The sequence below is a fragment of the Gordonia prachuapensis genome (genome assembly GCF_036350515.1).
Lineage (GTDB): Bacteria > Actinomycetota > Actinomycetes > Mycobacteriales > Mycobacteriaceae > Gordonia > Gordonia prachuapensis.
In genome coordinates this window covers 1-56,922 of the sequence record NZ_JAZDUE010000008.1, presented here as the reverse complement: position 1 = coordinate 56,922, position 56,922 = coordinate 1, and the positions used below count along the sequence as shown (strand labels likewise).

Annotated in this window: 52 protein-coding genes (1 of these 52 only partly in view); 15 read left to right on the top strand and 37 right to left on the bottom strand. The window is 67.5% G+C overall.

Going from position 1 to position 56,922, the window contains the following annotated elements; genetic code table 11:
* On the top strand, positions 1-620 hold the 3' portion of the coding sequence (locus V1Y59_RS11040) for a TetR/AcrR family transcriptional regulator C-terminal domain-containing protein (protein ID WP_330505009.1). Its footprint begins 1 nt before the window's first position; 620 of the gene's 621 nt are visible here — the last part of the coding sequence; only part of the start codon is in view: it crosses the left edge, with 2 bases visible at positions 1-2; the stop codon is at positions 618-620.
* Between the two features lie 17 nt (positions 621-637).
* Positions 638-2,323 carry an acyl-CoA dehydrogenase family protein gene (locus V1Y59_RS11035; protein WP_330505008.1) on the top strand — a complete coding sequence of 562 codons (1,686 nt, stop codon included), beginning with the start codon at positions 638-640 and terminating at the stop codon, positions 2,321-2,323.
* A 66-nt stretch (positions 2,324-2,389) separates the two neighbouring features.
* Here V1Y59_RS11035 and V1Y59_RS11030 read toward each other — a convergent pair whose 3' ends face one another.
* From V1Y59_RS11030 to V1Y59_RS11005, 6 genes are all read right to left on the bottom strand, one after another.
* The gene (locus V1Y59_RS11030; RefSeq protein ID WP_330505007.1) at positions 2,390-3,613 is read right to left on the bottom strand and encodes a glycerate kinase family protein; all 1,224 of its coding nucleotides are present in this window, start codon (positions 3,611-3,613) and stop codon (positions 2,390-2,392) included.
* Between the two features lie 45 nt (positions 3,614-3,658).
* Complete coding sequence (locus V1Y59_RS11025; RefSeq protein ID WP_330505006.1) at positions 3,659-5,209, bottom strand: SLC13 family permease; 1,551 nt, start codon at positions 5,207-5,209, stop codon at positions 3,659-3,661.
* Positions 5,206-5,865, bottom strand: a complete 660-nt coding sequence (locus V1Y59_RS11020) for a response regulator transcription factor (RefSeq protein ID WP_330505005.1) — start codon at positions 5,863-5,865, stop codon at positions 5,206-5,208. The genes V1Y59_RS11025 and V1Y59_RS11020 overlap by 4 nt, the downstream gene beginning before the upstream one ends.
* Complete coding sequence (locus V1Y59_RS11015; protein WP_330505167.1) at positions 5,862-7,268, bottom strand: sensor histidine kinase; 1,407 nt, start codon at positions 7,266-7,268, stop codon at positions 5,862-5,864. Before V1Y59_RS11015 ends, V1Y59_RS11020 begins: the two co-directional genes overlap by 4 nt.
* Positions 7,269-7,542: 274 nt before the next feature.
* Positions 7,543-7,965 carry a hypothetical protein gene (locus V1Y59_RS11010; RefSeq protein WP_330505004.1) on the bottom strand — a complete coding sequence of 141 codons (423 nt, stop codon included), beginning with the start codon at positions 7,963-7,965 and terminating at the stop codon, positions 7,543-7,545.
* A gap of 41 nt (positions 7,966-8,006) precedes the next feature.
* Positions 8,007-9,377 (bottom strand): FAD-binding oxidoreductase, encoded by a 1,371-nt coding sequence (locus V1Y59_RS11005; protein WP_330505002.1) that lies wholly within the window; start codon positions 9,375-9,377, stop codon positions 8,007-8,009.
* Between the two features lie 125 nt (positions 9,378-9,502).
* Here V1Y59_RS11005 and V1Y59_RS11000 point away from each other — a divergent pair, with 125 nt between their 5' ends.
* Positions 9,503-10,438, top strand: a complete 936-nt coding sequence (locus tag V1Y59_RS11000) for a dioxygenase family protein (protein WP_330505001.1) — start codon at positions 9,503-9,505, stop codon at positions 10,436-10,438.
* Between the two features lie 88 nt (positions 10,439-10,526).
* A complete protein-coding gene (locus V1Y59_RS10995) occupies positions 10,527-11,513 on the top strand; it encodes a serine/threonine-protein kinase (protein ID WP_330505000.1) in 987 nt (328 codons plus the stop codon).
* A gap of 370 nt (positions 11,514-11,883) precedes the next feature.
* Here the strand turns inward: V1Y59_RS10995 and V1Y59_RS10990 are convergent, their stop codons facing one another.
* Positions 11,884-13,011: an amidohydrolase family protein gene (locus V1Y59_RS10990; RefSeq protein ID WP_330504999.1), complete on the bottom strand. Its 1,128-nt coding sequence runs from the start codon at positions 13,009-13,011 to the stop codon at positions 11,884-11,886.
* Between the two features lie 142 nt (positions 13,012-13,153).
* On the opposite strand from V1Y59_RS10990, the gene V1Y59_RS10985 reads away from it, so the two are divergent.
* Positions 13,154-14,305, top strand: coding sequence for an FAD-binding oxidoreductase (locus V1Y59_RS10985; RefSeq protein WP_330504998.1), 1,152 nt, complete (start codon positions 13,154-13,156; stop codon positions 14,303-14,305).
* A 7-nt stretch (positions 14,306-14,312) separates the two neighbouring features.
* Here the strand turns inward: V1Y59_RS10985 and V1Y59_RS10980 are convergent, their stop codons facing one another.
* The 5 genes from V1Y59_RS10980 to dnaK form a co-directional block, all read right to left on the bottom strand.
* Complete coding sequence (locus V1Y59_RS10980) at positions 14,313-15,431, bottom strand: DUF7159 family protein (protein WP_330504997.1); 1,119 nt, start codon at positions 15,429-15,431, stop codon at positions 14,313-14,315.
* A gap of 160 nt (positions 15,432-15,591) precedes the next feature.
* A complete protein-coding gene (locus V1Y59_RS10975; RefSeq protein WP_330436006.1) occupies positions 15,592-15,984 on the bottom strand; it encodes a heat shock protein transcriptional repressor HspR in 393 nt (130 codons plus the stop codon).
* 2 nt (positions 15,985-15,986) lie between these two features.
* Positions 15,987-17,192 carry a molecular chaperone DnaJ gene (gene dnaJ / locus V1Y59_RS10970; RefSeq protein ID WP_330504996.1) on the bottom strand — a complete coding sequence of 402 codons (1,206 nt, stop codon included), beginning with the start codon at positions 17,190-17,192 and terminating at the stop codon, positions 15,987-15,989.
* A 254-nt stretch (positions 17,193-17,446) separates the two neighbouring features.
* Positions 17,447-18,088, bottom strand: coding sequence for a nucleotide exchange factor GrpE (grpE, locus tag V1Y59_RS10965; protein WP_330504995.1), 642 nt, complete (start codon positions 18,086-18,088; stop codon positions 17,447-17,449).
* On the bottom strand, positions 18,085-19,944 hold the full coding sequence (dnaK, locus tag V1Y59_RS10960) for a molecular chaperone DnaK (RefSeq protein WP_330435628.1): 1,860 nt from the start codon (positions 19,942-19,944) through the stop codon (positions 18,085-18,087). Before dnaK ends, grpE begins: the two co-directional genes overlap by 4 nt.
* Positions 19,945-20,304: 360 nt before the next feature.
* Here dnaK and V1Y59_RS10955 point away from each other — a divergent pair, with 360 nt between their 5' ends.
* Complete coding sequence (locus V1Y59_RS10955; RefSeq protein ID WP_330504994.1) at positions 20,305-20,880, top strand: TetR/AcrR family transcriptional regulator; 576 nt, start codon at positions 20,305-20,307, stop codon at positions 20,878-20,880.
* A 5-nt stretch (positions 20,881-20,885) separates the two neighbouring features.
* On the opposite strand, the gene V1Y59_RS10950 is transcribed toward V1Y59_RS10955, so the two are convergent.
* From V1Y59_RS10950 to lon, 3 genes are all read right to left on the bottom strand, one after another.
* The gene (locus tag V1Y59_RS10950) at positions 20,886-21,836 is read right to left on the bottom strand and encodes a CE1 family esterase (RefSeq protein ID WP_431309150.1); all 951 of its coding nucleotides are present in this window, start codon (positions 21,834-21,836) and stop codon (positions 20,886-20,888) included.
* Between the two features lie 67 nt (positions 21,837-21,903).
* Positions 21,904-22,227, bottom strand: a complete 324-nt coding sequence (locus tag V1Y59_RS10945; protein ID WP_330505166.1) for a hypothetical protein — start codon at positions 22,225-22,227, stop codon at positions 21,904-21,906.
* Between the two features lie 147 nt (positions 22,228-22,374).
* Positions 22,375-24,702: an endopeptidase La gene (gene lon / locus V1Y59_RS10940; RefSeq protein WP_330504992.1), complete on the bottom strand. Its 2,328-nt coding sequence runs from the start codon at positions 24,700-24,702 to the stop codon at positions 22,375-22,377.
* Between the two features lie 260 nt (positions 24,703-24,962).
* Here lon and V1Y59_RS10935 point away from each other — a divergent pair, with 260 nt between their 5' ends.
* Together V1Y59_RS10935 and V1Y59_RS10930 are read left to right on the top strand one after the other, a co-directional pair.
* The gene (locus V1Y59_RS10935) at positions 24,963-25,688 is read left to right on the top strand and encodes a cutinase family protein (RefSeq protein ID WP_330504991.1); all 726 of its coding nucleotides are present in this window, start codon (positions 24,963-24,965) and stop codon (positions 25,686-25,688) included.
* Between the two features lie 267 nt (positions 25,689-25,955).
* A complete protein-coding gene (locus V1Y59_RS10930; protein ID WP_330504990.1) occupies positions 25,956-26,444 on the top strand; it encodes an SRPBCC family protein in 489 nt (162 codons plus the stop codon).
* A gap of 139 nt (positions 26,445-26,583) precedes the next feature.
* Here V1Y59_RS10930 and V1Y59_RS10925 read toward each other — a convergent pair whose 3' ends face one another.
* The 4 genes from V1Y59_RS10925 to V1Y59_RS10910 all read right to left on the bottom strand — a co-directional run bounded on the left by V1Y59_RS10925 (position 26,584) and on the right by V1Y59_RS10910 (position 32,669).
* Positions 26,584-28,065, bottom strand: a complete 1,482-nt coding sequence (locus tag V1Y59_RS10925) for a DHA2 family efflux MFS transporter permease subunit (RefSeq protein WP_330504989.1) — start codon at positions 28,063-28,065, stop codon at positions 26,584-26,586.
* A 111-nt stretch (positions 28,066-28,176) separates the two neighbouring features.
* A complete protein-coding gene (locus V1Y59_RS10920; RefSeq protein ID WP_330504988.1) occupies positions 28,177-30,567 on the bottom strand; it encodes a PEP/pyruvate-binding domain-containing protein in 2,391 nt (796 codons plus the stop codon).
* Positions 30,564-31,544 (bottom strand): TIGR03617 family F420-dependent LLM class oxidoreductase, encoded by a 981-nt coding sequence (locus tag V1Y59_RS10915; protein ID WP_330504987.1) that lies wholly within the window; start codon positions 31,542-31,544, stop codon positions 30,564-30,566. The genes V1Y59_RS10920 and V1Y59_RS10915 overlap by 4 nt, the downstream gene beginning before the upstream one ends.
* Positions 31,545-31,553: 9 nt before the next feature.
* Positions 31,554-32,669 (bottom strand): Rv3169 family protein, encoded by a 1,116-nt coding sequence (locus V1Y59_RS10910; RefSeq protein WP_330504986.1) that lies wholly within the window; start codon positions 32,667-32,669, stop codon positions 31,554-31,556.
* A 49-nt stretch (positions 32,670-32,718) separates the two neighbouring features.
* Here V1Y59_RS10910 and V1Y59_RS10905 point away from each other — a divergent pair, with 49 nt between their 5' ends.
* Positions 32,719-33,372, top strand: coding sequence for a TetR-like C-terminal domain-containing protein (locus tag V1Y59_RS10905; protein ID WP_330504985.1), 654 nt, complete (start codon positions 32,719-32,721; stop codon positions 33,370-33,372).
* A 72-nt stretch (positions 33,373-33,444) separates the two neighbouring features.
* Here V1Y59_RS10905 and V1Y59_RS10900 read toward each other — a convergent pair whose 3' ends face one another.
* The 13 genes from V1Y59_RS10900 to V1Y59_RS10840 form a co-directional block, all read right to left on the bottom strand.
* On the bottom strand, positions 33,445-33,807 hold the full coding sequence (locus V1Y59_RS10900) for a nuclear transport factor 2 family protein (protein ID WP_330504984.1): 363 nt from the start codon (positions 33,805-33,807) through the stop codon (positions 33,445-33,447).
* Positions 33,808-33,827: 20 nt separating this feature from the next.
* The gene (locus tag V1Y59_RS10895; RefSeq protein ID WP_330504983.1) at positions 33,828-34,355 is read right to left on the bottom strand and encodes a hypothetical protein; all 528 of its coding nucleotides are present in this window, start codon (positions 34,353-34,355) and stop codon (positions 33,828-33,830) included.
* Between the two features lie 165 nt (positions 34,356-34,520).
* Positions 34,521-34,964, bottom strand: a complete 444-nt coding sequence (locus V1Y59_RS10890; protein ID WP_330504982.1) for an Hsp20/alpha crystallin family protein — start codon at positions 34,962-34,964, stop codon at positions 34,521-34,523.
* A 105-nt stretch (positions 34,965-35,069) separates the two neighbouring features.
* Positions 35,070-35,699 carry a glyoxalase gene (locus V1Y59_RS10885; protein ID WP_330504981.1) on the bottom strand — a complete coding sequence of 210 codons (630 nt, stop codon included), beginning with the start codon at positions 35,697-35,699 and terminating at the stop codon, positions 35,070-35,072.
* Between the two features lie 59 nt (positions 35,700-35,758).
* Positions 35,759-36,457 (bottom strand): YoaK family protein, encoded by a 699-nt coding sequence (locus V1Y59_RS10880; RefSeq protein WP_330504980.1) that lies wholly within the window; start codon positions 36,455-36,457, stop codon positions 35,759-35,761.
* Entirely contained in the window at positions 36,454-36,867 is a 414-nt protein-coding gene (locus V1Y59_RS10875; RefSeq protein ID WP_330504979.1) for a RidA family protein, read from the bottom strand. The genes V1Y59_RS10880 and V1Y59_RS10875 overlap by 4 nt, the downstream gene beginning before the upstream one ends.
* A 10-nt stretch (positions 36,868-36,877) precedes the next feature.
* Positions 36,878-38,479: a gamma-glutamyltransferase family protein gene (locus V1Y59_RS10870; protein ID WP_330504978.1), complete on the bottom strand. Its 1,602-nt coding sequence runs from the start codon at positions 38,477-38,479 to the stop codon at positions 36,878-36,880.
* Positions 38,476-38,832: a Rieske (2Fe-2S) protein gene (locus V1Y59_RS10865; protein WP_330504977.1), complete on the bottom strand. Its 357-nt coding sequence runs from the start codon at positions 38,830-38,832 to the stop codon at positions 38,476-38,478. Before V1Y59_RS10865 ends, V1Y59_RS10870 begins: the two co-directional genes overlap by 4 nt.
* Before the next feature lie 26 nt (positions 38,833-38,858).
* Positions 38,859-40,301 (bottom strand): aldehyde dehydrogenase family protein, encoded by a 1,443-nt coding sequence (locus tag V1Y59_RS10860; protein WP_330505165.1) that lies wholly within the window; start codon positions 40,299-40,301, stop codon positions 38,859-38,861.
* 16 nt (positions 40,302-40,317) lie between these two features.
* Positions 40,318-41,541 carry an NAD(P)/FAD-dependent oxidoreductase gene (locus V1Y59_RS10855; protein ID WP_330504976.1) on the bottom strand — a complete coding sequence of 408 codons (1,224 nt, stop codon included), beginning with the start codon at positions 41,539-41,541 and terminating at the stop codon, positions 40,318-40,320.
* Entirely contained in the window at positions 41,538-41,927 is a 390-nt protein-coding gene (locus V1Y59_RS10850) for a Rieske (2Fe-2S) protein (RefSeq protein WP_330504975.1), read from the bottom strand. The genes V1Y59_RS10855 and V1Y59_RS10850 overlap by 4 nt, the downstream gene beginning before the upstream one ends.
* A 73-nt stretch (positions 41,928-42,000) precedes the next feature.
* Positions 42,001-42,720: an iron-containing redox enzyme family protein gene (locus V1Y59_RS10845; protein WP_330504974.1), complete on the bottom strand. Its 720-nt coding sequence runs from the start codon at positions 42,718-42,720 to the stop codon at positions 42,001-42,003.
* Between the two features lie 182 nt (positions 42,721-42,902).
* Entirely contained in the window at positions 42,903-43,352 is a 450-nt protein-coding gene (locus V1Y59_RS10840; RefSeq protein ID WP_330504973.1) for a GlcG/HbpS family heme-binding protein, read from the bottom strand.
* Positions 43,353-43,580: 228 nt separating this feature from the next.
* Here V1Y59_RS10840 and V1Y59_RS10835 point away from each other — a divergent pair, with 228 nt between their 5' ends.
* On the top strand, positions 43,581-45,245 hold the full coding sequence (locus V1Y59_RS10835; protein ID WP_330504972.1) for a PucR family transcriptional regulator: 1,665 nt from the start codon (positions 43,581-43,583) through the stop codon (positions 45,243-45,245).
* Positions 45,246-45,269: 24 nt separating this feature from the next.
* Here V1Y59_RS10835 and V1Y59_RS10830 read toward each other — a convergent pair whose 3' ends face one another.
* Positions 45,270-46,667 carry an MFS transporter gene (locus V1Y59_RS10830; RefSeq protein ID WP_330504971.1) on the bottom strand — a complete coding sequence of 466 codons (1,398 nt, stop codon included), beginning with the start codon at positions 46,665-46,667 and terminating at the stop codon, positions 45,270-45,272.
* A gap of 438 nt (positions 46,668-47,105) precedes the next feature.
* On the opposite strand from V1Y59_RS10830, the gene V1Y59_RS10825 reads away from it, so the two are divergent.
* Positions 47,106-48,614 (top strand): hypothetical protein, encoded by a 1,509-nt coding sequence (locus V1Y59_RS10825; RefSeq protein WP_431309155.1) that lies wholly within the window; start codon positions 47,106-47,108, stop codon positions 48,612-48,614.
* A gap of 69 nt (positions 48,615-48,683) precedes the next feature.
* On the opposite strand, the gene V1Y59_RS10820 is transcribed toward V1Y59_RS10825, so the two are convergent.
* Entirely contained in the window at positions 48,684-50,048 is a 1,365-nt protein-coding gene (locus V1Y59_RS10820) for a glucose-6-phosphate dehydrogenase (protein WP_330504969.1), read from the bottom strand.
* 86 nt (positions 50,049-50,134) lie between these two features.
* Here V1Y59_RS10820 and V1Y59_RS10815 point away from each other — a divergent pair, with 86 nt between their 5' ends.
* Both V1Y59_RS10815 and V1Y59_RS10810 read left to right on the top strand, forming a co-directional pair.
* Complete coding sequence (locus tag V1Y59_RS10815) at positions 50,135-51,904, top strand: glycoside hydrolase family 15 protein (protein ID WP_330504968.1); 1,770 nt, start codon at positions 50,135-50,137, stop codon at positions 51,902-51,904.
* A 159-nt stretch (positions 51,905-52,063) separates the two neighbouring features.
* The gene (locus tag V1Y59_RS10810) at positions 52,064-52,324 is read left to right on the top strand and encodes a DUF6480 family protein (protein ID WP_330504967.1); all 261 of its coding nucleotides are present in this window, start codon (positions 52,064-52,066) and stop codon (positions 52,322-52,324) included.
* Between the two features lie 105 nt (positions 52,325-52,429).
* Here the strand turns inward: V1Y59_RS10810 and V1Y59_RS10805 are convergent, their stop codons facing one another.
* Both V1Y59_RS10805 and V1Y59_RS10800 read right to left on the bottom strand, forming a co-directional pair.
* A complete protein-coding gene (locus tag V1Y59_RS10805; RefSeq protein WP_330504966.1) occupies positions 52,430-53,365 on the bottom strand; it encodes an oxidoreductase in 936 nt (311 codons plus the stop codon).
* A gap of 43 nt (positions 53,366-53,408) precedes the next feature.
* A complete protein-coding gene (locus V1Y59_RS10800) occupies positions 53,409-53,798 on the bottom strand; it encodes an FHA domain-containing protein (RefSeq protein ID WP_330504965.1) in 390 nt (129 codons plus the stop codon).
* 156 nt (positions 53,799-53,954) lie between these two features.
* Between V1Y59_RS10800 and V1Y59_RS10795 the strand changes: the two genes are divergently transcribed.
* Positions 53,955-54,560 (top strand): flavodoxin family protein, encoded by a 606-nt coding sequence (locus V1Y59_RS10795; protein WP_330504964.1) that lies wholly within the window; start codon positions 53,955-53,957, stop codon positions 54,558-54,560.
* A gap of 9 nt (positions 54,561-54,569) precedes the next feature.
* Here the strand turns inward: V1Y59_RS10795 and V1Y59_RS10790 are convergent, their stop codons facing one another.
* Positions 54,570-55,367: an SDR family oxidoreductase gene (locus V1Y59_RS10790; protein WP_431309154.1), complete on the bottom strand. Its 798-nt coding sequence runs from the start codon at positions 55,365-55,367 to the stop codon at positions 54,570-54,572.
* 204 nt (positions 55,368-55,571) lie between these two features.
* Here V1Y59_RS10790 and V1Y59_RS10785 point away from each other — a divergent pair, with 204 nt between their 5' ends.
* A complete protein-coding gene (locus V1Y59_RS10785; RefSeq protein ID WP_330504962.1) occupies positions 55,572-56,750 on the top strand; it encodes a zinc-dependent alcohol dehydrogenase in 1,179 nt (392 codons plus the stop codon).
* Positions 56,751-56,922 lie beyond the last annotated feature (172 nt).

Below are 56,922 nucleotides of genomic sequence, written 5' to 3'. Positions count from 1 at the left end.
TGACCAACCCCGCACGCGCCACCCGCGACGCCGGCAAAGCCACCCGGCAGACCTTGCTGCGCGCTGCCGCCGAGGTGTTCGCCGAACAGGGTGAGACGGCGCCGGTGGCAAAGATTTGCCGGCGCGCGGAGGCACACCCGAACCAGGTCACCTACTACTTCGGCTCCAAGGACCAGCTCTTCGTCGAGGTCGCATGCCACGCGGTACTGCGCGCAGGTCGTCACGCCGAGGAGGCGGCCGCCCTCGCGACAACCGTCGGCGAGTACACCACCGCACTCATCTCAACCCTCCTCGGCCCCGAGGCACGCAACGTCGAACTGTTCACGACCGCCATGTCGATGTCGTCGCGGCGGACCGATCTGCGACCGCAGATCAGCGAGACGCTGAGCGTCCTGCATGAGCGTGGCCAGGACGCTCTCATGCGCACCTTGGTGCGCACCGGCTGGCAGTTGCGCGCGTCCATCGACGTCGAAGCAAAAGCGTTCTGGTCAGCCATCTTCGGCCTCGTCATCCAGCAGGCCGCCGCGGGAGAGCATCTCGGCTACTCGCTCGAGGAGGCTGTCGCCGTCGTCTTCACGAACCTGCAGATCCCCGATACCGTCCTCCAGCACGCGATCTGACCAGCGAAAGGTAACCCATGACGCACGTCAGCGAGACCACCACACATCCGCAACCACATCTCACCCACACCGTCCTCAACCAGTCCGCACCTCGCGTCGACATCAACGAGTTCGAGCTGAACACCGTTCTCGTCGAGGCCATCCGACGCCACGATGCCGGCTGGGCCGAGGACGAGCTGACGGAGATCGGCCAACTCGTCGGGAGCGCACAGTTCCAGCACGACGCGCACCTGGCCAACACCATCACCCCGGTCCTGCACACGCATGACCGGTGGGGCAACCGGATCGACGAGGTCGAGTACCACCCGTCGTATCACCGGATCATCGAGGCGTCGGTGGCGCACGGATCGCACACCCGCTGTTGGGCCGATCCGCAGCCGGGATCGCACGTCGCCCGTGCGGCCGGGTTCATGCTGTTCGGCCAGATCGAGCCGGGCCACGCCTGCCCGGTCTCCATGACCCACGCGGTGATCCCGTCGCTGGAACTGCAGCCCGACGTCGCCGCCAAGTGGGTTCCGAAGGCGCTGTCGCGCAGCTACTCCCCCGATCTGTCCGCCACCAAGGAGTCGGCGATCTTCGGGATGTCGATGACCGAGAAGCAGGGCGGCTCCGACGTGCGCGCCAACACCACGGTGGCGAAACCGGTCGGCCGCGGCGGACCCGGCGCCGACTATCTGCTGACCGGCCACAAGTGGTTCTGCTCGGCACCGATGTCGGACGCGTTCCTGGTCCTCGCCCAGGCGCAAGGCCCAGGCGGTGAAGGACTCTCGTGCTTCCTGTTGCCCCGCGTCCTACCCGACGGCACCCGCAACGTCTTCCGCATCCAACGCCTGAAGGACAAGCTGGGCAACAAGTCCAACGCGTCGTCGGAGATCGAACTGGATGGCACCGTTGCGATCATGGTCGGCGAACCCGGCCGGGGCGTGCGCACCATCATCGAGATGGTCGCGCAGACCCGCCTCGACTGCGTACTCGGCAGCGCGGCCGGCATGCGGCAGTCCGTCGCGGAGGCCGTCTGGCACGCACGGCATCGCGCCGCATTCGGGGCGACCCTGGCCGACCAGCCCGCGATGACCGCCGTACTCGCCGACCTCGCATTGGAATCCGAGGCCGCCACCGTCACCGCGATGCGGCTGGCCCGCGCCCACGACGAGGACGCCACCGACCAGGAGAAGGCGTTCCGGCGGCTCGCCACCGCGGTCGCCAAGTACTGGATCTGCAAACGCGGACCCCACCACGCCTACGAGTCGCTGGAGTGCCTGGGCGGCAACGGATACACTGAGGCCTTCCCGCTCGCGATGCGCTACCGCGAACAACCCGTGATGGCGGTGTGGGAAGGTTCCGGCAACGTGATCGCCCTCGATGTGCTGCGTGCGATGACCCGCGAACCGGAATCCATCGCCGCCTTCGACGCCGAGATCAGCCAGGCACTGGGTGCGAACCGCACCCTGGATCTGCATCTCGAACGCCTCCGCGATCAGCTGGGGGAACTCGCCCGCATGGATGCCGGCTCGGCGCAGCGTCGGGCGCGCGGCGTTGTCGAGTCGATGGCGCTCGCGCTGGAAGCATCACTGCTGGTGCGGTTCTCGCCGTCGGTGGTGTCGGATGCGTTCATCGCCGCGCGACTCGGTGACGATCGCGCGTTCGAGTACGGGGCGCTGCCGGACGGCGCCGACCTCGCTTCGATTCTGGAGCGGCACTGAGGGTTACCCTTCGTGGCGCATCGCTCGTACCTCGCGAGGCTCCTCAGGGACCAAGGGTGGTGCCCCTCAGGACGCCTTCTTGCGCCGCTTGTGACCACTGCGCGCCGAGACCGCGCCACCCAGCAGGATCATCCGCATGGTGCGCTCGGCCGCATCGGCCAGCAGTTCGGCGCCGTTGGCGACCGCTTCGGACAGCGGCATCGGCACCGCGATGATGGACGCGATCGCCGCGATCCCGACGTCGTGCACCGACGGCGCTCCTTCGCCGAGCGATCCGGCCAACGCCAGCACGGGAACACCGTGACGCTGCGCGCGGCGTGCGACCTCGGCAGGCACCTTGCCGTGCGGGGTTTGGAAGTCGATGGAACCCTCGGCGGTGATCACCAGGTCCGCCTTACGGATTCGCCGATCGAGGTCGATTCCCGACAGCCCGGAGTCCAGCAGCGCGTCGAACCGCGAGCGCAGGACTGCACCGATGCCGCCGGCCAGACCGGCGCCCAGGCCACCGGATGCCCCGGTTCCCATTCCGGTGCGCAGATCAGCGCCCGGTGCGCCACCGTGGCGTTCTAGGACAGTCGCCCAGTTGTCCAGTGCGTCCGACAGTTCCTGCACCTGTTCCGGCGACGCGCCCTTCTGCGGACCGAACACCCGCGCGACGCCCTGCGGGCCGGTGAGTACGTTGTGCGGGTTGCAGGCCAACACCACCTCCACCTCGGCGAGGCGTCGATGGATGCCGGAGGTGTCCAATCCTCGACCGAACGCGAGTTCATAACCACCCGAGCCGATCTCCCGCCCGTCGGCGTCAAGAATCCGCGCGCCCAGCGCCTGCAGCGCCCCGGCGCCCCCGTCACATGTGCCGGAGTCGCCGCACCCGACGAGGATTCTCGCCACCCCGGCGTCCAGCGCAGCCGCGATCAGTTCACCCACCCCGTAGGTCGTGGTGGCGCCGGGATCGCGCTGATCCCGAGGCACCAGAGACAGACCGGCTGCCGAGGCCATCTCGACCACCGCGATCCGCGAGTCACGCGGTCCGATTTCGGCCCACTGCGCACGCACCGGCAGTCCGGTCGGCCCGGTCACCGTCTGCTCGTGGAGACGACCGCCGGCGGCATCGGCGAGGATACGTGCGGTCCCCTCACCACCGTCGGCGATCGGGGCGACGTCGATCCGCACGCCGGGCAGGGTACGTCGGATGCCGGCGCAGATCGCCGACGCCACCGAGTCGGCGTCGAGGCTCTCCTTGAAGCCGCTGGGAGCCACCAGAATACGCTGCGGTACGGAAATGGGCATGGGTTCCTCCAGGGGTGACGGGACGAGCGATGATTTGTCGGCAGATCAGGAAGCGAGCAAGGGCAGACCGAGTGCCGGCCACACCCAGAAGGCGAATGCGAGCAGGAGCCCGAGCGAGATCGGCGCCAACACGGCGGCGAGGCTGAGCAGGTGGCGACTGTCATAGCCGGGGACGGTCTCCGAGGCGGCGAACATCGCGACGGGCTTCGCCGAACTGGTGAAGGTGATGCAGAAACCTGCTGCGGCAGTGGAGATGAACGCGGCCGCTGCCGGGTCGACGCCGACCAGCGGAGCGGTCGCCACCACGATGGGCACCAGGACCGCAGACCGGGCGGACCGCGACTGCATCACCAGGTGGGCGGCGAGCGAGATCACCACCACGACGACCACGAAGGAAATCGCACCGGCCGGGCCCTGATCTCGGATCGACCCGAACGCCTGATCGGCGAGCCATTGCGCTGCACCGGTTTCCGACAGGGCGACACCGAGCGCGATGGTCGCCGCCATGAACAGCAACAGCGTCCAGGGGATGGTCTTGACCGCCGCCGGCATGGTCGTCGCCCCGACCGCCGGTGCCGTCGCCACCAGTGCGCCGAGCATGGCGACGATCGCCGGGGAGAGACCGTGGACGGATTCCGTGCACCACAACACGATCACGACGCCGAGAGTCCACAGCAGACGACGCTGCGGCGTCGAGAACGGTCCATGGATCGGTGCGGCGGTGATCGCTCCGACCGCCTCGCGTGTGATGCGGAGCGGCGTCGCTCTTTCGGCATGGTTGGTGAAGATCCACAGCGCGACCTCGGCGGCCAGATGCGACCAGAGGATCGCGAGCGGCATCCCGAGCATCGCCCAGGTCAGATAGTCGATGCCGGAACCAATGGTGGTGTCGAGGATCTGGCTGGTGATGAGGTGCGCGCCCGCGCCGAGGAGAGAACCGATGGCGGAGAACAGGATCACCGCGGGGAACACCAGTGCGAGACACAACACCAGACGCGCCCGGTCCCGTAGGACCGCGGCAAGGGCGAGGAACACCGGTAGCGCGATGGCCGCACGCCCCGACGTCGACGGGATCGCGAACGTGGTGATCAGCAGCGCGAGAGTGACGAGGTGGACCAGGTGGCGGGGTGTTCGCGCCCATGTCAGGACTCGTGCCGACAGGCGCGCCGACAGCCCGGATGCCGTGATCGCCGCTGCGATGACGAACGCACCCACCATCAGCCAGATGAGTTCGGAACCGAGTGTCTCGGTGAAGGTCTCGGTGTCGACGGCACCGACCACGACGAGTGCGAGCGCCGCCCCCAGGGCCACGTAGGTGTCGTCGATGGAAGCGAAGATCCACATCCACACGGCGACGACGAACACCAGCAGGGTGACGACCGCGTCGATGTCCAGGTCGCCACGCCATCCCGCACCGAGTACATACCCGGCCAGGACGACGGCGATGGCAGCACCCAGGCCGGCACGGACGCCGTGTGCGGTGATCTTTGGGCGGCGACGCGGTGCGGTGTGGTCCGGTATCGGTTGCCGGCGCAGCGTTCTCGGACGGTACGACTGCGCTCTCGGCGGAGATGTCGAGTACTCGGTGATGGTCATCGCAGCCGGTATCCCATGCCGCGGACGGTCTCGAGGCGCTGCGTCCCGATCTTGGCGCGCAGTGCGCGGACGTACACGTCGACCACGTTGGATGCCGGGTCGAAGTCGTAACCCCACACGTGTCCGAGGATCTGTTCACGCGACAGGACCTGGTCGGGGTGCCGGAGAAACACCTCGAGCAACGCGAACTCGCGTGCGGTGAGGTCGACGGCCGCGTCACCCACATGGGCTCGGCGGGAACGCAGGTCCAGACGTAGATCTCCCAGGGAGAGTGCGGATTCGGACCCCGCACCGGTGTCCGCGACGAGACGCAGACGCACCCGCGCCAGCAGTTCGGCGAACTGGAACGGCTTGGTCATGTAATCGTTGGCGCCGCCCTCGAGACCGGCGACTGTGTCGGTCACGCTGTCACGGGCGGTCAGCACCACCACCGGGGTGGCGACGCCTTCGCCGCGCATCTGGCGGAGCACAGTGAATCCGTCCATGCCGGGCAATCCGATGTCGAGGATGACCATGTCGAACGATCCGTCGCGCGCCATCATGAGTGCCGTGTCGCCGTCGGCGACGTGCTCGACGGAGTAGCCGGCAGCACGCAGACCCTTGCCCACGAAGGACGCGATGTGGTGGTCGTCCTCGGCGATCAGTATGCGGCTCATCGATTCACCTCGGGTCCGGGCGTCGGTGTGACGTACAGGGTCTGAGGATCCGGCGACGGTAGATCGAGACCGAAGGTCGCTCCCTCCCCGGGTACGCTGCGCACCCAGGCCGAACCGTGGTGGGCGTCGGCGATGGCCCGGACGATAGCCAGTCCCAGTCCTGCCCCGGAACGGTTGGCGCTGCCGGTGCGGTCGGCACCGCGCTGGAACCGCTCGAAGATCGCGGCGGCGTCCTCCTGTCGGACACCGGGTCCCTCGTCGGTGATCCAGATCGAGAACCGTCGCCGCTCACCCTCGCCGACAAAGCGTGACCCGAGTCGGATCGTGGAGTCGTCCTCGGTGTGCGACACAGCATTCGCCGCGAGCTGCACCATGGCCTGGGTGATCCGTTCCGGATCGACCCGGCAGCTGCCTTCGGCGAGTTCCATGAGAAGCCAACGACGGTCGCCGATCGTCTGCACCTTCGATTCGATGTCGAGGACGAGTCCCGCCGCATCGACGGACCGCGCGACGACGAAGTCGGGTTGCTCGGCCTTGGCCAGCATCAGCAGATCACTGACGATGCGGCCCATCCGGACCAGCTCGCTGTCCACGAGGGCGAGCGTGGCGCGTCGCTCCTCGGGGTCGTCGGACAGCAGTTCGAGGTGTCCCCGCACGATCGTGATCGGTGTCCGCAGTTCGTGTCCGGCGTCATCGACGAACTGACGCTGCGTCATGTACGCCTGCTCGATGCGGTCGAGCATCTCGTTGAACGTCGCCGCAAGCGCGGCCACGTCATCGCGGCCGACCACCGGGACGCGAGCAGTCAGGTCGTTCTTGCCGATGTCGGCAGCCACTCGACGCACCGTGCGTACAGGTGCCAGGATGCGTCCGGCGACGAAGTAGGCGATGCCGGTGGTCAGGACCAGGCCGCCCAGGCCGACGATCGCGATCGTGCGCATGGTGCGATCGACCAGTTCGCGTGCCTGGTCGGTGAACACCGCCACGACGAAGATTCCGCTGCCACCTTGGACGTTGTCGATCTGGACCCGGCCCCAACGCATCGGTCCGGCGGAGGTGTCCATCACCCCACCCGATGCCGCTGCGCCGGTGATCGTGGCCAAGAGCGTGGGATCGGTGAACAACGGTCCGGGCTCCCCCGGCCCCTGGATCACCTGATCGCCGACGACGCCGGCCATCACCTCACCGGGGACCGGTGATTGCCGGGCCATGTACACCTCGAGCATCCGCGTCACGGAGGTGAACGGTTGCGAGGTGGTGGGGTCGACGCCTTCGGCGGCGAAGGTGCGGAACTCGTCGACCTCTTGAGTGACATCACCGTTCGCGCGGACGTCCGCGTCGCGGAGCAGCAGGTTGCGCGCGGTCAGCGTGACCACGACCAGGACGACGAAGGTGGTGAGCATGATCCACGCGGCGATCCGCCAGCGTGCCGGCAACGCCGCACCTGTGCGGAATCGACGACGGGTGCCCGCCTCGGCTGTGAGTGTCGACGGCTCCGACGGGAAGTCCGGTCCAGCGGGTTCCGGGAGTCCGGGCTCGCTCAGCGGTGGCTCTGGTGACCGTTGCCCGCCAGCCGCTGCCGTGTCGCCGGCGGGTGTCGCGGATGACTCCACGTCGCTCCACGCAAGCGGCCGAGTGTGTTCGGTCGGCTGCGGGAAACGTTCGGTGGGAGTCGGATCAGTCATCGTCGCCGGCATCATCATCGTCGATGTCGTCGGTGCCGTCGTCCAGGTCGTCATCCGCGTCGTCGTCGAAGTCGTCCACAGGGGGCGCGGGATTCTGGGGCGCGGGATTCTGAGGCGCGGGGCGATCGTCCCAGTCGTCGTCTCCCCAGTCGTCAGTTCGGTCGTCGTCATCGCGGTCGACGACGCGTGGCGCCGGGGGCGCCTGCGGAACCGGGGGTGCGGCGGGAGTGCTGCTGGTGGGTTCAGGCGGCACGCTGACCACCACCGGCGAGGGATCGAGGTCGGGTCCGGGTGACCGGGTCAGGACAAAGCCGGCGACGACGGCGACAGCGGCCGCACCGATCACGACGAGTGCGACGAGGGGGCGGGTGATGTTCATGATCACAACCATGAACGGTGTGCGTGATTCGTTCATGAGGGGAAGATGAAGCTTTTTTCATCTACCGTTTTCCCAGCTCAGAGGATCACTCCCGGGTTGAGCAGTCCGTGTGGGTCGAGGGCGTTCTTGATGGTCGCAGTGAGGTCCATGACGTCGTCGCCGACCTGGTTCGGCAGCCAGCCCTTCTTGAGTCGACCCACCCCGTGCTCGCCGGTGATGGTGCCGCCGAGCGAGATGGCGAGGTCCATGATCTCCCCGAACGCGAGCTGCGCCCGGTCGTGTTCGTCGGTGTCGGCGGGGTCGAACACGATCAGCGGATGGGTGTTGCCGTCCCCGGCATGTGCGATCACGGAGATCATCACCCGGCGCTCGGAAGCGATCGCCGCGACGCCGTCGATCAGCGCCGGGAGCTGCGGTAACGCGACCCCGACGTCTTCGAGCAGTAGTGAGCCCAGCTTCTCCACCGCCGGGATGGCCGCTCGTCGTGCGGCAGTGAAGGCCTCCCCCTCCTGAGGGTCGTCGGTGGCGAACACCTCGGCGGCACCGTGCTCGGCGAACGCACGCTCGATGATCTCGACCTCTGCGGCGCCGGCCGGGCCGGGCGCATCCGATTGCGCCACCACCAGCGCGCCGGCCTGCCGGTCGAGGCCCATCCGCAGCATGTCCTCGACGGCGTTGATGGACACCGAATCCATGAACTCCAGCATCGCCGGGCGGATCTGCGCGGTGATCGCCAGGACCGCCTCACTCGCCTGGTGCACCGAGGCGAAACTGCCGACGACCGTGCACGCCGGAGCCTGGGGTGGCAGCAGCCGCAGAGTGACCTCGGTGACGATGCCGAGCACCCCTTCGCTGCCGACGAACAGCTTGGTCAGCGGCAGTCCGGCCGAGTCCTTGAGTTGTTTGCCGCCGAGGCGCATCGCGCGGCCGTCGGCCAGTACCACTTCGAGGCCGAGCACGTAGTCGGTGGTGACGCCGTATTTCACGCAACACAGCCCGCCCGCGTTGGTGGCGACGTTGCCGCCGATCGAGCAGATCTCGAACGACGACGGGTCCGGCGGATACCACAGGCCATGGGCCGCGGCGGCCGCCTTCACCTCGGCATTGAACAGGCCCGGCTGCACCACCGCGGTTCGTGTCGCGGTATCGATGACGAGGCCGCGCATCTTCTCCGTCGACAACACCAGCGCGCCGTCGACGGCGGTCGACCCGCCCGACAGGCTCGTGCCCGCACCCCGAGTGACCAGCGGTACCCGGTGGTGGGCGCACCAGCGCACCACGGTCTGCACCTCTGCCGTCGTCGTCGGCCGCACCAGTGCCAACGGGGTACCGGCATCCGGGTCGAACGCGCGATCCTGCCGATACCCGCCGAGGATGTCGGGGTCGGTCACCACCATCCCGTCGGGCAGTTCGGCGATGAGCGAATCGGGGCTGATGACGTCGGTCATGTCCTCACTGTAGGCGGCAGCGGCGAACGGAACGGCCCGCTGCCGGTGGTCCGGAAAGGACGGTTCACAGGGACCGCACAGCGCTTTCCGGGACGAGCGGAACGTCCGCTTTGTACGTTGGCGACATGCGGCCCGAAACACATGACCACGACCGCGGACTGCGGTTCGACCTGCGAAATCTCAGTCGCCGACGCGCACTGATGTTGTTTGCGACCGGCGCCGTCGCGACCACCGCGGCGGCCTGCGGCAACGGCACATCCACCACCGGCGAATCGTCGACGTCGTCGGCGGCCGCGTCCGGCACATCGGGCACCGCACAGGGTTGTGCTCCCGCAGCTCCCGGTGAGACCGCCGGCCCCTACCCCGGCGACGGTTCCAACGGCCCCAACGTGCTGATCGCGTCCGGGATCGTCCGCAGCGACATCCGATCGAGTTTTGGCGACGCCTCCGGCACCGCCGAGGGCGTGCCCGCCACCCTGACGATCACCATGCAGGACCTGGTCGCCGACTGCTCGCCCGGCGAGGGCATGGCCGTCTACGTGTGGCATTGCGACCGCGCCGGCAACTACTCGATGTACAGCGACGACGTCGCCGACCAGAACTATCTGCGTGGCGTGCAGGTCGCCGACGCCGAGGGGGTCGTGCGGTTCACCACGATCTTCCCCGCCTGCTACGCGGGCCGCTGGCCGCACATCCACTTCGAGGTGTTCGACTCCCTGGAGCAGGCCGTCGCCGGTTCCGACGCCCGGCTCACCTCGCAGATCGCGCTCCCCGAGGACGCCTGCACCGCGGTGTTCGACCACGACAGCGGCTACACGCAGAGCGTGTCCAACATGTCGGACGTGACGTTGGCGTCCGACAACGTCTTCGGCGACGGGTGGGACGCGGAGCTGGCCACCGTCGAGGGCACACCCGCCGACGGCATGGACATCTCGATCACCATCGGCGTGGCCGCGCGGGAGGACAACCAGGCGAGTATGGGCGCCCCGCCCGCCGGGGGTGGCGGACCGGGCGGCCCCGGGGGTCCCGGTGGGCCGGGCGGGCCTCCGCCACCGGGGTGACGCTGCGGCGATCTGCCCCGTGACCCGGCACAATGGTCCGGGTGAACGATTTCCAAGCGCAGATCGTCGACGAGTAGCGGTCGACACGATGACCACGCCGCACCGCGCCGATCGGCGCACCCGCGACGACACCGATGTGGTGTTCGCCGCCGGTGACGTGGTGGCCGACCACCACATCGATGCCTTCCTGGGAAGCGGCAGCAGCGCCGAGGTGTACCGCGTCCACACCGCATCGCATCCGGAACCGCTTGCGCTCAAGGTGCTCCACACCCGATCCGCCGATCAGCAACGCATCCGTGAGCGTTTCGAACGGGAGTTCTCGATCGCCTCCCTGCTCGATCATCCCAACATCGTCCACATGCACGCCCGCGGTGAACTGGACATCGACGAACTCGGGGTCGACAACCGCACGCCCGCAACGGTTCTGTGGATGACGATGGAGTACGTGGCCGGGGTGTCGGCCAACGAACTCGTCGGACCGCACCCGACACAGGCCGAGGTCGCCGCAACCGTGGAGATCGGACGTCAGATCGCCGACGCCCTCGACTACGCGCACAGCTGCGAGGTGCTCCATCGAGATGTGAAGCCCGCCAACATCATCGTGTCCACGACTTCGACACCGACACGTGCGGTGCTGACGGATTTCGGGATCGCGCAATTGCTCGATGACGCGCGGCCACTCGCCCGCAACGGTCGCGTGCAGGGGTCGATCGCGTACGCCGCACCCGAATTGCTCACCGCCAGCAGGATCTCGCCGGCCACCGATCAGTATGCGTTGGCGGCAAGCTTGTTCGAGCTGCTCACCGGCGAACCCCCGTTCCCGCGGGCCACCGCGTTCGCCATCACCTACGCCCACCTGCACGACCCGATCCCACGCCTCACCAAGACCCAGCCGTGGCTGCCGTCGGCGTTGAACTCGGTGTTCGCCAAGGCTCTCGCCAAGAACCCCGCCGACCGGTACCCGACGTGTGCAGAGTTCACCGACATCGTCCGGCGCGCGCTCCTCGACGTGCCGGTGCCGACGCCCCAGCGTCGTCGGTGGTGGTTGCGGCGGGCGAAGCCGTTGGTGGAGTAGACGAAGCTGGTTTTTCGCTGGCCGAAACTCCCCAACCGCTGGTCGAGTAGGCCGAGGCGCTAGCCGAGGCCGTATCGAGACCCACAGCAGCGCAAGAGATCTCGATACACCCCCCGCTAGCGCTCCGGGCTACTCGATCAACGGGAGGGACGCGCCCCGGGCACTCGATCAACGAAAAAGACGCGCCCCAGCCACTCGACCAACGAGAAGACACCCCAACCGCCGGTCGAGTAGGCCGAGGCGCTAGCCGAGGCCGTATCGAGACCCACAGCAGCGCAAGAGATCTCGATACACCCTCCGCTAGCGCTCCGGGCTACTCGATCAGCGGGAGGAGCGCGCTCCGGGCTACTCGATCAACGGGAGCGCGCGTCTAGTCGATGCTGTACACACGTAACGCATTCTCCCGGAACACATTCGCGAGCGCATAGTCGCCCCCACGCGGCGCGATGAGGTCGATCAGGGCACCGACGATCATGTCGAACGAGACGTTCGGCTTGTCGATCGGGAAGTTGGAGCCGAAGATCAGACGATCCGGACCGAAGTTGGCGAACGCGTGATCGACGAGGGGGCCGATCATCTCGGTGAGCGTCGCACGACTCCCGACATTGCCCCAGCGTTCCCTCCCATAGCCGAGGACCGGCAGACCGAGCCCGGACAGCTTCACCATCACGTTGGGACAGGAGGCGAGCGTGAACATCCGCTCGCGCCACAGCCGCAGGATGTCCGCACGTGCACCGGCCGTCGCACCGGTGCGCGCACCGACGGGCCCGAACAGTCCCACCGGCGCCCCGATGTGATCGACGACGATCGTGACCTCCGGATACTCCCGCGCCAGCGTGACGACGTCATACAGCTGATGCGAGTACACGAAGGCATCGAACACCAGGCGGCGTTCGGCGACGTCGGCGAACCCCTTCAGGAATGCGGGCGACGCGAGGATGCCGTCGGCGTCGGCGCCGTTGCGGATCTTCGGGTCCGGGTGGCGGGTGGTGATCCAGCGGATGCCGCGCAGACGATCGGTGAGGGCGGCATGTTCGTCGAGCAGCTCACCGAACCGTTCGGCCCGCGGGTCGGCGTGGGCGACGATCGCCCCGAGGCGTGGGAGTGAGTCCTCTCCGAACGGCAGCGCGGTCACGTACCGGGTCTCCTCCACCGCCGACCGACCGGCCGGCGTGTCCAGCCGCCCGGCCGCCTCGTCGCCCCGCCAGTGCGATTCCATGTGCACGACCGTGTCCACCCGTGTGCCGACGCCGTCGAACAAAGGTGAGGTGTCGGCGAGATACTGCATCGGCTCGTAGACACGCGCGACGGTGCTGGGCGTCAGCACGTACTCGCGGTCGGCCTGCGACACGACCATCGGGAAGACCCGGTCGCCGAAGGACGGCACGAACCGGTACAGCCGGGAGAGTCGATTCGCCGCCCACGGTGTCGTCCGCGGATTCCACTGGTGGAGGTGGGCATCGACTATGGCTGGAACAACACCATCGAGCGAGCTCACCTCCCCGACATTGCCACAGTCCGGACGAACCCGACATCGATTGATGGATCGTAAGTCGTCGTCCAGCGACCGCTAGGCTGTCGTGGGCGGGAGATCCGCTCATCGAAGGACCGACACGCATTCAGGGGAGGTGACGCGCCTCATGCCGAGCCACTCACGGCACACCCTCCACCATCTCCGCGAGTTGATCCGCCGCGAACCTGATCGCTTCGCCTCGAACGTGTACACCCGGATGTTCTCGATCGATCCAGATCTGCGAGAGCTGTTTCCCGCGGTGATGTCCGGTCAGCGCGACGCCTTCTTCCGCGTCATCGATCACGTTCTCGACGTCATTCCCCAACGCGAGGGTCATGGGGAACTGGTGGAGTTCCTGGCACAGCTCGGACGCGATCACCGCAAGTACGGTGTGCGCCCGGAACACTACGGCGTCATCTACCAGGCGCTGATCGCCGAGTTCGCGTCCATCCTCGGCGACTACTGGGACGACGAGACCGCGCAGACGGTCAGTCAGGCGATGATGCTGACCACCGGGGTGATGCGTGGCGCCGCCGAGACCGCGCCGCATCCCGCGCTGTGGTCGGCCGAGGTGGTGGAGAAGTTCCGGATCACCCGCGACCTCGCGGTCGTACGGTTGCTCACCACATCGCCGATGCGGTTCGCGCCCGGCCAATACCTGGAGGTGCAGGTTCCTCAGCGCCCCAAGGCGTGGCGGAACCTGTCACCGGCGATACCGCCCAACCCGCGCGGCGAACTCGAGTTCCACGTGCGAGCGGTCCAGGGCGGTGCGGTCAGCACCGCCATCGTCGGCGAGACCCGGGCCGGCGACACCTGGTACTTCGCGCAGGGTCACGGGACCCTGCACGTCGAATACGACCGGCCGATCGTGATGGTCGCCGGCGGCACCGGACTGGCACCCCTGCGCGCGTTGTTGATCGAGATGTCCAAACGGGCGGACACCCCGTCGACACACATCTTCTACGGGATGCGCTACCCCGGGGAACTCTACGACCTCGCGGTGCTGCGCCGGATCGCCACGACCAACCCGTGGCTGCGGGTCACGGCGGTCTCCGAGCAGACCGAGGACCCGTGGTGGATCACCGCGATGACGACACCGGAGGCGTTGGGAATCGAGCACCAGATCGGCACTCTCGCCGAGGTCGCCGCGGCAGCCGGACCGTGGGACGACCATCAGGTGCTGATCGCGGGATCGGCACGGATGATCGAGGCGACGCGTCGGCGGATGCTGATCGCGGGCGCGCGCGCCAGCCTCATCCAGCACGACCCGGTGGTCTGAGTCCCGGTCAGGGATTCGGCTGGCCGCCCGGTCCGCCCGGCGCCGCGGTCGTGACCGTCGTCGTCACGGTCTCGGTGACCGTCGCCGTCGGGGCCTCCGTCACGGTTTCGGTCTCGGTCTGTGTCTCGGTTTCGGTGGCCGTGGACGTGCGGGTGACCGGCTCGCCCGACCGCGTCACCGTGGTGGTTGCGACGTCGGTGCGGACCTCGGTGACCGGTTCCGCGGTTCGGGTCACCGTCGACGGCGGCGCCGTCTCGGTGACCGTCGTGGTGGGAGCCGCCTCGTCCTCGGCGGCGTCGACGCCGGCGAAAACCGCGGACGCCGCGATCGCGCCGAGCGCCAGCGCTGCGACCAGGGCGGCACCGATCATCCACCACCGGCGGTTCGACACGGCGCCTGCCGCACCGCGCGGGCGGCTCCCGGACAGCACCGCCGCGCCGAGGGCGGCGGCCAGTGCGGGCTGATCGGCCACGGTGACCGGGCGGGCAAGTGCGTACTCGAGGGCCTCAGGTGCGCCGGGCACCTCGGCGCCGGGACCGGTGCAGACGACCGACGTCACCGACGACCCGCCGGGTGCGGCAGTCACCGCATCCGCGACCTCGCTCGCATTGGCGGGATCGGTGACGGGCCCGGGTGATCCATAGGCGAACTCGGCGGTGCCGAGGACTTCCCCGGTCGCCGAGTCGAGCGTGACCACCGAGGATCCCGGCGACGGAACCGCCGAACGGTCCAGGTCGACGACCGCGATGATGCCTCGCCCCGCTGCCGTGGTGCGGGCAACCTCGGCCAGGGCGGCGGGCATGTCGGTGACGGTGACCTTGTCGTACCAGGCCGGTCGCGCGGTACTGGGGGTGAGATTGGCTTGCAAATAACTCTGCGTGGCAGGGCGGGCGCAGGCGACGCCGATCCGGTCGATCTCGTAGGGGACCGAATCGACCAGCTCGTGGATGGCGTTCTCGGCGCTCTGCGCCGACGGATCGGGCAGTTCCACCAGATTGCTGGCGATGATGGCTCCGTCGGCGCTGCGCACGACGGATGCGACCTGATCCTCGACGACGGAGATCCCCAGAACCGAGCCGTCCGAGTCCGAATCGCCCGCGATCTGGGCGCTCCTGGTCTCGGCCATGTCCCCGTCCTTGTCTCCCCGCCACGTTGTCCCGAGTCAGGGTAGCGGGTCGCTTTCGCGGTTCCGGCCGCACCTGTCGCTTCTGGCCGCAGTACCGTCCCCAAGCCGGAACCTGGAGGTGCGGCCAGAACCGCGCGGCCAGGGCGGCCGCACCCTCGACTCAGTCGGTGGTGCGCTTGCGCCGGGGCTGCCAGACCACCAGCGCGCTCGTGCGGGGCACGGGGACCAGTTCGCCGCCGCGCCGCACGGGCGCGTTGTCGACCTCGGCCTGCAATTCGCGGACCCGTTGTTGCAGCGCATCGACCTGGTTCTCCAGGTCGATGATGCGCTTGATGCCGGCGAGGTTGACGCCCTCCTCCTGGGACAGGCGCTGGATCTCACGCAGCACCTCGACGTCCCGGGCGGAGTACCGCCGGCCGCCGCCGCTGGTGCGTTGCGGGGTGACCAGGCCGAGCCGGTCATAGGTGCGCAGGGTCTGCGCATGCATGCCGGCGAGTTGCGCGGCGACCGAGATCATAAAGGTCGCCGCAGCATCGTCGTCGTAGGTGGCCATCCTCATCGCCCCCACCCGGCGCGCGGATCGAATCCGGCTGCCTTCTCCGCGGCCGCGTACTGACGCATGGCCTCGACCGCGGCGTCGTCGAGCTTCGGCGGTACAGCGACCTTGACCGTCACGAGCAGGTCACCCGCGCCACCCGAACGCTTCGGGACACCGCGGCCCCGGACACGCAGGGTGCGGCCGTCGGTGGTGTTGGCGGGGATCTTGACCCCGACGCTGCCGTCGAGAGTCGGGACCGACACGGTCGCGCCGAGCACGAGTTCGGAGATGCTGACCGGCAGCTGCACCTTGAGGTCGTTGCCGCTGCGGCTGAACACCTTGTCCGGCGTGACGTGCACGACGACGTACAAGTCGCCCGACGGTGCTCCGCGTCGACCGGCTTCGCCTTGTCCGGCGAGCCGGATGCGTTGTCCGTCTTCGACGCCGGCGGGGATGCGGACGTTGATGGTGCGGGCACGCACCTTGACGCCGCTGCCGTCGCAGTCGGTGCACGGATCGTCGATCCGCGATCCGGTGCCCTGGCAGTCCTGGCACGGTTCGCTGAAACCGAACGCCCCCTGGTTGCGGCTGACGAATCCGGAACCGTTGCAGTTCGGGCAGACCCGCGGACTCGTGCCGGGCTTGGCGCCACTGCCGTGACAGGTCGTGCACGGTGCGGGGCTGGTGACGCGGAGTGGCACGGTCGTGCCCATCGCCGCGTCCTTGAAGGTCAGCGTGGTCTCGGTCTCGAGGTCGTTGCCGCGTTTCGGGCGTGTCGCCGTCGACGATCGCGTGCCGCGGTTGAACAGGCCCTCGAAGAGGTCGCCGAACCCGCCGGTGGATTCACCGCCGCCGGCGCCACCGCCGCCGAACAGGTCACCGATGTTGAAGTCGGCACCCGTCGTGGACGTGTAGTGGGTTCCTCCGCCGCCGGGGAAGCCGCCACCCGGGAAACCATTGCCGCCGCCGCGGAATCGTCCGCCGGCGAACATGGCGCGGGTCTCGTCGTACTCTTTGCGCTTCTCCGGGTCCGACAGCACGCTCTTGGCCTCGGACACCCGCTTGAAGCGGTCCTCGGCCTCGGTGTTGCCGGGATTCTTGTCCGGGTGCAGCTCGTTGGCGAGCTTGCGGTAGGCCTTCTGGATGTCCTCGGTCGAAGCGTCAGAAGCAACGCCGAGGTCCTGATAGAAGTCGCGTTCGAGCCACTCTCGTTGTGGAGCCATCAGACGTCACCTCCTTCGGTATCTCAGTTGTCTGGATGAAGTTGTGTGGATGAAGTTGTGTACCCCGATCCCTGAGGAGGGCCGGAGCGCTAGCGGAGGTCCGTCACGAAGGGTCCGCCCCTTCGTGACACTCGTCGCTAGCGCTCCTCGCTCCTCAGGGAGCGGGTGGGTCGCCCCTCCTCGCTCCTCAGGGAGCGGGTGGGTCGCCGCCCCTCGCTCCTCAGGGAGCGGGGTGAGCGGAGTGACCAGTGCGCTTATTGTGCACCAGTCTGTTCGGCCGGATCGCCGGCTACATCGACCGGATCGGTCACCGTGACCATCGCGTGACGGATGACCTTGTCGCCGAGCCGATACCCGGTGCGGTACACCGCGCCGATCACCGGCTCCGCCCCGTCACCCTCGTGCTGAACGGCTTCGTGCAGTTCGGGGTCGAACACGTCGCCGGGTTCACCGAACTTGGTGAGCCCTTCCGCCGACAGAGCGCCGGCCAGTTTGTCGGCGACGCTGCGCAGCGGCCCCGCGTCGAGGTCGCCGTGCTCGCGGGCACGGTCGAGATCGTCGAGGACCGGCAGCAGCTTGTCGATGAGCAACTGCTTGCCGTAGGTCACCGAGCCCTGCTTCTCCTCGGCGGCACGCCGACGGAAGTTGGCGAACTGGGCACGCTCACGCTGCAGATCGGCGGTGAGCTCGGCGACCCGCTCGTCGGCGACGTCGGGGATCTCCGGTTCGGCTTCTGCGCCGTTTGCGGTCACCTCGGTGTCCGGTTCGGCGTCGGCCGGGCCCGGCCCGGCGGCCGGATCCTCGCGCACCTCACCCGTTTCGGGGTCGATGCGGCGACGATCGGTCACCGTGACCGGTTCCTGCTCGCGTGCGCCTTCCGGCTCCCCAGCGGTCACTTGTTGTCCCCGCTGGTGTTCGACGGCTCGTCGACCACCTCGGCGTCGACGACGTCGTTGTCGCCACCGGCCGACTCACCCTCGGGTGCGTCGCCGTTGGGCGACTCGGCGGCCGATGCGGCGTAAATTGCCTGACCCATCTCCTGCGACTCGGCCGAGAGCTTCTCCACCGCGCTCTTGATGGCCGCGATGTCGGTGCCCTTCAGCGCTTCCTGTGCCTCGGAGATGGCCGCGTTGACCTTGTCCTTGACCTCGCCGGGAACCTTGTCCTCGTTGTCCTTGAGGAACTTCTCGGTCTGGTTGACCAGCGACTCGGCCTGGTTGCGGGTCTCGGCCTCCTCGCGACGCTGACGGTCCTCGTCGGCGTGTGCCTCGGCGTCCTTGATCATCCGGTCGATCTCGTCCTTGCTCAGGCCCGAGCCCTCCTGGATGCGGATGGAGTTCTCCTTGCCGGTGCCCTTGTCCTTCGCGGTGACGTGCACGATGCCGTTGGCGTCGATGTCGAAGGTCACCTCGATCTGCGGGACACCCTGCGGCGCCGGGGCGATGCCGCCGAGCTCGAACGAGCCGAGCAGCTTGTTGTGCGAGGCGATCTCGCGCTCACCCTGATAGACCTGGATCTGCACCGACGGCTGGTTGTCCTCGGCGGTGGTGTAGGTCTCCGACCGCTTGGTCGGGATGGTGGTGTTGCGCTCGATCAGCTTGTGCATCACGCCGCCCTTGGTCTCGATACCGAGGCTCAGCGGGGTGACGTCGAGCAGCAGCACATCCTTGACCTCGCCGCGCAGCACGCCGGCCTGCAGGGCCGCGCCCACGGCGACGACCTCGTCCGGGTTGACGCCCTTGTTGGGCTCCTGCCCGCCGGTCAGTTCCTTCACCAGCTCGGTGACGGCAGGCATACGGGTCGAACCGCCGACGAGCACCACGTGGTCGATGTCGCCGACAGCGATGCCGGCGTCCTTGATGACCGCCTGGAACGGCGAACGGGTGCGCTCGAGCAGGTCCGAGGTGATCTTCTGGAACTCGCTACGCGAGAGCTGCTCATCGAGGAACAGCGGGTTCTTCTCGGCGTCGACGGTGATGTAGGGCAGATTGATCGACGTGCTCTGCGAAGCAGACAGCTCGATCTTGGCCTTTTCCGCAGCCTCACGCAGACGCTGCATGGCCATCTTGTCCTTGGTCAGGTCGATGCCGTTCTGGCTCTTGAACTTGTCGACGAGCCAGTCGACGATGCGCTGATCCCAGTCGTCACCACCGAGGTGGTTGTCACCGGAGGTCGCGCGGACCTCGACGACACCGTCGCCGATCTCCAGCAGCGAGACGTCGAAGGTACCGCCACCGAGGTCGAACACCAGGATGGTCTGTTCGCTCTCGCCCTTGTCCAGGCCGTAGGCAAGCGCCGCGGCGGTGGGCTCGTTGACGATGCGCAGCACGTTGAGGCCGGCGATCTGGCCGGCTTCCTTGGTGGCCTGACGCTGGGCGTCGTTGAAGTAGGCCGGCACGGTGATGACCGCGTCGGTCACGTCCTCGCCCAGGTAGGACTCCGCGTCGCGCTTCAGCTTCTGCAGCGTGCGGGCGCTGATCTCCTGCGGGGTGTACTTCTTGTCATCGATCTCGACGGACCAGTCGCCCTCGCCCATGTGGCGCTTGACCGACCGGATGGTGCGGTCGACGTTGGTGACCGCCTGGTTCTTTGCCGGCTGCCCGACCAGGACCTCGCCGTTGCGCGCAAACGCGACGACCGACGGGGTCGTGCGGGAGCCTTCGGCGTTGGCGATGACGGCGGCTTCGCCGCCTTCGAGCACGGAGACCACCGAGTTGGTGGTACCGAGGTCGATTCCAACTGCACGAGACATGTATTTCCTCCTAGTTCATGGGTCTGCACCCAGTGCGTCTCGATCCGAGTTCTCTCGAAACCTGAACTTCAGTGCATCCGACTCATGTCCTACTCAAGACACGCGACGGAGTCAACCTGGGTTGAGCCTACACCGCTCAGGTTTCTCGAAGTGTCCAACGGGTGCGACCGGCGGAATGTTCCCGACCTGCAGTAGAAAGTTGAGCTGATCCAACTCAATGTGAGCGACGTCTCAACTCGGCCCGGCGGTCACACGGGTCGCGCACCGCCCCGCTTAAACTCATCCGACCGGCCACGGCTCGGTGCGATTTCCGCAAGGCAGACCTCGGAGGGTGGGGGAACGTGACGACTGTGGCCGACGATGACTGACCGCCAGGCGCTGCTCGGAAAGGCAGCACTCCAGGTGATCGCATCCGGCGGCCTGCGGGCCCTGACACATCGGGCCGTCGACGAGGCAGCCGGACTGCCGGCCGGATCCGTCAACTACTACGCGCCCACCAGATCGCGTCTCAACGCCCTCGCCCTGGCCGAGGTGTACGAGCAGATGTACGCGATCGCGGTTCAGACGTTCGGTCCGATCCTCGACGCCGGGGAGAACGCCGCGACCGACGTCATCCTCGACTGCACCACCGATTTCGTCGAGGCGATGTCGAACGAGGGCCGCGGCGCCGTCCGGGCGCGTCACGCGCTGCTCGTCGAGGCCCAGTTCGACGCCGAGCTCCGCAAGCAGGTCATCACCAATCGGACGGCGTTCATCGGGTTCACCGAGCCGTTCGTGCGCGCCTACGCTCCGCAGAGTTCCGAACGGGCGGCCGAACTGATCGTCGTGCTCATCGACGGATTGATTCAGCAGCAGACCTTGGTCGCGACGTCGAACTTTCCTCGGCCGATGATCCGCGCGGCCATCGCACGCATTTTTCGGTTTCCGGAGCGGTGACTCCGCTACCGCCCGTGCTCGGCGAAGAAGTCCCAGATGGCGGTGGTCGCGTCCAGCGCCTGTGACGGTCTGTCGCCCGGGCGGAGGACAGATGCGACGGGTCGCGAACTCGCACCGGGCCATTGGTGCCCGGTACCCACGATCGAGATCAGTTGCACCGTGCGCCCTCCGGGACACTCGGCGGTCGACGTGATCGTCTCCCCCGACCGCCGGGTTGTCGGCTCTGGGCAGTCACCAGCACGCCGAAAGGTCGCGACCGCCTGCGGCACCGGCGCGCCGTCGACGCGCGCCGTACCGCGAATGTTGTGCGCCCGGCCCGGGCCGCCGCCGTAGCGCACGGACTCGTCGGCGGTGCCGTGGATGTGCAACAACGATGTCGGCGCGGCGTCGGCGCAGTCGGTCACCAGCGTCCCGGCCACCGGCGCAGCCGCGGCGAAGAGGTCGGTCTCGCAGGCCAGACGGTAGGCCATCATCGCCCCGTTGGACATTCCCGTGACGAAGACGCGTGACCGGTCGATCGGCTGCAGCTCTGCGGCACGCTCGATCACCGCGCGGATGAAGGCGACGTCGTCGACATCGCGTTGCTGCGCCGGGCCGCAGCATGTGCCGGCATTCCAGGACCGTCCGACTCCGTCGGGGAACACGGCGACGAACCTGCCGCGGTCGGCCTGTGCGTCCCAGTGATAGGAGTTCTCCGCCTGCCTACCGCTGCCGTAGCCGCCGTGCAGCACGACAACGAGCGGGGACGGACCGGACAGTCCTGCGGGACGGTACATCTCGAATGTGCGCGGGTTCGCGCCGGTGCCGACCCGCTCGGTGCTCTTGCCGGCCGCCGGCGCGGCAGCCGCTTCGTCGTGGGTGACCACGGCCAGTCCGACCGCCGCGAACGCGAACACGGCCGCCGAGAGGAGTGTGAGCGTCTTGTGGCGCACAGCCTTCAGGATCGCCGGTCGCACGCCGTGAACTCAAGAGGTGGGTCCGGTTTCTCACGTGACTCTTATGCGAACGTTGCCCAGCCAGGGGTCAGTCCTGCGCGACCGGCAAACCGTCGCCCGGGAATCCCCTCGCCGGATGGACCTCGAACTCGAAGACGCCCGCGGCGACACCGGGATCGGAGTTCATGAGGTCGACCGTCGTGTCGACGTCGCGGTCGAAGATGCCGATTCCGCAGATGTCCGAGTCGTCGTCGACGGGCAGCACCACCGAGAGCACCCCGGCCGCACGCAACGCGAAGTTGCGTCGTCCGTGTTCCCAGATCGCCGCGGCGGCGGCGTCGGTATCGTACTTCGGTCCCGCTTTCAGGATCATCACACTGTACGGGTTTGCGTGCGAGAGCATTTCGTTCATCTGCTCATCGGTGATCGTGGGTAGATCGGTCACGGCCGGGCTCCTTTGCCTCGAAGGTCGCCGCCCGGCGATGAGGTGACACCGCGGAGCGGCCCGAGGCCGATTATCGTCGCCTCGGGCCGCTTGCGCGGTGGTTCCGGCCAGATTTCAGGCAGCCGTGGCCGCACGGTCGGCGACCGGCTCCAACGCCTGCGTGATGATGTCGGCGACGTCGACCATCGGCCGGAGCTCGAGCGCGTCGAGCACCTCGGCGGGCACATCGTCGAGGTCGGGCTCGTTGCGCTGCGGGATGAACACGGTCGACAGGCCGTTGCGTTGTGCGGCAAGCAGTTTCTGCTTGACCCCACCGATCGGCAACACCCGTCCGTTGAGCGTGACCTCGCCGGTCATACCCACGTCGGCACGCACCTTCCGGCCGGTCGCCATCGACACCAGTGCGGTGACCATCGTGACGCCGGCACTCGGACCGTCCTTCGGCACCGCGCCGGCCGGCACGTGGACATGGATCGTCTTGTCCAGCGTGGCCCGATCGATGCCGAGTTCGTCGGCGTGGGCACGCACGTACGACAATGCGATCTGCGCCGACTCCTTCATCACATCGCCGAGCTGGCCGGTCAGTTTCAACCCGGCCTCGCCGGCGTTGCTGTTGGCCTCGATGAACAGGACGTCGCCGCCCATGCCGGTGACCGCCAGGCCGGTGGCCACGCCGGGCACCGCGGTGCGCTCGGCCGATTCGGGGGTGAACCGCGGCCGCCCGATGTAGTCCTTGAGGTCGGACTCCCCGAGCACGACGGGAGCCTGCGCCTTCCCTGACTCGAGGTTCGTCGCAGCCTTGCGGAGCAGCTTGGCGAGCAGCCGTTCGAACTGTCGCACACCGGGTTCGCGGGTGTAGTTCGCAGCGATCTCACGCAGCGCGTCGTCGGCGACGGTCACCTCGTCGGCGGTCAGCGCCGCACGGTCGGCCTGCCGCGGGAGCAGGAAGTCGCGGGCGATGGCCACCTTGTCGTCCTCGGTGTAACCGTCGATGGTCACCAGTTCCATCCGGTCCAGCAGCGCTGACGGGATGTTCTCGATGACGTTGGCGGTCGCCAGGAACAGGACGTCGGACAGGTCGAGATCCAGATCCAGGTAGTGATCCCGGAACGTGTGGTTCTGCGCGGGGTCGAGGACCTCGAGCAGTGCCGCCGCCGGGTCGCCCCGGTAGTCGGAGCCGACCTTGTCGATCTCGTCCAGCAGCACAACAGGATTCATCGATCCCGCTTCGCCGATGGCACGCACGATCCGACCCGGGAGTGCACCGACATAGGTGCGGCGGTGACCACGGATCTCGGCCTCGTCACGCACACCGCCGAGGGCGACGCGCACGAACTTCCGCCCGAGGGCACGGGCCACGGACTCACCCAAGGACGTCTTACCGACTCCGGGCGGGCCGGCCAGCACCATCACGGCACCGGAGCCGCGGCCGCCGACGACCTGCAGCCCGCGGTCGGCACGACGGGCACGCACCGCCAGGTACTCGACGATGCGGTCCTTCACGTCGTCGAGACCGTGATGGTCGGCGTCGAGGATCTCGCGGGCGCCCGTGATGTCGGTGGAGTCGTCGGTCCGCACGCTCCACGGCAGGTCGAGCACGGTGTCGAGCCAGGTGCGAATCCAACTGGTCTCCGGCGACTGGTCGCTGGCGCGTTCGAGCTTGCCGACCTCGCGCAGTGCGGCTTCACGCACGTTGTCGGGCAGGTCGGCGGCTTCCACGCGGCCGCGGTAGTCGTCGGCGCCGTCGGGTTCGTCCTCGCCGAGTTCCTTGCGGATGGCGTTGAGCTGCTGGCGCAGCAGGAACTCCTTCTGCTGCTTCTCCATTCCGCTGCGGACGTCGTCGGCGATCTTGTCACTGACCTCGGTCTCGGCGATGTGTTCACCGGTCCACTCGGTCAGCAGCGTGAGACGTTCGGCGACGTCGGGGGTCTCGAGTAGCCGGCGCTTCTGTTCGTCCGTGAGCCACGAGCTGTAACCGGCGGTGTCGGCGAGATCCGACGGATCGGTCAGCTTGTTGACGGCGTCGATGATCTGCCACGCCTCGCGGCGCTGCAGCATCGCCAGAACCAACTGCTTGTACTCGGCGGCGAGGTGCCTGACCTCGTCGGTGACGGGCTGGTCGTCGACCTCGGTGACCTCGACCCACAGGGCCGCGCCCGGCCCGGTCGTCCCGGTGCCGATGTGCGCGCGCTGTTCACCCTTGACCACGGCGGCGGTTCCGCCGCCGGGGATACGTCCCACCTGCACGATCGACGCGATCACGCCGTAGGTGGGATAGCGGTCGTCCGGGCGCGGGGCGACCAGCAGCTTTCCGGACTCCCCTGCCCGGGCCGCGTCCACGGTCGCCTGGGCCGCGTCGTCGAGTGGGATCGGTACAACCATCCCCGGTAGGACGACCAGGTCGGGTACGAACAGGACCGGCACTGAATACGTGTTCGACATCAAACCTCCAAAGTTCAGTCTGATGGGCTCAACCTGGGTGGCGGGATGTTTGTTCCCGGGGATATTTCGCCAGGAGCGGACAGCTTGCGTGAATCTCTCCCCCGCAAACCGCCGATACCGGACAACCCTGCGCGATCAGCGGCGCAGCAGCTCGCACGATGGCTACATTCGATGACAAGACGACCCATCCGACCGCCGAGCCCGAGCGAATGAATCACGTGAGAACCGGATCAAACCGTCTGACCCGAGGAGTGCGCTTCATGTCCGTTTCGACTCTCGCTCGCCGCTCGATGGTGTCACTGGCCTGTCTGGCCACGGCGCTCAGCGGCTCGTTGTTCCTCACGAACGCGCAGGCACAGGCCGCGCCGTGCGCGGACGTGGAGGTGATCTTCGCGCGCGGCACCATCGAACCCGCGCCCCCGCTGGGTCTGACCGGCGTCTCGTTCACCGAGGCGGTGCGCGCCCAGCTGCCCGGCAAGTCGGTCAGCAGCTATGGCGTCAACTATCCGGCCAGCGACCGGTTCAATGACCGTCTCGCCATCGCCAACTCGGTGGCCATCGGCGTTCGCTCGGCGCAGTCGCGGATCAAGTACCTCGCGGCCACCTGCCCGAACACGCGCATCGTGCTCGGCGGGTACTCGCAGGGCGCGGTTGTCGCCGGGTTCACCACCGCGACCGGCATCGATGTCCCGTCCGAGTACCGGGAGTACGAGAACCAGGTGCCGCCGCCGCTGCCGGCGAACGTCTCCGACAACGTCGCCGCGGTGGTGCTGTTCGCGCCGCCGTCGGACCGGTTCTTGCGTGATGTCGGGTCGCCGGAGATCCAGGTCGACCGCGAATACCAGGCGCGCACCAAGAGCTACTGCATCCCGGGTGACAACATCTGTGACGGATCGCCGGTCGGGCAGCCGAACGGTCTGCATGTGCTGTACTCGGTGAACGGGATGACGCTCGACGCGGCGAGTTACGTGCAGCGCAACCTCTGATCTGACGTAGTAGATCCACACATGACGAGGGCCGTCACCCAACGGGTGGCGGCCCTCGTACGTGGTCGACGGGTCCGGGCAGTGCGCCTCTCGGCGAACGGCCGCTCGAAGCGGCGAATGGGGTGGGGCCCGGGGCAGCTGATCCCGAACGCCGTCGGACATCTACAACTGTGCGGTCCCGCGGGTTATTCCGACCGGTGATTTGGGCCGCGAACCTCGGTCTACCCATATGTCCTCCCCGCGCCGACCAGAGGAGCAGCGAGCAGCATGCCCCGAGAGAACGTGACCGCCACTCTGACCATCGATGTGCCGATCACAGGCGTGTTCGCCGTGCTCGCCGAACCGTCCACCCACGGTGCGGTCGACGGCACGGGATGGGTGCGCGACGCCGTCGACCAGGCACCGTTGACCGAGGTCGGCCAGGTCTTCCGGGTGAACATGTATCACGCGAATCACCCGGACGGCGACTACCGGATCTCCAACCAGGTGACGGTCATCGACCCGCCGAAGGCCATCGCGTGGCTGCCCGGACAGCCGGACGACAACGGCGAACTGGATTTCGGTGGGTGGTTCTGGCGCTACGACCTGACGGCCATCGACTCGACCACCACCGAGGTCACTCTCACCTACGACTGGACCGACGTGCCGCCACACATCCGCGAGTACATTCAGTTCCCGCCCTTCGGTCTCGACCACCTGGAGAACTCGCTGCGCAACATCAGCCGGCTCGCGGCAGATTTCGAGCGGACGAGGTGAGTTGGTCGGGTCGGCGACGGCGGAGATGACTGAAATCAGCACCGTGAGGGCCGGCCGAGGGGAATATCCCCTCGGAGCATGCTCACGCGGCTGATTTCAGTCATCGACTCGGTGTACCCGTCCCGCGCGCCCTTCGGTGTCAACCGGCGTGACGATCCGCGGCCGGTTCCGGCTGCTGACACCCATGATTGACCGCCGGCTGCACGTGCGGGGTGAAGCCGATCCCGGAGCGGATGCTCACCGCCGCAACGAGACCGCCGAACGCACAGCAACCGGCTGCGATCAGCATTGCCGTCGGGAAGCCCGATCCGAGCGGCTGTCCCGGGCCCGCATCGAGGCCCGCGACCACCGGCAGCACCGCCACCGCCAGCAGTCCGGCCACCCGCGCCACGGCGTTGTTGACGCCCGACGCGGTTCCGGCGCGTCCGGGTGCGACCGCGCCCAACGCCGCCGCCGTCAACGGCGCGACGGTGATGGTCATACCGAGACCGAACAGGACGACGGCCGGCAGCACGGCATCGACATATCCTGCGCCCGGCACGATCCGAGCCATCAACGCCAACCCGGTTGCGGCGATCAACGGTCCGACCGTCATGGGCAGGCGCGGTCCGGTGATCTGTGCGAGCCGACCGGACAGCGGCGACCCGAACAGCATGATGGTGGTACTCGGCAAGGTGGCGAGTCCGGCTTCGGTGGCCGAGTATCCGAGACTCTGTTGCAACTGCAGCGCCAACAGGAACAGCGCGCCACCGAGGGCGGCGTACACCATCAGCGTGGTGAGGTTGGCCCCGGTGAACTGCCACGACCGGAACAGACTCAGTGGCAAGAGGGGTGCCGCGGCCCGCCGTTCGATCACCACGAACGCGACGAGGGCTATCAGCCCGACGATCATCGCCGTCACGATCCCGGCTCCCCACCCGCGGGCCGGTCCTTCGATGAGCGCGAAGATCACCCCCGACAGCCCCACGGTGACCGCGATCGCGCCTGCGACGTCCAGCCGATGGGTCGCGGTCCGATCTCGTGATTCCGGCACATGCCGCATGGCGATCCAGATCGCCCCGAGCGCGAGCGGGACACTGACGAAGAACACCCATCGCCAGGAGGCGGTGTCGACCAGCCAGCCACCGACGAACGGTCCCAGGGCTGTTGTCGCACCGGACATTCCGGCCCACAGCCCGATGGCTCGGCCGCGGTCTTCCCCGGCGATCTCCGCATCGATCAACGCCAGCGAGCCGGGCACCACCGCCGCCGCTCCGATGCCCTGAAGGACACGGGCACCGATGAGCGCCGACTCGGTCGGCGCCAGCGCGCAGGCCGTGGTCGCGACCGCGAACACCCACAGACCGGCGACGAACAGACGTCGTCGCCCATAGCGGTCGCCGGCGGCGCCTCCGGCCAGCAACAGTGCACTGAGTGTCAGCAGGTAACCGTCGAGAACCCACTGCTGCCCGGTGAGGCCGGTGTCGAGGTCACGAGCGATCGCCGGGAGCGCAACATTGACCACGGTGCTGTCGAGGAATGCGACTCCCGAACCGAGTACGGCGGCGGCGATCAGCCATCGTCCGGCGGCAGAGGACGCCGCGACCCCGGCAGTGATGGGGTCGGCACCCGGCCCGGTCATGATGTGCCCACGAGCGCGAGTCTACGTCGCGCCGAAGGCGCCGCGCCGGACTCGACCTACAGCTGGACGCACCAGCGGCATGCCAGATGATCGGCCACGATCGCAGCACCGTCACCCCACGGGTCCAAGCCGTGTGACCACCCCGCGGTCACCGTCCACGCGCACCCGGTCGCCGGTGTGCAGCACCTGGGTGGCCATCAAGGTGTTCACCACGCAGGGCAGGCCGTATTCGCGCGCGACGACGGCACCATGCGAGACGGAACTGCCGATGTCGGTGACAAGCGCGGAGATGACGGTGAAGTAGGGAGTCCAACCGACGTCGGTGACCGGCGCGACCAGGATCTCTCCACGTCGCACCTCACGTGCATCGACCATCGACTTCGCCACGCGCACCACGCCTTCCACGGTTCCCCTACTCGCCGGCCGCCCCACGAGCTCGTCTCCGGTCATGGCCCGCTGCGGCACGATGACGCGTGGCGTAGGACGTCCGACCGATACGTCGTCGAACTCGAGTGACTCCTGGAACGCCAGCGCCTCTCGCCGCTGCACTGCGCGGTCCACCAGGTCGGTGATATCGCCGAATCCGACGACGCGATCCAGTTCGGACCGGTCGAAGAAGAACACCAGATCGGCGTCGGGCATCCGCCCCGAGGACGCAAGCACCTCACCGAGATGGTGGTATCCGCGCTTGAGCGCATAGGCCATCCTGGCCATCTGCGACTTGGTCTGCTCGCGTCCCCGAGCACCGGCCTGCGCGAGCCTGGCCAGGAGCCGAATGGTCGACGACGTGGGTGCGGGCGCCGCATCGGGCATGGCCTCGCCATCGCCGCCGTCGAGGAGGGAGCGGAGCATGATCTGCATCATCGCGCCCAGTCCGGCCGGGTCGTCCGCCCAGGACGGATCGCGCATGCACAGCTCGCGGTAGCCACGGTGGCCGTGTCGAGTCAGAAACTGTCGCAACGCGATTCCGGCAGGACCAGGGTACTCCTGCAGTCCGCGAACGGCATCGTCGGGGGCGGCCGACAGGAACGTCTCGGCGAGTTCGGAGTCGGCGGCGACGGCGCGGACCACTGACTCGAGTTCGCCCACCATCACCGCGCTCTCGACGTCGGCGGCGCCGGCCATGAGCCGGGACGCCTCGGCGCGGCCGTCGTCCTCGGTTCGTCCTGCTGTGATGGCTTTGCGGATCAGCACGCTCTCGAGGATGTTGGCGGCCACCGCCGCGCGCGACGACGACCGCACGTGGGTCAGAGTGATGTCGCAGTACTGGCGTACACCGTCTTCCAACTGCCGCATCATTTCTCGCGGGTCATCACCCACGGGAACCGCGAAGGCGGCGATCTGTTCATCGACCCGGCGGATCGATGGCCCCACCGTCAACGCATGAGTGCTGAGCCGGATCGTGTTGCCGATCTTGCGGAGCAGTGGCTGCGGAGGTTTCGGTACCAGCTCGTCGATGACCCGGCCGCAGATCGACATCGAGAATTGCTCAAGGGAGTTGCCCACGATGCCCGAGCTCAGGGCGGTGCCCTCGGTCATGTTCAGGAACATGTGCCCGGAGAAATAGCCGACCTGCAGCCACGGTCTGTCGTAGCCCTCTTGTGCCCGGGCCACGACCTGGATCTGCTGCATTGCGTAGTCGATGGCGTATCCGGACACCGCCGCGGTGAGCGGACAGAAGGCGCCCGGCATCATCTCGCCGATGTTGCACCGGGTGTAGACGTGGTCGGTGCCGGCGACCGCCGAGTCCATCTCGGTCAGGTCGCCGGGCAGCGTCGTGATCGGCCGCGCCTGCAGCCACCACAGCGCACCGCTCTGGTCGATCGCCCACTCCAGATCCATCGGGCGTCCCCAATGCTGCGCGGCCCGTAGTGCACCGGAACGTATCTCGGCCACCTCTGCAGTGGCGAGCGCGGGTGTCGCGGTGGTCTCGTGGATGACGGGTGTGCCCTGCTCGTCGAGGACGATGTGATCTGGTGACGCTGTGCCGTCGACGAGTGATTCGCCGAGCCCCGCGACGGCGTCGATCACCATGAGGTCTCGCCTGCCGGAGGTCGGGTCTGCGGTGAACACGACTCCGGCTGCGCGGGGGTCGACCATCTGCTGGACGACGACATGCATGGTCACATCGTCTGCGCCGCGGTACGACTCCGCGCGGCGCGAGTGTAGGGAGTCGACGCAGGCGCGGACCGCCGCGGCCAGGCCCTCGACGGAGTCCACGTTGAGCACCGTGTCGTACTGGCCGGCGAACGACTGGTCGTCGCCGTCCTCACCCACAGCCGAGGACCGGACTGCGACCGGGGTGGCCCCGGCCGCTTCCATCAGGGCGAACCGCTTGGTCACCGCCTCGAGGTCGCCCTCCACGGTGGCGTCCGCGATGACGAAACCGTCGGGAACCGGTAATCCGATGCGGCGTAGCTCGGCGAGGCCCGCCGCCTTGCCGCCGAAGCAATCGTCGGTGACGTCATCGAGTTCGATCGCGGTCGGGGTCACCGGGGTCATCGCAGCGCGTCCACGATCTCGGAGAGCGCGTCGACGGCAATGGGACCCGGCTGATACAGGCAGATCCGGTCGGACACACCCTCGACGCGGTCGCGGATGTGCGCAGCCACCTCTGCCGGTGACCCGCAGGCGGCGATGGTGTGCAGGATCTCGTCGTCGATGAGGGTGGCCATCTCCTGCCAACGGCCCTGTTTGGACATGAGATTCAGTTCGGGCTGCAGGTCACCCCAGCCGTGTGCGTCGAGCACGGGCCGGTAGGCAGGGGTGGAACCGTAGAAGGCCAGCAACATACGGGTGGAGGCGTGGTCGTCGTCGCCGACGGAGACGATGATCTCGGGCACCACCTCGAAGTCGTCGGCGCTGCGGCCGGCGGCCGCCAACCCGGCACGTACTCCGGGCATCGTCGTCTCGTGCAGGAAGCGTTTGGACCCGAACGGCATCACCAGGAGACCGTCGGCCACCTCGGCGGTGGCCCGCGTCATCCGCGGCCCGAGCGCACCGAGGTAGATCGGCGGCGGGCCGTACGGATTGGGCCCGGGCACAAAGGTCGGCGTCATCAGCGTGTGGCGGTAGTAGTCGCCACGGAAGTCCAACCTCTCGCCGTCGTTCCAACTCGCGAAGATGGCGCGCAGAGCGCCCACCATCTCCTTCATCCGGTCTACGGGGTGGTCGAACTCGACGCCGTAGCGCTTCTCGATCTGCGCCCGCACCTGTGTGCCGAGTCCGAGGATGAATCGCCCCTCGGCCAGCAACTGCAGGTCGTTCGCCTGGTGAGCGAGCTGGATCGGATTGCGGGGGAATGCAATCGCGACATTTGACATCACGTCGAGTCCTGTCACCGTGGTCGCCGAGACGAGCGGCGTGAACACGTCGTGTGGACCTTCGAAGGTGAACACCCCCGATGCGCCTGCCTCCCGCAATGCGGTGGCGCGCTCCACCGCATCCACGGGTCCGAACAACGCTGTCATGACCCTCATGCCGCTCACCTACCCAGCCGTGTCGGTCCAGTCGGCGAACCCCGACGGATGGTGCGGACCGATCACGCCGTGCTCGAACAATCCCGCGCCCTCGCTGGTCCGACCGTCGGATTCGGTGACCACGGCCGCGGCCACGTGGTCGATGAGACTGAACGGCGCACGGGCCATCACCTCGGGGTCGGTCATGTCGAAATGCACGCGCTGGGTGAACGGACCGCCTTTCCATGTGCCGTGGGCCCAGGTCGAGTCGCCGCCATAGCCCGAACCGAAAGCGATGGGCGCGTACAGCTTCGACTCCACATCGAGACAAATGCGGTCACCAGCGCGGTTCATGAACTCGACGTGCGCACCGTGTGGAATCCGCGTACCCGACGTGTAGTGGACGGTGACACGCACCCCGTCCAGCTGTTCGACGCAGCCGTCACGCCAGCGGCGAGTGCAGTCGTACAGGGTGCGGTGGCCGTCCGGGTCCTCTTGCAGGATCAGGAACAGTTGATAATCGTCAAAAGCCAGCGGCAGGTACAGCCACCACATCCCACGAAACGCCGCGTCGGGCCGCCCGGCCGGCTCGGGCTCGCCGACCGGCCGAATTCCCCAGGAACGGTCGCGGCTGGCCACGCTGGTGTCGTGTTCGACCGTCAGCCGCTCGCCGTCCACGTCGATCCATCCTTCCCAGGTGCCGACCTGGGCAAAACGGCACGCCTGCAGCGTCACCCGACGCTCGGTCAGCATCTCGTGGTGCCGCTCGAGCGCTGCCGGGAAGAGGCCCCGCCATCTGAGATCCGCGGAGATCCCCTCCGTCGCCGCGAGTGTCAGGTGCATTTCCTGCAGCGGTTCGACCACGTCGAGCCGATACCCGTTGACCTTCTGTTGAAGTCGGTCGTCGTCGATGGCGTCACTCAGATGCACCGCGGTCTGGGTGTCACCACGACGGACGACGAAGTAGGCATCTTTGACTCCGAGCCGGGGGTAGTACCCGATTCCGGTGAGCGCCATGAATCGTCCGCCACGGTCGAGCACGTTGAAGTACGACCGGTCATAGAAGTTCCGGTCCGACGTGGCCGGCCAGCTCACCGGCGCCGGCGTCTGATGGATCGGGAACTCGTCGAGCGGACTCAGGTTCACGACACTCCCTCAAATACGATGCACACTGTATTGGAATTAGGATTGGCCTATGACACCAGAACGCCGCAGCGATGGCAAGAGGTCGCGCGTCGACCCGCCCGGCTCTGCCGACTCTGCCAACGTCGCCGGCGCCGCATCGCCGTCGCCAGGGCGGCCGCGCGACACCCGAATCGACGCCGCGATCATCACCGCCACCCGGGAGATGATCGTCGAGACCGGATACTCCGGGTTGTCCCTCTCGGCGATCGCGGCGCGCGCCGGGACCACCACCGCCGCCATCTACCGCCGGTGGGCGGGCAAGGCACAGCTGGTCCACGAGGCCGTGCTGGCCGCCGAGGAAGTTCCCGCCCCGGACGGCTCCGGCGACATCCGCGCCGACATCCGCGCGCTGGTGGCGACGGTCCGCGAGATGTTCGACAGCCCCGAGGTGCGGTTGGCGCTGCCCGGGCTGATCGCCGACACCGTCGCCGATCCGCAGGTGCACAGCATGATGATTGCCCGTCTGGCCGGCAATCTGGGGGCATTCGAGACGAGGTTCGGTCAGGAACGCCGCGGTGACGACGAGTTGCCGATGCTCGCCGAGGTGGTCGCCGGCACCGCCATCTTCCGCATCCTGATCCGCCGGGACGCCACGCTCGACGATGCATGGGTGGACGAGATGACCGCGATGATCACCGAACGCTGGCCCCCGACCGCTCGGTAGGGTCCCGCGCCGTCGGCGTGGATTCTCGCGAGCCGGATGGGCGGGACTCGGACCAGATGGCGGCGCACGACACTACAGCTGGAAGGTCGCTAACCAGTACTCGGCGAACCGGTCACCGTGCGCCCGCAGGATGTCGTTGCCGATGAAACGGGTGGTCCGTCCGTCGCGGGTTCCGACGCCGGCCCACCGGCCTGCCACGTGTTCTCCGTCGACGAAAGGCCCGACCTCGATGGAGAATTCGATGGAATCGAACATCTCCTTGGTCTCGGCGATCGCCGCGGCGAGCTCGGCGGGGCCGTGCACATCGTGCCCGGGCCAATGCCCCTGGAAGTTGGCGGTCACGATTCGGCGCGCCTTCTCGGCCAGGAGATCAGCGTCCGACGGCCCATTCCAGAGGTCGTCGATCCACCGCCGATAGGTCTCCTGCAACGCCATGTGACCTCCTCGTCGACAGCCTACGCCGACGATCCGTAATTCAGACCGTCGCCGAGGACGAATGCGCCGGTCAGACCGTACAGATCGGGGTTGAGATTGCAGACGCTCATGACGGCGTAGAGACCGTCGGGGATGTTGTCGAAGGTACCGGTGACGGTTCCGTCCCGGTTCGCCGGCGTCAGCAGGTCCGTCGCGGTGATTGCGTCGGCATCGTCGACGGCCTGCAGCAGGGCGAGGACATCGATGGACTGCCCGAGGACGATCGCGATGATGTCGGGGCCGACGATAGGCGCTGCGCGGACCACGTCCACGACTGCGGTGGTGCAGGCGCCCGGGAGTATTCCGCCCAGGGTCCGCGGAACCTCGGTCACCGTGTAGCTGATCTCGCGACCAGATACCTGGATCGAGTACCCCACCCCTTCGGCAAGACCGACGACGGGCTTCGGTTCGGGTGGTGGTGCGGAACTTGCCGTCGCCGGGGCGATGACGGCCATCGTGAACAAGGCCACGAGGGCGACGGCGAATCGGACGAAGATTCTTTTGTACATGAGCGCTCCTGCCGGATGGCCCCCCGTGGACCGGACGTTAGTGGCAGGGAGAGGATCTCGTGGCGAATCGCGCGAATCAGCCGCGGGCGCAGGTGTCACCCGTTCCGTACGCGGATACCCCGCGGTCGTGGGATCCCACGACCGCGGGGCGAAAGACGCTGTGGGTCAGGTTGACCCAGCGGAGATCGCGTGCGACTGGCCGGTGCTCTCGATCGCGATCTTGCGGGGTTTGGCCTTCTCTGCCATCGGGATGGTCACGGTCAGCACGCCGTTGTCGTAGTTGGCGGTGATCCGGGTGGAGTCGATGCCGTCGCCGAGAGTCAGCTGGCGACGGTAGGCGCCGGAGAATCGTTCACTCGTCAGCCACTGCACGCCCTCGTCCGACGGCGCGCTGCGCTGCGCGGACAGGGTCAGCACCCCGTTGTCGACGTCCACGTCGATGGTCCCCGGGTCCGCACCGGGCAGGTCGGCGACCAGAACGTAATGATCATCCACCTTGTACAGGTCGAGCGGCATGAACCGCGGTGTGCGCTGGGTGCCGGCCATCGAGCCGGTCATCAATCCACGAGCAAGCGCATCAACGTCGCTGAACGGATCAAAACGAAGCACAGCTACTCACCTCCTGAATCGCAGGCCACCCACCACCGGTTGTGACAGGTGGCATATCGCTGTACGAGAACGAAGATAGCACTGCTCGGCGGCGAGCGCTAGCACTCACATGCTTCGAGTGCCAACTGTTTCGGACTGCCACACGAAGCCGTCCGGATCGACGAAAGCACCCGCGTCGCTGTTGATCTCGACGCGGTGCGATCCGCTGCCCGCCGGGTCGACGCCGGCGTCCTTGGCGGCGGCCTTGCGTCCGTAGAGCGCGAGTTTGATCGACCCGGGGTCGGCGACGAACTCGACGTACTTGCGGCCGAAGCTCTTGGCGACGTCGAGTCCGTGGTCGACGTAGAAGCTCTTGCTCGCCGCGACATCGGCGGCACCGATCAGCACGACGATGTCGTCGACCTGACGCGCCGGGGCACCGGTGTCCTTCTTGCTCGACGACGCCACCTTCCAGATCGCGCCGTCGGGTACCCGGAGCACGCCGCCGTAGCCCCAGAACGACTTCTTCGCGGGTTTGATCTCGGTGGCACCCTCATCGAGCGCGGGGCCGAACAGGGAGTCGACGACGGCCGGGTCGGGTACGACGAGCGAGAGGACGTGGCCGCGGAAGCCCGTCGACGGGCCGTCGGCCACCCGGAACCGCAATCGCTCGCCGAGTCCGAACGCCTTGTCGTAGAAGGTCTTCGCTTGTGTTGTGTCGGGTACTTCGAGGCTGAGGGAGTTGATCGATGTCATGTATGTGACGCTAGGCGCCGAAGCGGTGGTCCGGCTTCTCGATTCCTGACCGATCGGCCTCAGCGGACCGACCGGAGATGACCGACGGCGGTGGCCGTCCATCCCACGGCCGCGGCGACGGCGAACACCACCCACAGCGGGCCGATGGCGAGCAGGAAGGCACCGAGCAACGCGCCGACGAAGATGGCCGCGATCGCGAGGAGTCGGCGGTTGGCGAACGTCGCCCAGCCGGGTCGGGACCAGAACTCGATGGCCCACACCGTGATCGTCGACGTCACGACGACGGTGGTCATCTCGGCGATGCCCACCTTGCGTGCGACGGCGGCCTGCACACCCATCGCGGCAGCCGTCATCACGGCGGCACTGATCTGGGTGCGTTCGGTCAACGCCATCACCCCGACGGTTGCTGCACCCGCCGCGATGAGCCCGTAGGCGAGACCCAGCATCAGTGTCACGCGGGTGCCCCATCCACTGGAATGTCCTCGCAGCGCGATCCCTCCGGCTCCCGCGCCCACGACAAATGCGACCAGCGCGAGCACCGGCCCGAGCACGGGCAGTCCGTCGGCGCCCGCAGCGCCCATGCCGAGGATGACCACGTTGCCGGTCATGTTGCCGACGAAGACCCGGTCGAGGCCGAGGTATCCACCGGCATCGACGATTCCGGTGACGAATGTCAACGCCATCATCAACCCGAGATGCAGCGAGGCATCCTCCATCCGCGTGCGCCCCGACCGCCGCCGGTCGGCCACAGTCGTCATCGCGGGACTGCCTCGGCGACCAACGCCACCTCGACCGGCGCACCGTCCGGGAGTGCGTAGACACCGACCGCGCTGCGCGCCGGCAGAGCCACATCATCGGCCATCTGCGACAGGGTGTCCGATGCGCCGTCGGCCACCGCCGACAACCGGGTGAAATTGGGTTCACAGGCGATGTAGACGGTCATCTCCATGATTTCCAGCCGTTCGGTGGGGGCGAGCATCGACCGGGCCGCGGCGATCGCATTCGTCACCGCCAGTGCGGCGGCAGCGTACGCGGTGTCCAGGTCGACATCGGCGCCCACCCTGCCCACGACCGTCAACTGGCCGGCCCGCCGTGGGGTCATGCCGGCCGTGCGGATCGTCGGACCCGATCGGGTGGCCGGGATGTAGTTGCCGCGCGGTACCGGCACCGCGACCGGCTCATTCGAGACCAAGTGCCACCCCCTCCTGCCGTGGATCACTGCCGCCGAGCAGGAATCCTCCTGGATCGCGTGAGATCACCTGTGCGCTACCGTCGGCCGACAGTGCCGGCTGTACCCGCACCCGATGACCTCGTTCCGAGAGCGCGACGCGCGTCGACTCCGGCATCGTCTCCTCCACTCGGAGCTCTGGTGGGGCCCCGATCACGTCGGCATCCGAGCCGGGGAACACGGTGAACCGCGGAGCCGACACCGCTTCCTGCGGATCGAGTCCGTGGTCCAGCAGGTGCGAGAGGATCTGCATGTTCCACTGCACCTGACCGTCCCCGCCGGGGGTGTTGCCGACCGAGACAAGCGCCCCGTGGTCGTCGGTCGCCACCCATGCGTTGAGCGTGTGCAGCGGTTTCCGCCGCGGCCTCACCTCGTTCGGATGGCCATCGATCAGGTAGGCGCCACGGCCGAGCCGGTTGTTCAGGAGGATGCCGGTGCCCGGGACTCCGAACTTTGCGCCGAAGGTGAACGCGAGCGAGTGGATGAAACTGACCGCCCGGCCGTCGTCGTCGACGACCACCAACGACGTCGTGTCACCGCCTGCGACGGCGAAATCCCGGGGCATCGACGGATTGCCGACGAGGGCCGCGCGCTGATCGGCCAATCGTCGAGGGTCGAGAATCGTTGCGATACCGTCATTGTCGGCGCCGCACTGCGCGAAGCGATCCTCGAAGGCCACTCGGGCGGCGCGCGCCATCCGGTCGACGGCGTCGACGCTGAGCCACGGAACCATGCCGAGGTCGTCGCCACACAGCGCGGCCTGCTGGGCGACCATCCAGCCCGCCGACGGCGGTGTGGTCTGATGGATCACCGCATCCCGGTACCGGGTGCGGATCGGCTCTTCGGGCACGACGTCGCCGCTCGCCTCCCACTCCTCCCCGGAGAACGGTGCATCCGCTGCGACCAACGCGTCGACGCACCGCTGGGCGAGGGTGCCCGAATAGATGGCGCGAGGGTCGGCGGCCAGGGCGCGAATGGTCTGGGCGAGTTCGGGTTGCGGACACCGCTGCCCCACCAGTGGCACGCGGCCGCCGTCGGTGTAGACACCGCGGGCCAGGGCGTCTCGACGGATCGGATCAAGTGCTTTCGCGACGTCGTCGCGCGTCTTCGCCGAGCACGGGATTCCGCGTTCGGCCATTCGCGCCGGACCGGCCCACAGCTCGGACAGCGATCGTGACGCACCCCCCGCGTGCAGAGCCGCCAACGCGGCGGGGGCGCCTGGCGCGGCGACCGCCAGCGCGCCGTCCAACGGTATCGCCGACAGTCCCTGTGCGCGATAGAACTCCGGCGTGCCGCCGTCGGGTCCGTAGCCGCTGCCGCCGACGGTCCACACCCGTCCGTCCGGTTCCCGGACGACGGCAAAAGCGTCGCCCCCGACGCCGCATTGGCCCGGCAGGGTCAGCCAGGTGGTCGCGGCGGCGGTGAGCGCCGCATCGATCGCGTTCCCACCCGAGGCCAGCACCTCGAGCCCGGCGGCACTGGCGAGGGGATGGCTGGTGGCGACCATCCCCCGTGTCGCGATGGTGGGTGGCCGTCCCTGCCCGGCGATCATGCCTGCCGGGCCTTGCGACGCCGCGGGCCTTCCGGCGGGTCGGCCGGATCGATGCCGACGAAGATCTCGCCGTCGCGTTCCTCCACCGGGTAGGTTTTGATCGGTTCGGTCGCCGGCGGGCAGATCGGCTCACCGGTTTCCAGGTCGAATGCGCTTCCGTGACAGGAGCATCCGATTCCATCCTGTACCAGCTTGCCGGACGACAGGAGGCAGTCGAGGTGCGAGCAGTAGTTCGACGTGGCGTAGGCCTTGCCGTCGAGACGTGACACCGCGACCTCGTATTCTTCGGCGTAGAAGCGCCGGACGATTCCCTCGGGAACCTGCCCCGAGCGGGCGACTCGTCTGAATTCCATGGTGATTCCTCGTGTCGGGCGCCGGCTCAGCCGGCGGGGGTCAGGTAGATGGTCTTCTCGGCCTGGTAGAACTGCATCATCGACGGGCCCGCCTGCTCTTTGGAGATCTGCGTGCTGGAGGCCTTGTAACCACCGAACGGCGCGTTCATGGCCATGCCGGTGGTCGGCTGATTCACCTTGACCAGACCGGTCTTCGATGCGGCGCCGAATGCCATGGCACGACCCAGGTCGGCGGTGATGATCGCCGCACTCATCCCGAATCGGGTGTCGTTGGCGATGCGGACGGCGTCGTCGAAGTCCCGTGCCCGCTGAAATGCCAGCACCGGCCCGAAGATCTCCTCACGGACGATCCGCATGTCCGGTGTGGTCTCGGTGAACACCACCGGCGGGGCGAAGTAGCCCTCGGATTCCGGTACGGCCACGTCGATCTGGTGACGCACCGCACCCTCCGCGTCACCGATGGACACATACTCCCGGTACTTCGCCAGTTGCGCAGCACTCGCCAGTGGGCCCATCGTCACCCCGGTCTCGAGGCCGGAACCCAGGGCGAGGTCGGCAGCCTTGGTGACGACCGCGGACACGAGCGCGTCGTGGATTGCGTCGACGACCACCACGCGACTCGTGCCGGTGCAAGCCTGCCCGGAGAGGCCGAATGCCCCCTTGACGATCGACGTCGCCGCGAAGTCGATGTCGGCGTCGTCGAGCACGACCGTCGGGTTCTTGCCGCCCATCTCCAGCTGCGTCCTTCGTTGCGGCCCGACCGCCCCGTGGATCGCGGCGCCGACGTCGGTGGAGCCGGTGAACGTCACCGCCGCCACCCGCTCGTCCGCCACCACGGCGGTGCCGGCGGCGGCGCCGCCCTGGACCAGGGCGATGGCCGTGGGCGGCAGGCCACCGGCGAGCAACGCCTCGACGAGGCGCTGCCCCATCAGCGGAGTGACCTCGGACGGCTTGAACAGCACGACGTTTCCGGCCGCCAGGGCCGGCCCCAGCTTGCGGGAAGGGATGTTGAGCGGGAAGTTCCACGGGGTGATCGCGCCGACGATGCCGACCGGCTCACGCACGGTGCAGACCATCGTCTGCCCGGCAGCCGGGTAGGTCGAGCCGCCGGAGCGCACCGCCTCGCCGGCGTAGAAGCGCAGGTTCATGGGAGTACGACTGACCTCCATGGTTGCTTCTGCGCGCGATTTACCCTCCTCGCGAACCAGTTCCGCGACCAGACGCTCGGCGTCGGCCTCCAGCGCATCGGCTGCTCGTTCGAGGATCCGGGCGCGGCGCTCGGGCGGGGTCGCGACCCACTCCGGCGCCGCCTTCTCCAGTCCGTCGACCGCCGCGGCGACGTCGGTCGACGTCGAGTCGGGGAACTCCCCGATCACCTGTGCCGGATCGGCCGGGTCCACACTTCGGAACGTTCGCCCCGTTGTCGACGGCACCCATTGTCCGTCAACGAGGTTCGCGCCCGTCACCATCTGTTCGTTCGTCATGTCAGCTCACCATCTCCTCGCCCAGTTCCCAGAGGTCGATGTCCTCGTCGGTCAGTTCAGGTGTGTCGACGGCACGGCCGATGAGTTCGCGTGCCGCCATGATGTCCTCGCCGCGGTCAACCGCGAAGGCGCCGGTCAGCCGTCCCCCGGTCAGGTAGAACGCACTGAACTCGTGGTCGGACATGTCGCCGCGGACGACGATTTCGTCTGCGGTGGCGGTGTTTCCGACGAACTGAAGATTGCGGTCGTACTGATCGGACCACAGCCAGTGCGGGCCGTCCTCCACCACGTGCTCACCCAGGATCGCGCGCGCGACGGCGCCGGCCTGCCGGTTGGCGTTGTCGAAGTGCTCGACGCGGATGTGACGACCGGCGGTGTCGGAGAAGCGGGCTGCCACGTCTCCCGCAGCGAAGACACCGGGAGCCGCGGTACGTCCCACCGCGTTCACGACGATGCCGTCGGTCACCGCGAGACCCGCGTCGGCGGCGAGTTGAGTGTTGGGTTCCATCCCGATGCCGACGATCACGTCGTCGGCATCAACCACCTGTCCGTCGGACAGCGTGACTCGTGCGCCGTCGGTACCGGCCTGGACATCGGACACGCCGTTCCCACAGTGGAAGTGGACGCCGTTGGCCGAGTGGAGGTCGGTGCAGTAGGCGGCCATCCGCGCACCCAGCTGCCGCTCGAGGATGGTGTGTGCCTGCTCGATCACGGTCACTTCGACGCCGAGCGTGGTTGCGGTGGAAGCGATCTCGAGTCCGATGAAGCCGCCGCCGATGATGGCCAACCGGGCGCCGGGAACGAGTCGATCGCGGAGGGCCGCCGCGTCGTCGACGGTACGGAGGTGATGGATCCGCTCCGCCGAACCCACGCCGGGAAGTCGCCGCGGGCGTCCTCCGGTGGCGAGGACGATCGCATCGGAGGACATAGTCGATCCGTCGGCGAGCGTCAGCATCCGCCCGGCGGCGTCCACGCTGTCGACACGCGTTCCCGTCCGGATGTCGATCTCGTTGTTCTCCAGCCACTTCGGCGCCAACAACGCAAGGGGCTCCACGGCGCCGTCGCCGGTCAGGAACTCTTTCGACAGCGGCGGTCGCTGATATGGCTGATGAGACTCCTCGCCGAGGATCGTGACCGATCCGTCGAATCCCCGCCGGCGCAACGTCCGGGCCAGCACAGCGGCGACCTGGCCGCCGCCGACGACGGTCACACTCTTGATGGTCATGAGGTCTCCCTCGCCTCGGCGCCGGCCGCGGCACGCGCGGCGACGTTCACGTAAATGGTCTCTCCGTCGATGCGGACGTCGTAGGTGGGTTGGCAGATGTCCTGGTCGGCTTCGTAGCCGGTCTCCAGGTCGAACTGCCATTGATGTCCCGGGCAGATGACCCGGCCGGCCATGATGGTGCCCCTGGCCAGCGAACGATCCTGGTGGACACACAGATCCGCGAAGGCATAAATCCGGTCTCCGGCGGAGAACAGCGCGATCGGGGTGTCGCCGAGCTCGACGCGCAGCTTGCGTCGCCGTCGTAGCTCCTTCGTGGTGGCCGCCGGCAACCAGTCGTCTCCGAAACTCTCGGCGTCCCGGTGCAGCTCGATGGAATCGCTCGACATGTCTCTCACTTTCATCGGTTCTCGCGGTGACCCATGGGGGACACCGATGTCGGCGTCCCCCATGGTCGAGGGGTCACACTGCGGCGAGCTCGAGATCGTCGGCGACGTAGGTGTCGTAGAGCCCCTTGGTGTAGGAGAACCGCATCTCGGCACCCCACTGCACGAGCTTCAGGCACCGCTGCTGCAGCGCCGGGGTGTCGGCGCAGTCGAGCACGATCTGGTAGCCACGCTCGCCGTGGACCACATCGGAGGTGATGTGCAGATCGAAGAACTCGATCTCGTCCTCGGTGAATCCGTACACCTCACGCAGCGGGATGATCTGTTTCTTGTAGATGCTGGGTACCTGGGACTCCAGGCCCACCACCAGCGCAGCCGTGGCGACCACGAAATGCTCACGCTGAGACACCGCGTAGCACCACGACTGCAGGCCGCGGGTGATGGCGTTCATGTTGTCCGGGTTCTCGATTCGCTCCTTGGTGGTGCCGCAGGCCTCACCGAACTTGATGAGGAGGTCGGTGTGCCGGATGTCGGCGAGTTCCTCCTCGTACATGTTCTGCAGAGTGAAGTCCTTGGCGTCGGTGAACTCGTCGGGTGTGTTCGCGTAGATGTTCGCGAGGTAGTCGGCGAACGGCCCGACGTAGTGGAAGTGATTCTCCGCCCAACGGGCGAAGTGCTTCTTCTCGAGTTTGCCCTCGGCCCAGGCCTTGCTGAACGAGGCGTTCTTGGCCTCGCGGCCCTTGATGGCGTCTTCGAGAGCGGCGCGGAACTCATCGCGCCCGAGCAGAGTCGACATGGGTGTTCCCTTCATGGACTGTGGCCGAGGATCGGCCGAGTACTCGCGTCGTTGCGAGCTGGACTGTCGAAAACCGATAGGAGAAAGGCTGTTTCGACCAACTTCAGGCTAGGTACGTCGTACCGACGGCTCCACGGTCACAATGACCCGGTGATCGCGCCGAAGCTGGCCACTGTGCACGATCAGTGCGCGGCGGCTGCGACGACGGCCTCGAACTCGGCGAGCATCGCGGCGCCGACGGCCTTGTCCTGCTCGCCGTTGCCGCCGCTGATACCGACGCCGCCGACGATCTGCCCGTCCACGACCAGCGGGAAACCGCCGACGAAGGTGGCGAACTTGCCCGGGATCATGTGGCTGATGCCGAACGCCTCGTTGCCCGGCAGGGCCGGGCCGTTCGGCGGCTCGTTGAACAAATGGGTGGCTCGCTCATGGCCGGCGGCGGTGTACGCCTTGGCGATGGAGATCTCGACACCGGTCAATCGGGCACCGGGAATGCGATGCAGGGCAATGACATTGCCGCCGTCGTCGCACACGCAGAGCGTTTGCCGGACGCCGATCTCCTCCGCTTTGGCGCGGCCGGCCGCAAGGACCGGCAACGCGTCGTCGAGGGTGATCCGCAGGACTCGATGCATGGCTGTCATCTTTCGTGTGGGGCTTCTCGGGAGTCTGTCGCCGGAATCGGCGTACTCGACATGTAACCGGACTCCGCCGTCGAGTGTGAGTGTCAAGATGACCTGAAGATCGCCGCCTCGGAGGTTATTGTGCACATAGTGACGTGCTGAGTGCCCTGGTAATTGACAATGAGACCCTGAGCCCGGAGGACAGGGTGCGGCCCGCACTTCCCAGTTGAAAGCAGGACGATGGAACCTCATCCACGATTGACACTCGCCGGACTCCTCGATGAATCGCTGATGGAGGGTGCGCGGCTGGTGGCCGGTGGAGCCGCCGCCGAAACGCCGGTCACCTGGGCCCTGCCGTTCACCGAGGTGATGAGTCGATACGACGATCTGACGTCGACGGTCGTCTACGCACGTCCGGAATCGTTGGCGGCGAAGCCGTCGAGCCTCGGTTCGTTGCTGGCCCGGGGGGCACCGGCTGTCATCGTCGACGGCCCGCTGCCTGCCGCGCTGTCCGTCGACGCGATCCCGCCTGGACTGGTCGTGGTGGAGATGGGCTTCCCGATCGGGTTCGGGCCGCTGAACCGATTGCTGGCCGAGCGTGCCCTCACGCAGGAAGTGCACGTGATGCGCTACGCGACCCACGTCCACCAGTCACTGGCCGGCCTGTTGCACCGCGGCGCAGGGATGCCACTGCTCCTGCGCGAGGTGTCCGCGTTGTCGCACTCCCCCGCGGTCGCGTTCGACGCCAGGTGCGTGCCGGTTGCCGACCACGCAGTCCCGGCCGACAGCGCGGATGCCGTTCTGGCGGCACTGCGCGACGCATTGCTGGCGAGGGGCCAGGTCCACGACGGACACGGGGAGGCCTCGAGGCTCGACCTCGACGTCTCGGGCGTCACCTGGATCTGCACCGCGAGCCCGATCCTGCTCGGCAAATACTTCGAGGGGTGGGTGGTGATCCTGCGGAGTGGTGACCGCCCTGGCGAGCACGACCTGGCCCAGCACGCAGTGGTGGCCGAGCAGGCCACCGCCATCATCGGATCGGAGATGCTGCGCGAGCGGAGCGTCGAGGAGGCCGAGGAACGTGCGCGCGGCGACTTCGTGCAGGCCCTGGTTCATGGCGGTTTCGCCTCCGACTACGAGATGCGCACTCGCGCCGGTTATCACGACATCGATCTCGATGCGACGTTCGCGGTTTTCATCACCCGCGATGACACGAGCGCACCGGACTCCACCGAAAGTCCTCGTGGCAGCAGCCGATTGCTGCGTCTGGCCCGATTCGCCGCGGGTCTGCTGCCGCATCGGGATGTTCGATCGTATGTGACCGTGTTGGGCGACGTACTGGTCGTGGTGCGTACCGTCCGGTCGCAGAGTCCGTCCGATATCGAGTCCGAGGTGGCCGACTACGCCCGGGCGATGGCCGACGAACTCACCGCCCGCGGACACGACGCACGGACACCCGTCGCGTACGGAGCGGTCGCGGTCGGCGCGTCGCAGATCCGGGACAGCTATCGCGAAGCCCGAGTCGCGCTGGGAATCGCGTCACGAATGCAGCTGCGTGGGGCAGTCGCCTATCGAGACCTGCGGTCATACGGAGTGCTCGAGCAGATCTCGGAGACCGACCGCAGCAGGCAGTTGGTGACCGACGTCCTCGGCCCCATCCGGCTCGGCACCGAACTGCATGCCATCCTGCTGGCGTACCTCGAACAAGGTGGCAACGTCAATGCGGCGGCTCGGGTGCTGAACATGCACCGCAACACGATGCTGTCCAAGCTCGATCGGATCTCACGCACCATCGGCCTGGACATCCGCGAGCCGGAGAACCAGTTCACCGTATGGTTGGCGGCCCGACTCGAACTGCTCGACACCCTCGGCGGGGCGGTGGACCGAGAGGTCAATTTCAGCTGACACCAGTCGTTTCCGAAATGGGAATCAGCGGGCGGGCAAGGGTTCCCCCGCAGGTTCCGCGTCGGCGGGACCGACCACCGGGTTGCGACCGACGAAGGACGCCGCGAGACCACCCGCTGCGACAAGGGCCGTGACGGCGAACAGAATGCCGTAGCCGCCGTGCGCCAGAGCGACAGCCACCCATGCGGCGCCCAACGCGGAGCCACCGAAGCGCATCAGGTTGAACAGACCGAGACCGGTACCTCGGGCGCCGGCAACCGAACGCGTCGATCCGGCCGCCGCCGGTGTCTGTACCAGTGCGATACCCACACCACTGAGCACGAGCACCGCTACCAGCCACAGCATTTCGGCATCCACGACGGTGACCACGCCGAGAGCGATCTGCGATGCGCACAACACCACGAGTCCCGTGCGCAACACACGGCGCGCACCGAGGCGATCGGAGATCCCGCCGACGATCGGCGCCAGCACCGCCATCGTCGCGGGCAGCGCGAACAGCAGCGCACCGGCGACGCTCGTGCTTGCGCCGTGGCGGACCACGTAGAGCGGAATGACCAGCAGTGTCGCTCCCAGCGCGAACATCTGCGCGAACGCCGCGATCGCGCTCCGCGCGAAGCGTGGCTCGACGACATCGCGGACGTCGAGGAATGGAACGGGAACCCGCAGGCAATGCAGCACGCAGCCGACCAGCAGCACGGCGGCGAGGAGCGCCAGCCCTGCCGAAATCCACAGCGACACACCGCCAGAGCCGACAAGCGTGACCGACAGGATCAACAATGCGGAGCCGAGCGTCAGGGTCGAGGCGCCGAGTTTGTCCAGTCGCATCGTCCGACCCGGATACCGCGGTACGGTTCGGAGCGTCAGGACGAGGCCGATCAGCGCGAGCGGGATCAGCGGCACGAAGACCCACCGCCACCCCCAGGCGTCGGCCATCAATCCGCCCAACGAGGGCCCGACGGCCTGGCCGATGCCGTTCACACTGGCCCACGCCCCCACCGCACGGGCGCGGCGGCGGGGACCGAAGAGCCACGCGATCAGACCCATCACCGCCGGCGCGAACACGGCTGCCGCGAGGCCGCCCAGCGCACGCCAGGCGATCAGCACCTCCAGGGTCGGCGCCGTCGCCGCACCGGCCGAACAGACCGCGGTTCCGACCAGCGCCGCGCAGTAGACCCGACGTCGCCCGTATCGGTCGGCGATGTATCCCGCGAGTGGCATCGTCGCCGCGAACGTGAGCAGGAACCCCACGACGACCAGGACACCACTACCGAGGGGCGCGTCGAAGTCGTCGAGGATGTCGGTGAGCGGAACGTTGACGACGTTGTTGCTGACGGTGCCGACCAGGGTTCCGGTGAGCAGGGCGGCCAGAGCGAGCGGGGTGCCCGAATCGTCGACCACGCGAGCACCACTGCTGTCCGCCATCTGCTCGCCTTTCGGTCGTCGCTGGTCACCCGATTGCGGGTATTCGTGCACACGAGAATGTTTTCACTCGGAGGGGTCGAACGGCACGTCGCGCGGGGGTCAAAGTGCACAGATCTGTCGGGTCGCCTCGTCTATCGTGCACATTGCAATCGTCATCATCGCCAGATCCGCCGGAGCGTGACGAAACACCTCGGTATCGGATGATTTACCAGCGCGACACAGACGATCGTGAGACTGTCGTTCGACGTCATCGTGCACAGCCCGCACCGACTTGACGTGTGCATCGTATCGATTGACCGCCGATGACGGCGGGAGGAGGGTCTTCACCAGCACAGCCCCCTTCGTTCATCTCCCGCTAAGGAATTCACCGTGCAGCCCACCGATCTCACAGCCGCGCACTGGCTTTATCTCGCCGGCATCGTCGTCATCATCGCGACGATGGTGATGCGCAAGAACATCGTCGTCCCAGCCGTCATCGCCACGTTCCTGACCGCATTCGCGTTCTCCGACAGCATCGTTACCGCGATCGCGTCGATCTTCAATGCCAGCCTCGTCGCGGCGCAGGAACTGTTCAACATCTTCCTCATCATCGCGTTGGTGACCGCCATGCTCGGCGGCTTGCGGCAGATGGGTGCCGATCGGTTGATGATCGCGCCCTTCCGCCACGTGATGCGTAATGCCACAACGAGTTTCCTCGTTCTAGGGGTGGTCACCTACCTGATCTCGCTGTTCTTCTGGCCCACCCCGGCGGTTCCTCTGGTCGGCGCCGTGCTGATCCCGGTCGCCATCCGGGCGGGCCTGTCACCGATCTCGGTGGGCATGGTGGTCGCGATCGCCGGCCAGGGTATGGCACTGTCGTCGGACTACGTGATGAAAGTGGCCCCCGGCATCTCCGCAACGTCCGCGGGTGTCGACGTCGACAGTGTCGCCGACAAGGCGCTCGTCCTTTCTCTGATCGTCGGCGCGGTGGCCATGACGATCACCTGGGTGATGCAACGCCGGACCTGGCGGGCACCGTCGGCCGAACTCCTCAAGGAGTGGGAAGCCGAGGCCGACCGTGGCGCGGCAGACGTCGAGTCCGAGTTGGCCGAGGCCGATGAAGCGACCACCGCCAGTACCGGCTCCACGGGTAGGGTCGCGGCCGCCGGCGGGTCGGGCGACAGCACCCTCGGCACCTCGCGGACCAGCACAGCGGTGATCGATCCGCCAGATGCGTCGTCGCTGGGCGGGGTTCCCGATTCCACCCGGATGGCGAAGTTCTTCGCAGTCCTGGTGCCGCTCGTCTACGCCGGGTTCATTCTGTACCTCATTCTGGGCAAGGCGGGTGTGGTGCCTGCTTTGGAGGGCGGCGAGGCAGCAGCAATGGTCGGCGGTCTGGCCGCTCTGGTGCTCTTCGCGGTGTGTGCCGCCCACGAGCCGACCAAGTTCCTCGAGACCACGGCCGACCATCTCGTCGACGGTCTGGTGTTCGCTTTCAAGGCCATGGGAATCGTCTTGCCCATCGCGGGATTCTTTCTCATCGGGAACTCGGACTACTCCGGCCAGATCCTGGGCCTACCCGAGGACGTGACCGGTCCGGCCTTCCTGTTCGACCTGGTCAGTTCCGCGCAATCGCACCTGCCCCAGGTGCCCATCTTCACCGCGATCGGCGTTCTGCTCGTCGGCATCGTCGCCGGCCTGGACGGCTCCGGATTCTCGGGGCTGCCGTTGACCGGCTCGCTGGCCGGCGCGCTTGCGACGGGCGTCGACATGGACCCGGCCACTCTCGCCGCCATCGGTCAGATGGGCAATATCTGGTCCGGCGGAGGAACTCTGGTCGCCTGGTCATCCCTGGTGGCGGTCGCGGGGTTCGCCCGGGTTCCGGTACTCACGTTGGCGCGCAAGTGTTTCGTCCCGGTCATCGCCGGCCTGCTGATCTCGACTGTGGTTGCGGTGTACCTGCTCTGACACATCCCGAGAACTGCTCACCGACAGCCCGTCCACGACCTGATCGTGGACGGGCTGTCCGTGACTCCGCTACACCCGATGCCAACTCTCCGGCCCTTGCGAGCCCGCCGGGTACTCGTCGAGCGGCACGCGGTCGGCCTTCCACGCCTCGATGATCGGGTCGACGATGCGCCAACATTGTTCGGCCGCATCGTCGCGGACGGCGAGAGTCGCGTCACCGTCCAAGATGCCCGACAGCACCTCCGCATAGGCCCGCATGGAGCCCTCGCCGAGGTCGGCGGAGAGGTCGGTCCCGGCGAGGTCGAACGGATTCGTGCCGTCATGCACGTTGAGGCGCAACGACATCGCGTCCGGACCGAACGTGAACCGCAGGACGTTCGGCGCGGTGTGGCCGTGGAACTGCGGCGGGAGATGGCGAACGGGCCGGAAGTGCAGAGCGATCTCCCGGACCGCCGGCTCGATCGCCTTGCCGGATCGGAGGATGAAACGGACACCGGCCCAGCGTGCGGTCGCGACCTCGAAGGTGGCCTCGGCCAACGTTTCTGTGTTGTTCGACGGGTCGACACCGTCCTCATCGACATACGATGGCAGCTCTTTCCCGCCGGCCTCACCCGCGGTGTACCTCGCCCGGCGCGAGGAACGGACGGGATCGCCGTCCCACAGCCGGGTCGCGCGAAGGGCCGCGCCGGTGGCATCACGTAGGTCGCGTTCGTCCAACGACGCGGGCGGGTCCATCGCGACTGCGGCAAGCAGTTCGAGCAGATGACTCTGCATCATGTCGACGAGCGCGCCGGCCTTGTCGTAGTAGCCGGCGCGGCCCTCGAGGCCGAGGGTCTCGTCGTAGCGGATCACCACCGACTCGATGTGCTCGGCCGACCACACCGGCTCGAACACCCGGTTGGCGAACCGAACACCCAGCATGTCCAGCAGGATCGACTGACCGAGAAAGTGATCCACCCGGAACACCTGGTTCTCCGGGACGAGGCGGGTGAGCTTCTGGTTGAACTCGCGTGCGCTGTCTTCGTCTGTGCCGAAGGGTTTCTCGAGAGCCAACATCAGATCGTCGGGCAGATCGATCCCGGACATGGCGTCGCAGGCCTCCTGTGCAACCGACGGTGGCACGGCGAAGTACAGCACGGACCGTCCGTCCGCCTGCTCCAAGACGCTCTTCACGCCTTCGGGGGTGCTGACGTCGGCTTGGATGAAGCTCGCCTGCTCGGCGACGTCGCGGGCCGCCGACGACGCGCCGTCGCCGAACGACTGCCGCACACGGTCGCGCCACTCGTCGTCGGTGACGTCACGTCGTCCGACCCCCACCAGGCGGACGTCACGGTCGGGTTCGAGATCGAGTAGCTGCGCGAGCGCGGGCAACAGCAGGCGTGAGGTCAGGTCGCCCATCGCGCCGCAGATGAACAGGGTCGTGGTGGTTGCCATATCCGACGGTAACCCGGACCGCCACCTCACTGACATGGTCTCGGTTCCTTGGCCACGATCGGCCGGCGATAGGCACAATCGGGGGCATGGGTGCTCTGATCGAGGACTATGCCATGGTCGGCGACTGTCGCACGGCAGCTCTGATCTCCCGGGACGGTGACATCGACTGGCTGTGCGTGCCCCGATACGACTCGTCGTCGATCTTCGCCGCGATGCTCGGCACCGCCGACCACGGGCGCTGGCGGCTGGCGCCGCGCGACCAGGATGCCCGGATGACCCGCCGCTACGACGAGGACACCCTCATCCTGGTCACCCGGTGGGAGACGTCGACCGGCACAGCCGAGGTGCACGAGTTCATGCCGATCGACGCAGGCTCGGTCGACCTGATCCGCCGCGTGGTGGGGATCTCCGGTCACGTGGATTTCGAGACCGACCTGCGGATGCGATTCGACTATGCGAAGTCGATCCCGTGGGTGACGCAGGTGGGCGACGACACCGGGCCCGCGTTGCGGGCCATCGCCGGGCCGGACGCCTGTGTCGTGCGCGGCGTTGCCCTGCATGCCGACGGCAACGCCCACCGTGGCTTCTTCACCGTCGAACCCGATGTCACCGTGGACCTCACGCTGTCCTGGTATCACTCGCATCGAGCGGAACCGCCACCGTCGGTCGTCGACGATGCACTCGCCCACACGCGCGAATGGTGGCGGACCTGGGCCGCCCGCATCGATCACACCGGGCCGCACCACGAACTCGTCATCCGTTCACTGATCACGTTGCGCGCGTTGAGCAATCTCGACACCGGCGGTATCGTCGCCGCGGCCACCACGTCGCTACCCGAGCAGTTCGGGGGCGCCCGCAACTGGGACTATCGCTACGTCTGGCTGCGCGACGCCTCCCTGACACTGGAGGCTCTGGTCACGCACGGCTTCCTGAACGTCGCCGAACACTGGCGGATGTGGTTGATGCGATCCATCGCCGGCGACACCGAGGACATCCAGATCATGTACGGCATTGCCGGGGAGCGTGATCTGATCGAACGCGAGGTGCCGCAGCTGCCGGGGTACGAGAACTCGGCGCCGGTTCGGGTGGGCAACGGCGCGGTCGATCAGTACCAGGGTGACGTGATCGGGGAGGTGATGGTCGGCCTCGACGATGCGCGCGAAGCCGGTCTCGACGAGAAGCCGCTGTCGTGGTCCTTACAGAAGGCCCTGCTCGAACAGGTGGAGGCCAACCTGGAGCGACTCGACAACGGCATCTGGGAGATGCGTGGTGAGCCACGGATGTTCACCCAGTCGCGAGTGATGAAGTGGGCGGCGTTCGACCGGGGCGTGCGTGCGGTGCAACGACATGGTCTCGACGGATCACCGGAGCACTGGGGTGAACTACGTGACCGCATTCGGGCCGAGATCGATGCGGAATGCGTTGACCCGCAGTCCGGTTGCTTCGTCCAGTACGCAGGTTCCGACGAAGTGGATGCCTCGCTTCTCCTGCTGCCGCAGGTGGGCTTCTGCGCCGCCGACGATCCGCGGATGCTGGCCACCGTGGACAAGATCGAGAAGACTCTGATGCGCGGCGGTCTCGTGCTGCGCTATCGCACCTCGACCGGTGTCGACGGCCTGAGCGGTGACGAGCATCCGTTCCTGGCGTGCACGTTCTGGCTGGTGACCCAGTACGCGCGAAGCGGACGGCGCGACGCCGCCGAAGCGCTGATGACGACCGCGGTCGCCACCGCCAACGACGTCGGGTTGTTCTCCGAGGAGTACAACGTCGACGCGCGACGACAGGCCGGCAACACCCCGCAGGCGCTGTCGCACTTGGCATTCGTCCGGGCCGCTGACGCGCTGGCCGGCCGATAGCTCCGGCACTTGCCCAGATCGGTTCGCAACGCGCCGTCGGCACTGATGATGGCGCGGTCGGCGTAGGTGTACTCGGCGGCACAACGGGTACCCGACCACAGTCGCCAATTCCGCGACCGCGACGGACCGACCGCGCGCGCTGACACGACGGGAGTGGCCATGCCCGAACAGGACGGTGGCCCGGCACGTGACCCGGCCGCCCATGATCCCGACCCTGCCGCGACCCCCGGTCTCGAGCCGGGCGGCGGCGCCGCACCTGGTGACACACCTCCGGACACACCGCAGACGTCAGGTCTGTCGCATCATGAGGACCGATTCGCCCGCGTCTTCCCGATCAGCGGGATCGCGATGCTCATCGGTGTCGGAGCACTGATCGTCATCATGATCGTCGTCGCGATCGGCCTCATCGCCATGCTGTGACCCCTCAGGCGCCGGTCTCCGCGTCGGGTTCGGCGACCGGGACCATGGCGCGAGGGCAACGGTGTGCGCGACGATCCGGATCCGGGCCCGACAGAGGTCTTCTCGCTAGAACGGGTACCGCACCCCGGTGAGGGCTTGGGCGACCTCCCACAATCGTCGCCCGAGGGCCGGGTCCTGCACCCGGGGACTGGGCCGCACCAGGACCGGTGCGCCACTGAATTCCATCGGCCCCGACGGGCCGTAATACTGGCCACCCCGGGCATCGGGATCGGTCGCGGCCCGCACCGATGGCAAGGCCCCCTGCGGTGCTTCCATGATGAAGGTGCTCCGCACCCGATGCAGTGTGGGAGTGGTGAACAGCCAGCTCAGCATCCGCCCGGAGTCCCGCATCACGCCGCTGTGCGTGGCACCGGGATGCGCGGCCAGCGAGATCGGGTTCGTGTGTCCGGCGGCAGTCAGCTGGCGCTGCAGCTGCCACGCGAAGACGAGCTGGGCGAACTTGGACCGTGAATAGGCGCGTGAGGTGCTGAATCCGCGGGCCATCGTGAGGTCGTCGAAGTCCACCACACCGCCGCGGTGGGCGTTGCTCCCCACCGTCACCACCCGTCCGGCGTCCGCGGCCAGCAACTTCTCGAGCAGCAGTCCGGTCAATGCGAAGTGGCCGAGCACGTTGGTGCCGAAGTCCATCTCGAAGCCGTCCACGGTCATCTCCCGGCGACCCGCCATGACGCCCGCGTTGTTGATCAGCACGTCCACGACCGGATGGGACAGGGCGATCTCGTCGGCCGCCTTGTGTACCGAGCTGAGGTCGCTGAGATCGGTCTGCACGATGTCGACCTGTCCGTCGGGCGCTGAGGCCAGCACGTCGGCTCGCGCGGCAGCGGCACTGTCGACGTTGCGACAAGCCATCACCACGTGGGCGCCCAGCGTGACGAGATGACGCACCGTCTCCAGCCCGATTCCCGAGTTCGCGCCGGTGACCACCACCATGCGGCCGCCCATGGGCGGAGCCTGCGCCGGCCCCCATCCGTCCTTGGACATCGTCGCCCCCTGGTATCGAGAGATGGTTCACGATACCGAGCGGTCAGGACACCGGAACATGCGGCTTGCGGCACGCGATCTGCACCCACCCGTCGTGGCCTGTCACCACGTCGACGCCACCGACGGTCTGCTCGAGCAGCCGCCACGAGAACCCGCCGTGGGGCAGGTGCACATCGTCCACGAGCCAGCCGTGCACGCTCGCATCGGTGGCCGCCGAACCCACCGCCACCGCGCATGTCAAGGATCGGCTGTCGGCAGAGCACGGCACGATCAGGGTGCACATCGCATCGACCGCCAGAACCATGTCGAGCGCGTTGGAGGGCATGATCCCGGCGTCATCGAGAACATCGCCCACGACGTGTCGGATGAGGGCGATGCGCTCGGCCACCGCAGACACCGTGACCTCTACAGAGATGTCGGATGTGTGTTCCATGATTGGGCGTCACCTGGGGTGGGTGTCGTCAGTCCTCGGTCATCACAGACTTGCCCGTTGCCACAGCATCGAAACACCCGCAGCATCGAAACATCCACAGCGCCGGATTCTTGGAGCAGCCCGGTTGCCCGACGACGAGCTGGGTACTCCGGGCTCATGACCTCAGCAATCGCGATCAACTGCACCCTGAAGCCGTCACCCGCGGAGTCGAGCAGCGAACTGCTGGCCCGGCAAACACTCGATGCGTTGTCGAATCACGGAGTGCAGGGAGACATCATCCGTGCGGTGGACCACGACATCCGTCCCGGAGTCGAACGCGACATGGGCGACGGGGATGCCTGGCCGCAGCTGTTCGACCGTGTCCGGCGCGCGGACATCCTCCTGATCGCCACTCCGACCTGGTTGGGGCACATGTCCAGTGTGGCCCAACGTGTTCTGGAACGGCTCGACGCCGAGATCTCGCGTACCGACGACCAGGGTCGTCCGACGATGCTCGGCAAGGTCGGCATGTGTGCCGTCGTGGGCAACGAGGACGGCGCGCACAAGATCATCGCCGACGTGTTCGGCGCATTGAACGACATCGGCTTCAGCATCGCCGGACAGGGCAGCACCTACTGGAACGACGAGGCCATGGGTGGACGTGACTACAAGGACCTCGAGACCGCGCCGAGCGCCGTCGTCGACGCCACATCTGCTGCCGCACGCAACGCGGCGCATCTCGCGAAGCTGTTGTCATCGCAGGCTTTTCCACCGTACAGCTGAGCGCGTCGCTCAGCCTGGCAGCGTCTCACCGCCGAGGGGAGCCAGGACCTCTCCGGTGTAGTACGACGAGAGCAACTCGGCGGCGAAGAAGACGTACGAGGGCGCGATCTCGTCGGGCTGCGCCGGCCTCCCGTAGGGCGTCTGCCGGCCGAAACCCTCGCCCTGGTCGGCCGGAAGTGTCGCCGGTATCAACGGAGTCCACACCGGTCCTGGTGCCACACAGTTGACCCGTATCTGTCGTTCCAGAAGCGACTGCGCCAGTGAGTAAGTCAGCGCGGTGACCGCTCCCTTGGTGGCCGAGTAGTCGATCAGCTGTTTGTTACCGCGCAGGCCGTTGATGGAGCCGGTGTTGATGATCGCGCCGCCGCCGGTCAGGTGCGGGACGGCCGCGCGGATCGTGTGGAAGAAGCTGTCGATGTTGACATCGAAGGTGCGACGCCACTGGCTCGGCGAGAGTTCCAGGAAGTCGTCCACCGGTTGCTGGTACGCGATGTTGTTCACCAACATGTTCAGCCCACCGAGTTCGTCCGCCGTTCGAGCCACGACGTCCGCACAGTGCTCGGGGTCGCCCAGATCGCCGACGAACGAACGCGCAGTGCGGCCTTCGGCTTCGATGAGCTGCACAGTGTGTCGTGCGTCGTCGGTCTCCTCGAGGAACGCGATGGCGACGTCGGCTCCCTCTTTGGCGAAGGCCACCGCCACCGCGCGTCCGATGCCCGAGTCGCCTCCGGTCACCAACGCCTTCTTGCCGGCGAGCAGGCCGCGACCCTCGTAGTCGCGCATCTCATCGCGTGGACGCTCCGACATCTCGCGCGTTCGCCCCGGGTAGTCGATCGTCTTTCCTGCGTTCTGATCGTCACTCACGTATGTGCGGATACCCGGCGGGCGCCGTGGACAAACGCTCCGACCGCCGCCCGACAAACACGTTTGTGCGCACCAACTACGGGGCAATCTGCGATCTACAACGACCCGGGCGCCCCGTTGGGTGAGCCCGGAGGACTAGGAGGACCGATGCGCGCAGTCACGTGGCAGGGCAAGCGAAGTGTGAGTGTCGAGGAGGTCGCGGACCCCAAGATCGAGGAACCGTCGGACGCGATCATCAAGGTGACCTCGACGAACATCTGCGGTTCGGATCTCCACCTCTACGAGGTGCTCGGGGCCTTCATGGAACCGGGCGACATCCTCGGTCACGAACCGATGGGGATCGTCGAGGAGGTCGGCCCCGACGCCGGCGATCTCCGGGTCGGCGACCGGGTGGTGATCCCGTTCCAGATCTCGTGTGGCGCCTGCTACATGTGTGGCCAGGACCTGTACACCCAGTGCGAGACGACCCAGGTCCGCGACCAGGGTATGGGCGCCGCACTCTTCGGCTACTCGAAGCTGTACGGGTCGGTACCGGGTGGTCAAGCCGAGTACCTGCGGGTGCCGCAGGCCCAGTTCACCCACATCAAGGTCCCGGTTGAGGCCCCGGACTCACGCTACGTCTACCTGTCGGATGTGCTGCCGACGGCGTGGCAGGCCGTCGAGTACGCCGACATCCCGCCGGGCGGGTCGGTGACCGTGCTCGGGCTCGGCCCCATCGGCGACATGGCCGCCCGCATCGCGCACCACCGCGGCGCCCAGGTGATCGGAGTGGACCGCGTCCCGGAACGCCTGGCCCGCTTGGAGTCCCGCGGCATTCCGACCATCGATCTGGGTGCGGTGGATGATGTCGCCGAGGTCATCCGGGACCGCACCCAGGGCCGCGGCACCGATGCGGTGATAGACGCGGTCGGGATGGAAGCGCACGGCTCACCGGTGAACAAGATGATGCAGCGGATCGCCGGCGCATTGCCGGACGCGGTTGCCGAGACGCTCATGAAGCAGGCCGGACTCGACCGGCTGTCCGCCCTGTACACCGCCATCGATGTGGTCCGCCGCGGAGGGACGCTGTCGGTGATCGGCGTCTACGGCGGTACCGCCGACCCGCTGCCGTTGATGACCTTGTTCGACAAGCAGATCCAGATCCGCATGGGGCAGGCCAACGTCAAGAAATGGATACCGTCCATCATGCCGTTGCTCGGCGACGACGACCCGCTGGGTGTCGACTCCTTCGCATCACACGAGTTGCCGCTCGACGACGCACCGCACGCCTACGACATCTTCCAGCGAAAGGTCGACGGCGCCGTCAAGATGGTTCTGAAACCCTGATCACGCCTGTCTCCCCCACCCGTTGATCGAGTAGCCCGCGAGCCGCTAGTGTCCTGTCAGGTAGATTCGTCGTTTAATTGTTGTTCTCGTTGATCGCGGCGCAGTAGCCGGCGAGGCGTTGCAGGATTTCGTCTGCGGTTTTGTGCCAGATGAAGGGCGTGGGGTTGGTGTT

Excerpts from the sequence above, each read along its gene's own strand:
- V1Y59_RS10980 (WP_330504997.1), bottom strand. The coding sequence starts at position 15,431 with ATGGCCGAGACCAGGAGCGCCCAGATCGCGGGCGATTCGGACTCGGAC.
- V1Y59_RS10995 (WP_330505000.1), top strand. The coding sequence starts at position 10,527 with ATGACCACGCCGCACCGCGCCGATCGGCGCACCCGCGACGACACCGAT.
- V1Y59_RS10855 (WP_330504976.1), bottom strand. The coding sequence starts at position 41,541 with ATGACCATCAAGAGTGTGACCGTCGTCGGCGGCGGCCAGGTCGCCGCT.
- V1Y59_RS10895 (WP_330504983.1), bottom strand. The coding sequence starts at position 34,355 with ATGTACAAAAGAATCTTCGTCCGATTCGCCGTCGCCCTCGTGGCCTTG.
- V1Y59_RS10810 (WP_330504967.1), top strand. The coding sequence starts at position 52,064 with ATGCCCGAACAGGACGGTGGCCCGGCACGTGACCCGGCCGCCCATGAT.
- V1Y59_RS10930 (WP_330504990.1), top strand. The coding sequence starts at position 25,956 with ATGCCCCGAGAGAACGTGACCGCCACTCTGACCATCGATGTGCCGATC.
- V1Y59_RS10845 (WP_330504974.1), bottom strand. The coding sequence starts at position 42,720 with ATGTCGACTCTGCTCGGGCGCGATGAGTTCCGCGCCGCTCTCGAAGAC.
- V1Y59_RS10805 (WP_330504966.1), bottom strand. The coding sequence starts at position 53,365 with ATGTCCAAGGACGGATGGGGGCCGGCGCAGGCTCCGCCCATGGGCGGC.
- V1Y59_RS10915 (WP_330504987.1), bottom strand. The coding sequence starts at position 31,544 with ATGAGGGTCATGACAGCGTTGTTCGGACCCGTGGATGCGGTGGAGCGC.
- V1Y59_RS10955 (WP_330504994.1), top strand. The coding sequence starts at position 20,305 with ATGACTGACCGCCAGGCGCTGCTCGGAAAGGCAGCACTCCAGGTGATC.
- V1Y59_RS10885 (WP_330504981.1), bottom strand. The coding sequence starts at position 35,699 with ATGACATCGATCAACTCCCTCAGCCTCGAAGTACCCGACACAACACAA.
- dnaK (WP_330435628.1), bottom strand. The coding sequence starts at position 19,944 with ATGTCTCGTGCAGTTGGAATCGACCTCGGTACCACCAACTCGGTGGTC.
- V1Y59_RS10820 (WP_330504969.1), bottom strand. The coding sequence starts at position 50,048 with ATGGCAACCACCACGACCCTGTTCATCTGCGGCGCGATGGGCGACCTG.
- V1Y59_RS10850 (WP_330504975.1), bottom strand. The coding sequence starts at position 41,927 with ATGTCGAGCGATTCCATCGAGCTGCACCGGGACGCCGAGAGTTTCGGA.
- V1Y59_RS10920 (WP_330504988.1), bottom strand. The coding sequence starts at position 30,567 with ATGACCCCGGTGACCCCGACCGCGATCGAACTCGATGACGTCACCGAC.
- V1Y59_RS10785 (WP_330504962.1), top strand. The coding sequence starts at position 55,572 with ATGCGCGCAGTCACGTGGCAGGGCAAGCGAAGTGTGAGTGTCGAGGAG.
- V1Y59_RS11010 (WP_330505004.1), bottom strand. The coding sequence starts at position 7,965 with ATGAACGAATCACGCACACCGTTCATGGTTGTGATCATGAACATCACC.
- V1Y59_RS10800 (WP_330504965.1), bottom strand. The coding sequence starts at position 53,798 with ATGGAACACACATCCGACATCTCTGTAGAGGTCACGGTGTCTGCGGTG.
- V1Y59_RS10870 (WP_330504978.1), bottom strand. The coding sequence starts at position 38,479 with ATGATCGCCGGGCAGGGACGGCCACCCACCATCGCGACACGGGGGATG.
- V1Y59_RS10865 (WP_330504977.1), bottom strand. The coding sequence starts at position 38,832 with ATGGAATTCAGACGAGTCGCCCGCTCGGGGCAGGTTCCCGAGGGAATC.
- V1Y59_RS10900 (WP_330504984.1), bottom strand. The coding sequence starts at position 33,807 with ATGGCGTTGCAGGAGACCTATCGGCGGTGGATCGACGACCTCTGGAAT.
- V1Y59_RS10925 (WP_330504989.1), bottom strand. The coding sequence starts at position 28,065 with ATGACCGGGCCGGGTGCCGACCCCATCACTGCCGGGGTCGCGGCGTCC.
- V1Y59_RS10945 (WP_330505166.1), bottom strand. The coding sequence starts at position 22,227 with ATGAACGAAATGCTCTCGCACGCAAACCCGTACAGTGTGATGATCCTG.
- V1Y59_RS11005 (WP_330505002.1), bottom strand. The coding sequence starts at position 9,377 with ATGACCGACGTCATCAGCCCCGATTCGCTCATCGCCGAACTGCCCGAC.
- V1Y59_RS11020 (WP_330505005.1), bottom strand. The coding sequence starts at position 5,865 with ATGAGCCGCATACTGATCGCCGAGGACGACCACCACATCGCGTCCTTC.
- V1Y59_RS10860 (WP_330505165.1), bottom strand. The coding sequence starts at position 40,301 with ATGGTGACGGGCGCGAACCTCGTTGACGGACAATGGGTGCCGTCGACA.
- V1Y59_RS10835 (WP_330504972.1), top strand. The coding sequence starts at position 43,581 with ATGGAACCTCATCCACGATTGACACTCGCCGGACTCCTCGATGAATCG.
- lon (WP_330504992.1), bottom strand. The coding sequence starts at position 24,702 with ATGTCGAACACGTATTCAGTGCCGGTCCTGTTCGTACCCGACCTGGTC.
- V1Y59_RS10815 (WP_330504968.1), top strand. The coding sequence starts at position 50,135 with ATGGGTGCTCTGATCGAGGACTATGCCATGGTCGGCGACTGTCGCACG.
- V1Y59_RS10905 (WP_330504985.1), top strand. The coding sequence starts at position 32,719 with ATGACACCAGAACGCCGCAGCGATGGCAAGAGGTCGCGCGTCGACCCG.
- V1Y59_RS11025 (WP_330505006.1), bottom strand. The coding sequence starts at position 5,209 with ATGACCATCACCGAGTACTCGACATCTCCGCCGAGAGCGCAGTCGTAC.
- V1Y59_RS11000 (WP_330505001.1), top strand. The coding sequence starts at position 9,503 with ATGCGGCCCGAAACACATGACCACGACCGCGGACTGCGGTTCGACCTG.
- V1Y59_RS10825 (WP_431309155.1), top strand. The coding sequence starts at position 47,106 with ATGGTGATGCGCAAGAACATCGTCGTCCCAGCCGTCATCGCCACGTTC.
- V1Y59_RS10935 (WP_330504991.1), top strand. The coding sequence starts at position 24,963 with ATGTCCGTTTCGACTCTCGCTCGCCGCTCGATGGTGTCACTGGCCTGT.
- V1Y59_RS10975 (WP_330436006.1), bottom strand. The coding sequence starts at position 15,984 with ATGGCCACCTACGACGACGATGCTGCGGCGACCTTTATGATCTCGGTC.
- V1Y59_RS11030 (WP_330505007.1), bottom strand. The coding sequence starts at position 3,613 with ATGCCCATTTCCGTACCGCAGCGTATTCTGGTGGCTCCCAGCGGCTTC.
- V1Y59_RS10880 (WP_330504980.1), bottom strand. The coding sequence starts at position 36,457 with ATGACGACTGTGGCCGACCGGCGGCGGTCGGGGCGCACGCGGATGGAG.
- V1Y59_RS10830 (WP_330504971.1), bottom strand. The coding sequence starts at position 46,667 with ATGGCGGACAGCAGTGGTGCTCGCGTGGTCGACGATTCGGGCACCCCG.
- V1Y59_RS11035 (WP_330505008.1), top strand. The coding sequence starts at position 638 with ATGACGCACGTCAGCGAGACCACCACACATCCGCAACCACATCTCACC.
- V1Y59_RS11015 (WP_330505167.1), bottom strand. The coding sequence starts at position 7,268 with ATGCTCACCACCTTCGTCGTCCTGGTCGTGGTCACGCTGACCGCGCGC.
- V1Y59_RS10795 (WP_330504964.1), top strand. The coding sequence starts at position 53,955 with ATGACCTCAGCAATCGCGATCAACTGCACCCTGAAGCCGTCACCCGCG.
- dnaJ (WP_330504996.1), bottom strand. The coding sequence starts at position 17,192 with ATGGCTCCACAACGAGAGTGGCTCGAACGCGACTTCTATCAGGACCTC.
- V1Y59_RS10840 (WP_330504973.1), bottom strand. The coding sequence starts at position 43,352 with ATGCATCGAGTCCTGCGGATCACCCTCGACGACGCGTTGCCGGTCCTT.
- V1Y59_RS10790 (WP_431309154.1), bottom strand. The coding sequence starts at position 55,367 with ATGTCGGAGCGTCCACGCGATGAGATGCGCGACTACGAGGGTCGCGGC.
- V1Y59_RS10985 (WP_330504998.1), top strand. The coding sequence starts at position 13,154 with ATGCCGAGCCACTCACGGCACACCCTCCACCATCTCCGCGAGTTGATC.